This window comes from Ruegeria sp. O6, assembly GCF_056535045.1.
The window spans coordinates 1-57388 of sequence record NZ_JBQERM010000003.1; the positions used below are offsets into that span (position 1 = coordinate 1).

Annotated in this window: 56 protein-coding genes and 2 tRNA genes; 27 read left to right on the forward strand and 31 right to left on the reverse strand. The window is 58.8% G+C overall.

All coding sequences use genetic code 11. The features are described from left to right. The 5 genes from ACR0DY_RS05270 to ACR0DY_RS05290 form a co-directional block, all read left to right on the forward strand. The coding region (locus tag ACR0DY_RS05270; RefSeq protein WP_480897901.1) for a hypothetical protein at nt 1-257 on the forward strand (257 nt) is incomplete at its 5' end. A 326-nt stretch (nt 258-583) separates the two neighbouring features. Beyond that, the gene (locus ACR0DY_RS05275) at nt 584-1333 is read left to right on the forward strand and encodes a 5-oxoprolinase subunit B family protein (protein ID WP_480538879.1); all 750 of its coding nucleotides are present in this window, start codon (nt 584-586) and stop codon (nt 1331-1333) included. Then, nucleotides 1330-2328, forward strand: a complete 999-nt coding sequence (locus ACR0DY_RS05280; RefSeq protein WP_480897903.1) for a 5-oxoprolinase subunit C family protein — start codon at nt 1330-1332, stop codon at nt 2326-2328. Before ACR0DY_RS05275 ends, ACR0DY_RS05280 begins: the two co-directional genes overlap by 4 nt. 12 nt (nt 2329-2340) lie before the next feature. Continuing rightward, on the forward strand, nt 2341-3102 hold the full coding sequence (locus tag ACR0DY_RS05285) for a LamB/YcsF family protein (protein WP_480897905.1): 762 nt from the start codon (nt 2341-2343) through the stop codon (nt 3100-3102). A 150-nt stretch (nt 3103-3252) separates the two neighbouring features. Beyond that, nucleotides 3253-4500, forward strand: coding sequence for a hypothetical protein (locus ACR0DY_RS05290; protein ID WP_480897907.1), 1248 nt, complete (start codon nt 3253-3255; stop codon nt 4498-4500). 56 nt (nt 4501-4556) lie between these two features. Here ACR0DY_RS05290 and ACR0DY_RS05295 read toward each other — a convergent pair whose 3' ends face one another. Continuing rightward, complete coding sequence (locus ACR0DY_RS05295) at nt 4557-5951, reverse strand: D-alanyl-D-alanine carboxypeptidase family protein (protein ID WP_480483349.1); 1395 nt, start codon at nt 5949-5951, stop codon at nt 4557-4559. A gap of 279 nt (nt 5952-6230) precedes the next feature. After that, the gene (locus tag ACR0DY_RS05300; RefSeq protein ID WP_480483347.1) at nt 6231-6932 is read right to left on the reverse strand and encodes an HAD family hydrolase; all 702 of its coding nucleotides are present in this window, start codon (nt 6930-6932) and stop codon (nt 6231-6233) included. 93 nt (nt 6933-7025) lie between these two features. On the opposite strand from ACR0DY_RS05300, the gene clpS reads away from it, so the two are divergent. From clpS to hemF, 4 genes are read left to right on the forward strand one after another with little or no spacing between them, the layout of a single operon-like run. Next, a complete protein-coding gene (gene clpS / locus ACR0DY_RS05305) occupies nt 7026-7367 on the forward strand; it encodes an ATP-dependent Clp protease adapter ClpS (protein ID WP_209598551.1) in 342 nt (113 codons plus the stop codon). A gap of 44 nt (nt 7368-7411) precedes the next feature. Continuing rightward, nucleotides 7412-8377 carry a class I SAM-dependent methyltransferase gene (locus ACR0DY_RS05310; protein WP_480483343.1) on the forward strand — a complete coding sequence of 322 codons (966 nt, stop codon included), beginning with the start codon at nt 7412-7414 and terminating at the stop codon, nt 8375-8377. A gap of 37 nt (nt 8378-8414) precedes the next feature. Continuing rightward, the gene (locus ACR0DY_RS05315; protein WP_480483341.1) at nt 8415-9215 is read left to right on the forward strand and encodes an SDR family NAD(P)-dependent oxidoreductase; all 801 of its coding nucleotides are present in this window, start codon (nt 8415-8417) and stop codon (nt 9213-9215) included. A gap of 5 nt (nt 9216-9220) precedes the next feature. Continuing rightward, nucleotides 9221-10105, forward strand: a complete 885-nt coding sequence (gene hemF / locus ACR0DY_RS05320; RefSeq protein ID WP_480483339.1) for an oxygen-dependent coproporphyrinogen oxidase — start codon at nt 9221-9223, stop codon at nt 10103-10105. 3 nt (nt 10106-10108) lie between these two features. On the opposite strand, the gene ACR0DY_RS05325 is transcribed toward hemF, so the two are convergent. Continuing rightward, nucleotides 10109-10558 carry a hypothetical protein gene (locus tag ACR0DY_RS05325; protein WP_480483337.1) on the reverse strand — a complete coding sequence of 150 codons (450 nt, stop codon included), beginning with the start codon at nt 10556-10558 and terminating at the stop codon, nt 10109-10111. Between the two features lie 140 nt (nt 10559-10698). Here ACR0DY_RS05325 and ACR0DY_RS05330 point away from each other — a divergent pair, with 140 nt between their 5' ends. Further along, nucleotides 10699-11211, forward strand: a complete 513-nt coding sequence (locus tag ACR0DY_RS05330; protein ID WP_209507836.1) for a toxin-activating lysine-acyltransferase — start codon at nt 10699-10701, stop codon at nt 11209-11211. Then, entirely contained in the window at nt 11212-12138 is a 927-nt protein-coding gene (locus ACR0DY_RS05335; protein ID WP_480483335.1) for a Hint domain-containing protein, read from the forward strand. A 2-nt stretch (nt 12139-12140) separates the two neighbouring features. On the opposite strand, the gene modC is transcribed toward ACR0DY_RS05335, so the two are convergent. The 3 genes from modC to modA are packed head-to-tail and all read right to left on the reverse strand — an operon-like array spanning nt 12141 to nt 14715. Then, the gene (modC, locus tag ACR0DY_RS05340; RefSeq protein ID WP_480483333.1) at nt 12141-13241 is read right to left on the reverse strand and encodes a molybdenum ABC transporter ATP-binding protein; all 1101 of its coding nucleotides are present in this window, start codon (nt 13239-13241) and stop codon (nt 12141-12143) included. Next, on the reverse strand, nt 13238-13930 hold the full coding sequence (gene modB / locus ACR0DY_RS05345) for a molybdate ABC transporter permease subunit (protein WP_480483331.1): 693 nt from the start codon (nt 13928-13930) through the stop codon (nt 13238-13240). The genes modC and modB overlap by 4 nt, the downstream gene beginning before the upstream one ends. A 5-nt stretch (nt 13931-13935) precedes the next feature. Continuing rightward, nucleotides 13936-14715, reverse strand: coding sequence for a molybdate ABC transporter substrate-binding protein (gene modA / locus ACR0DY_RS05350; protein ID WP_480545973.1), 780 nt, complete (start codon nt 14713-14715; stop codon nt 13936-13938). Between the two features lie 243 nt (nt 14716-14958). Between modA and ACR0DY_RS05355 the strand changes: the two genes are divergently transcribed. The 4 genes from ACR0DY_RS05355 to ACR0DY_RS05370 all read left to right on the forward strand — a co-directional run bounded on the left by ACR0DY_RS05355 (nt 14959) and on the right by ACR0DY_RS05370 (nt 20580). Beyond that, a tRNA-Val gene (locus tag ACR0DY_RS05355) sits at nt 14959-15034 on the forward strand. 146 nt (nt 15035-15180) lie between these two features. After that, nucleotides 15181-18777 (forward strand): adenylate/guanylate cyclase domain-containing protein, encoded by a 3597-nt coding sequence (locus tag ACR0DY_RS05360; protein WP_480545971.1) that lies wholly within the window; start codon nt 15181-15183, stop codon nt 18775-18777. 26 nt (nt 18778-18803) lie between these two features. After that, a complete protein-coding gene (locus ACR0DY_RS05365; RefSeq protein WP_267366859.1) occupies nt 18804-19061 on the forward strand; it encodes a DUF4242 domain-containing protein in 258 nt (85 codons plus the stop codon). 103 nt (nt 19062-19164) lie between these two features. After that, nucleotides 19165-20580, forward strand: a complete 1416-nt coding sequence (locus tag ACR0DY_RS05370; RefSeq protein WP_480545969.1) for an FAD-binding oxidoreductase — start codon at nt 19165-19167, stop codon at nt 20578-20580. 327 nt (nt 20581-20907) lie between these two features. Here the strand turns inward: ACR0DY_RS05370 and ACR0DY_RS05375 are convergent, their stop codons facing one another. From ACR0DY_RS05375 to ACR0DY_RS05390, 4 genes are read right to left on the reverse strand one after another with little or no spacing between them, the layout of a single operon-like run. Then, nucleotides 20908-21705 (reverse strand): ABC transporter permease, encoded by a 798-nt coding sequence (locus ACR0DY_RS05375; protein ID WP_480483323.1) that lies wholly within the window; start codon nt 21703-21705, stop codon nt 20908-20910. Then, nucleotides 21702-22454: an ABC transporter permease gene (locus ACR0DY_RS05380; RefSeq protein ID WP_480475310.1), complete on the reverse strand. Its 753-nt coding sequence runs from the start codon at nt 22452-22454 to the stop codon at nt 21702-21704. The genes ACR0DY_RS05375 and ACR0DY_RS05380 overlap by 4 nt, the downstream gene beginning before the upstream one ends. A gap of 9 nt (nt 22455-22463) precedes the next feature. Continuing rightward, entirely contained in the window at nt 22464-23228 is a 765-nt protein-coding gene (locus ACR0DY_RS05385; RefSeq protein WP_480475308.1) for a transporter substrate-binding domain-containing protein, read from the reverse strand. Nucleotides 23229-23272: 44 nt separating this feature from the next. Continuing rightward, nucleotides 23273-24070, reverse strand: coding sequence for an ABC transporter ATP-binding protein (locus tag ACR0DY_RS05390; RefSeq protein ID WP_480897909.1), 798 nt, complete (start codon nt 24068-24070; stop codon nt 23273-23275). A gap of 78 nt (nt 24071-24148) precedes the next feature. Here ACR0DY_RS05390 and ACR0DY_RS05395 point away from each other — a divergent pair, with 78 nt between their 5' ends. From ACR0DY_RS05395 to ACR0DY_RS05415, 5 genes are all read left to right on the forward strand, one after another. Beyond that, nucleotides 24149-24805, forward strand: a complete 657-nt coding sequence (locus ACR0DY_RS05395; RefSeq protein ID WP_480897911.1) for a TetR/AcrR family transcriptional regulator — start codon at nt 24149-24151, stop codon at nt 24803-24805. Beyond that, nucleotides 24802-25986: a pyridoxal phosphate-dependent aminotransferase gene (locus ACR0DY_RS05400; protein WP_480897913.1), complete on the forward strand. Its 1185-nt coding sequence runs from the start codon at nt 24802-24804 to the stop codon at nt 25984-25986. The genes ACR0DY_RS05395 and ACR0DY_RS05400 overlap by 4 nt, the downstream gene beginning before the upstream one ends. Further along, nucleotides 25983-27587, forward strand: coding sequence for a 5-guanidino-2-oxopentanoate decarboxylase (locus ACR0DY_RS05405; protein WP_480545963.1), 1605 nt, complete (start codon nt 25983-25985; stop codon nt 27585-27587). The genes ACR0DY_RS05400 and ACR0DY_RS05405 overlap by 4 nt, the downstream gene beginning before the upstream one ends. Nucleotides 27588-27590: 3 nt before the next feature. Next, a complete protein-coding gene (locus ACR0DY_RS05410) occupies nt 27591-28373 on the forward strand; it encodes a dimethylarginine dimethylaminohydrolase family protein (RefSeq protein WP_480483315.1) in 783 nt (260 codons plus the stop codon). 225 nt (nt 28374-28598) lie between these two features. Then, a complete protein-coding gene (locus ACR0DY_RS05415) occupies nt 28599-29597 on the forward strand; it encodes a LacI family DNA-binding transcriptional regulator (RefSeq protein ID WP_480585759.1) in 999 nt (332 codons plus the stop codon). On the opposite strand, the gene ACR0DY_RS05420 is transcribed toward ACR0DY_RS05415, so the two are convergent. Together ACR0DY_RS05420 and ACR0DY_RS05425 are read right to left on the reverse strand one after the other, a co-directional pair. Continuing rightward, nucleotides 29598-30731, reverse strand: a complete 1134-nt coding sequence (locus ACR0DY_RS05420) for a Gfo/Idh/MocA family protein (RefSeq protein ID WP_480897915.1) — start codon at nt 30729-30731, stop codon at nt 29598-29600. It abuts the gene before it with no gap. 37 nt (nt 30732-30768) lie between these two features. Continuing rightward, nucleotides 30769-31872: a Gfo/Idh/MocA family protein gene (locus ACR0DY_RS05425; RefSeq protein ID WP_480538911.1), complete on the reverse strand. Its 1104-nt coding sequence runs from the start codon at nt 31870-31872 to the stop codon at nt 30769-30771. A 124-nt stretch (nt 31873-31996) separates the two neighbouring features. On the opposite strand from ACR0DY_RS05425, the gene iolC reads away from it, so the two are divergent. The 3 genes from iolC to ACR0DY_RS05440 are packed head-to-tail and all read left to right on the forward strand — an operon-like array spanning nt 31997 to nt 34647. Then, nucleotides 31997-32965 carry a 5-dehydro-2-deoxygluconokinase gene (iolC, locus tag ACR0DY_RS05430; protein ID WP_480483371.1) on the forward strand — a complete coding sequence of 323 codons (969 nt, stop codon included), beginning with the start codon at nt 31997-31999 and terminating at the stop codon, nt 32963-32965. A 9-nt stretch (nt 32966-32974) separates the two neighbouring features. Then, on the forward strand, nt 32975-33811 hold the full coding sequence (locus ACR0DY_RS05435; protein WP_480558918.1) for a 5-deoxy-glucuronate isomerase: 837 nt from the start codon (nt 32975-32977) through the stop codon (nt 33809-33811). Further along, on the forward strand, nt 33808-34647 hold the full coding sequence (locus ACR0DY_RS05440; RefSeq protein ID WP_480558916.1) for a class II fructose-bisphosphate aldolase: 840 nt from the start codon (nt 33808-33810) through the stop codon (nt 34645-34647). The genes ACR0DY_RS05435 and ACR0DY_RS05440 overlap by 4 nt, the downstream gene beginning before the upstream one ends. A gap of 15 nt (nt 34648-34662) precedes the next feature. On the opposite strand, the gene ACR0DY_RS05445 is transcribed toward ACR0DY_RS05440, so the two are convergent. The 12 genes from ACR0DY_RS05445 to ACR0DY_RS05500 all read right to left on the reverse strand — a co-directional run bounded on the left by ACR0DY_RS05445 (nt 34663) and on the right by ACR0DY_RS05500 (nt 45713). Continuing rightward, nucleotides 34663-35421 (reverse strand): SDR family NAD(P)-dependent oxidoreductase, encoded by a 759-nt coding sequence (locus ACR0DY_RS05445; protein ID WP_480483303.1) that lies wholly within the window; start codon nt 35419-35421, stop codon nt 34663-34665. Then, nucleotides 35418-36224, reverse strand: coding sequence for a 5-deoxy-glucuronate isomerase (gene iolB, locus ACR0DY_RS05450; RefSeq protein ID WP_480897917.1), 807 nt, complete (start codon nt 36222-36224; stop codon nt 35418-35420). Before iolB ends, ACR0DY_RS05445 begins: the two co-directional genes overlap by 4 nt. Before the next feature lie 48 nt (nt 36225-36272). Further along, on the reverse strand, nt 36273-37454 hold the full coding sequence (locus tag ACR0DY_RS05455) for a phytanoyl-CoA dioxygenase family protein (RefSeq protein ID WP_480545951.1): 1182 nt from the start codon (nt 37452-37454) through the stop codon (nt 36273-36275). Nucleotides 37455-37501: 47 nt separating this feature from the next. Then, a complete protein-coding gene (gene iolE, locus ACR0DY_RS05460) occupies nt 37502-38401 on the reverse strand; it encodes a myo-inosose-2 dehydratase (RefSeq protein WP_480483297.1) in 900 nt (299 codons plus the stop codon). Beyond that, on the reverse strand, nt 38398-40230 hold the full coding sequence (gene iolD, locus ACR0DY_RS05465; protein ID WP_480545950.1) for a 3D-(3,5/4)-trihydroxycyclohexane-1,2-dione acylhydrolase (decyclizing): 1833 nt from the start codon (nt 40228-40230) through the stop codon (nt 38398-38400). The genes iolE and iolD overlap by 4 nt, the downstream gene beginning before the upstream one ends. Nucleotides 40231-40381: 151 nt before the next feature. After that, nucleotides 40382-41203 carry an ATP-binding cassette domain-containing protein gene (locus tag ACR0DY_RS05470; protein WP_480475274.1) on the reverse strand — a complete coding sequence of 274 codons (822 nt, stop codon included), beginning with the start codon at nt 41201-41203 and terminating at the stop codon, nt 40382-40384. A 1-nt stretch (nt 41204) separates the two neighbouring features. Continuing rightward, nucleotides 41205-42311, reverse strand: a complete 1107-nt coding sequence (locus ACR0DY_RS05475) for an ABC transporter permease (RefSeq protein WP_267364099.1) — start codon at nt 42309-42311, stop codon at nt 41205-41207. A 68-nt stretch (nt 42312-42379) separates the two neighbouring features. Next, nucleotides 42380-43300, reverse strand: a complete 921-nt coding sequence (locus ACR0DY_RS05480) for a sugar ABC transporter substrate-binding protein (RefSeq protein ID WP_267364100.1) — start codon at nt 43298-43300, stop codon at nt 42380-42382. A 124-nt stretch (nt 43301-43424) separates the two neighbouring features. Continuing rightward, a complete protein-coding gene (gene iolG, locus ACR0DY_RS05485) occupies nt 43425-44438 on the reverse strand; it encodes an inositol 2-dehydrogenase (protein ID WP_480483293.1) in 1014 nt (337 codons plus the stop codon). 388 nt (nt 44439-44826) lie between these two features. Next, nucleotides 44827-44903, reverse strand: a tRNA-Arg gene (locus ACR0DY_RS05490). 21 nt (nt 44904-44924) lie between these two features. Beyond that, nucleotides 44925-45401, reverse strand: a complete 477-nt coding sequence (locus ACR0DY_RS05495; RefSeq protein ID WP_267366437.1) for a GNAT family N-acetyltransferase — start codon at nt 45399-45401, stop codon at nt 44925-44927. Next, nucleotides 45402-45713, reverse strand: coding sequence for an ETC complex I subunit (locus tag ACR0DY_RS05500; RefSeq protein ID WP_209507877.1), 312 nt, complete (start codon nt 45711-45713; stop codon nt 45402-45404). A gap of 270 nt (nt 45714-45983) precedes the next feature. On the opposite strand from ACR0DY_RS05500, the gene uvrB reads away from it, so the two are divergent. Both uvrB and ACR0DY_RS05510 read left to right on the forward strand, forming a co-directional pair. Further along, nucleotides 45984-48170 (forward strand): excinuclease ABC subunit UvrB, encoded by a 2187-nt coding sequence (gene uvrB / locus ACR0DY_RS05505; protein WP_209598575.1) that lies wholly within the window; start codon nt 45984-45986, stop codon nt 48168-48170. A 79-nt stretch (nt 48171-48249) separates the two neighbouring features. Beyond that, nucleotides 48250-48900: a hypothetical protein gene (locus ACR0DY_RS05510; protein WP_480506789.1), complete on the forward strand. Its 651-nt coding sequence runs from the start codon at nt 48250-48252 to the stop codon at nt 48898-48900. A gap of 178 nt (nt 48901-49078) precedes the next feature. Here the strand turns inward: ACR0DY_RS05510 and ACR0DY_RS05515 are convergent, their stop codons facing one another. Next, entirely contained in the window at nt 49079-49369 is a 291-nt protein-coding gene (locus ACR0DY_RS05515; RefSeq protein ID WP_209507883.1) for an antibiotic biosynthesis monooxygenase family protein, read from the reverse strand. Between the two features lie 256 nt (nt 49370-49625). Here ACR0DY_RS05515 and ACR0DY_RS05520 point away from each other — a divergent pair, with 256 nt between their 5' ends. Together ACR0DY_RS05520 and ACR0DY_RS05525 are read left to right on the forward strand one after the other, a co-directional pair. Then, nucleotides 49626-50417, forward strand: a complete 792-nt coding sequence (locus ACR0DY_RS05520) for a formate/nitrite transporter family protein (protein WP_480826622.1) — start codon at nt 49626-49628, stop codon at nt 50415-50417. 110 nt (nt 50418-50527) lie between these two features. Further along, nucleotides 50528-51235 (forward strand): ORF6N domain-containing protein, encoded by a 708-nt coding sequence (locus tag ACR0DY_RS05525; RefSeq protein WP_480897921.1) that lies wholly within the window; start codon nt 50528-50530, stop codon nt 51233-51235. A 21-nt stretch (nt 51236-51256) separates the two neighbouring features. On the opposite strand, the gene ACR0DY_RS05530 is transcribed toward ACR0DY_RS05525, so the two are convergent. From ACR0DY_RS05530 to ACR0DY_RS05555, 6 genes are all read right to left on the reverse strand, one after another. Further along, complete coding sequence (locus ACR0DY_RS05530) at nt 51257-51685, reverse strand: excalibur calcium-binding domain-containing protein (protein ID WP_480897923.1); 429 nt, start codon at nt 51683-51685, stop codon at nt 51257-51259. 132 nt (nt 51686-51817) lie between these two features. After that, a complete protein-coding gene (locus ACR0DY_RS05535) occupies nt 51818-52225 on the reverse strand; it encodes a universal stress protein (RefSeq protein ID WP_480483281.1) in 408 nt (135 codons plus the stop codon). Between the two features lie 64 nt (nt 52226-52289). Then, complete coding sequence (locus ACR0DY_RS05540; RefSeq protein WP_209507893.1) at nt 52290-52616, reverse strand: antibiotic biosynthesis monooxygenase family protein; 327 nt, start codon at nt 52614-52616, stop codon at nt 52290-52292. 141 nt (nt 52617-52757) lie between these two features. Further along, nucleotides 52758-55046, reverse strand: coding sequence for a glycosyl hydrolase family 28-related protein (locus ACR0DY_RS05545; protein WP_480897925.1), 2289 nt, complete (start codon nt 55044-55046; stop codon nt 52758-52760). A 138-nt stretch (nt 55047-55184) separates the two neighbouring features. After that, nucleotides 55185-55586, reverse strand: a complete 402-nt coding sequence (locus ACR0DY_RS05550) for a DUF4864 domain-containing protein (protein WP_480475250.1) — start codon at nt 55584-55586, stop codon at nt 55185-55187. Nucleotides 55587-55634: 48 nt separating this feature from the next. After that, nucleotides 55635-57209, reverse strand: coding sequence for a lysine--tRNA ligase (locus tag ACR0DY_RS05555; protein WP_480486734.1), 1575 nt, complete (start codon nt 57207-57209; stop codon nt 55635-55637). Between the last annotated feature and the right edge of the window lie 179 nt (nt 57210-57388).

Genomic DNA, 57388 nt, shown 5'->3' on the forward strand with positions numbered 1-57388 from the left:
CACCCAGAGCCAAAAACCAGACCGAAACGCCAATCCCTTGGCGAAACCTCCTAAACCTCAACCTGAGATGCCCACCGTGTCTGTGGTGCGTCTCAACCGTCTTTCCAGTCCGTCAGGCCAACCTCAGTTGCGCCGGTGAAGGGGGTTCTAAGTATTACTCTCAAAACCCGCAAGCGGAAAATGACGTTATTGGTTTTTTTTTTGAATTTTCTTTGTTTATTGTTTTACTTCAACGGCTTACATTCATTCAAAATTGACCTCCACCCTTCTGTCCGGGTACTTTTGGGCACGATCTGACTGGCAAGCCCCATGAGACAAAATGGGCCGACACAAGATATAGAGACTCCGCGATTTCAAGATACAAGTCAGGGCGACTCGAAACGGGAAAACGAGTCGGAACTGCGGCCAGAATCCGGTCAAAAACCTCTCACCCCCGCCGGACGCCTAATACTGCGGGTCGCTCCCTGCCGGGATGTGGACGGAACAGGCACGATGTCCGCTATTGAACGCCCTGTCTTGCGCATCGCCTAAAGATGCGGTCAGGTTCCACCAATTCACTCTTCGATCCGAAAGCAGATCAGCAATGGCGCGCAACATTCAGTTTCCTTTGGTCAGAACCGTCGGATTTGACGGCGCGCTGGTGACCTTTGCGGATAGGATGACCGACACCGCGAACCGGGCAGCACTGGCGTTTCGGTCTGAAGTCGATCGTCTGCACTGGGATGAGGTGACCGAGTCGTCAGCCTCCCTGGGCTCGGCCTTTGTTCGGTTCGACACGCAGCGCATCTCTCATCAGAAGATGCTGCAAAAGCTTCGGGATCTGGTTGACCAGAAGGACTGGTACACTACACCCCTGCCCGCGGGTCGCAGGTTGTGGCGCGTTCCGACGGTTTACGGGACCGACCTTGCGCCCCAGCTTGACGATGCCGCCGCTGCTGCCGGCCTGTCACCGGAAGAAGCAATACGTCGGCTTGGACAATCCCGCGTGCGGGTTCTGACCATCGGCTTCGCTCCGGGGCAGCCTTATCTTGGGCCTCTGGGACCCGAATTCAACATTCCCCGGCTGCAAAGCCTGACCCCCATGGTGCCGGAAGGGGCTCTGGTTCTGGCGATCTCGCAATTTGTTCTGTTTTCCGGGCCGACGCCAACCGGGTGGCGGCATATCGGGCAGACCGCCTTTCGGTGTTTCCGTCCCGAAAGGGTCGAGGCCTTTACCCTTAGACCTGGCGATGAACTGTTGTTCGAGCCCGTTTCCCGCGACGTTCTGGAACACATCAGAGTCAACAACGAGGACGGCACAGGCGGCGCAACCTGTGAGGAGATCGCGCCATGAGCCTGATCGTCCACCGGATTGGCCCGGCCTGCACCATTCAGGATCAGGGGCGCACAGGTTTTCTGGATCAGGGGCTGTCCCGATCAGGGGCCGCGGATATTCTGGCCTTGCACGAAGGGGCGGCGTTGCTGGATCAAAGCCCAAACCTTGCGGCGCTGGAGATGGCCGGGATGGGGGGCGAGTTCGAGGCGACGCATAACACGCGCATCGCCCTGACTGGCGCACGAATGCAGGCCAGCATTGATGGCAGCCCTGTGGCCTGGAACGCCTTGCACCAACTGAGCGCCGGGCAAAGGCTGGTCATCGGGGCGACGCTGGTTGGAAACTATGGCTATCTGCATCTGGGCGGCGGCATCGATGCCAAGATTTTTCTGGGGTCCCGCTCTACCCATCTGACAGCGCGGATTGGCCGGGCGCTGCAGCAGGGAGACAGGCTGACCTGTGGACCGGATGCAGGCAACAGCGGGATGAAACTGGCTGCTGCCGAGCGGTTTTCGGGCGGGGTGCTGCATGTGGTTGCCAGTTTTCAGACCCCTTTGTTTGATGGCGCAACACTTGAACGGTTTGCCCAAACCAATTTCCGGCGCGGCGCACGCGCCAACCGAATGGGCATGCAGGTGGACAGCGACGGCGACGGCTTTGCGGCCTCGGGCCAGCTGAACATCTTGTCCGAGGTGATCACCCCCGGCGATATCCAGATGACCGGCACTGGCGAGCCGTTCATCCTGTTGCCGGAATGTCAGACCACGGGCGGGTACCCTCGTATCGCGACCGTTCTGCCATGCGATATGCCCCGCGCGGCACAGACACCCGCAGGCGGCGACATCCGGTTCGAATTTGTCAGCATGGAACAGGCTGAAGAAATGCACAAAGCGTTCCTGTCAGACCTTGCGCGCCTGCCCTCAAAAGTTGAGGCACTGGTGCGTGATCCCCATGACATACCGGACCTGTTGTCCTACCAATTGATCGGCGGAGTGATCTCTGCCACCGACTAAGGAGATGTGCCAATGCCAAGCGTCGATCTGAATGCCGATTTGGGGGAAAGTTTTGGCCCCTGGAAAATGGGCGATGACGAAAGCCTGCTGAAAATCATCACCTCGGCCAACATCGCTTGTGGGTTTCATGCCGGTGATCCGGATGTAATGGCATCGACGATGAAACTGGCGGCCGAAAACGACGTAGGCATCGGCGCGCATCCCGGCTTTCCAGATCTGCAGGGGTTTGGCCGGCGGAACATGAAGCTGCCCCATGACAACCTGTGCAATCTGGTCCGGTATCAGTTGGGGGCCGCAATCGGCATGGCCACGGCGGTTGGTACCAAGGTACGGCACCTGAAACTGCACGGGGCGCTGGCCAATATGTGTTCAGCCGATATCAATATGGCGCACGCCTGTTATCAGGGTGCACTGGATGTTGATCCCGATATCATCGTCATGGTGCTGGCCGCGACAAAACAGGAAGAGGCCGTGCGTGAACTCGGGTGCAATTGGGTGGGCGAGATTTTCGCCGACCGTGCATATAACGACGACGGAACACTGGTTGATCGCAGCCTGCCCGGCGCCGTCATCCACGACGCCGACGTCGCCGGACCTCGCATCCTGAACATGGTCCGCGAAGGTGCGATCATCACCGAAAGCGGCAAGCGGCTGGAAACGTCCATCGACACAATCTGCCTGCACGGCGACGGCCCGACCGCGGTTCAAATCGCCCGCTCGGTTCGCGACAACCTGATCGGAGGCGGTGTCGAGGTCACAAAATTCACCCGCTGACCATCATGCGTTAACGTCGGCAACCCAATTTCACGACTGTTGCCCGTACAGGTCTCAGCGCCTAGCATGACGGGCAAGCACATGTTCTGAAACCTACAATTTCAAACGATAGCTCGCCCCGGTTGGGGTGTCGCGCAAGGAGGTAGTCGAATGTCCTTTGATCTGATGTCCTATCAACCCCGGGGCGACAAGAAGAACTCGGACTTCTTCGCGGAATACCTGCCGAAAATCTACGAGCGCCGGACAAGCTCGGGCATCGCCGGGCAGGTCGGGCCAATGCGCGCAATCTGTATGCAGGTCGAAACCGACGCGCTGTTCGATACGCTGGTCGAACTTTACGTGATGACACCCTATCGCCACACAGCCAGCTATCTGGGGCAGACCCACAAATTTTCGGTCCTGCATTCGCATCCCGACTATCCCGCGCTGATCGTGATGGCCCCGCTCTGCCCAGGTTTCGAAGACTTCATTCCCCGCATCAATCGCATGTACCCGCTGGCCCGCAACACGCCGCAAACGCGGTATGTTGGCGAGGTTTTCGCAGCCAGTGATCTGAAGGCGCTGACCGGGACGCTTGAGGATCAGAATATCCGCTTCGAATATGCCGGAGACACCGAAAACCCGTTCTACACATTGGACGGCTTCCGCTTTACGACCCCGTCCGATTTCACCTGTAACCGGGTCGGGTATTCGACACTTGATTTCAACGACACAGACAGCCTGGGCCTTGGTGATCGCGTGTTATTGAGCGACGCGGAACAAGCCCGGCTGGATCAGGCAGCCGCGTTCGGATCTGACAGCAAAATCGCTCCTTTGATGCTGGGCATCGATCATCTGGCGACGCGCGTGCTGGCGGGTGAGCGCGAGGATGCGATCCTCGAATTCCTGACCATGGTGCCCTATTATTTCTGGGGGGCCTACAACATCTTCGACATGAACTCGTCCACCAATGTGAACCGCAACGCCAATGTGGACGATGACAAGAAATCTCCGGCCAAGGTTTTCACCGCCAACAACACGCCGTCCTTCGTCAACTCATTCGCCAAGCTGCCGATGCCGACCGAGGATTTTGTGCGCAATTTTGGCCGTCGCCTGCATCACATGGCCGTCGAGATCAAGGATGGCGACCATGGTGCCGGGGAAAAGAATGTCGACTTTGTCGTGAACACGCTTAAGGACAAGGGCGTGCCGTTCCTGGCCCATGTGGTGGGCGAATGCAAAGACGACCCGAACCTGAAACAGATCTTCTCGAAACACTCGAAGAACACGCTGCTGATCACTGAATATATCGAACGGTGTCACAAGTATGACGGGTTCTTCACCAAGGACAATGTCGCCGCCCTGACCGCCGCCGCGGGACAGGACGAGCAATATCAGCACGGTCACGTCTTCGATTAAAAAAAGGGCCGCGGATTACCGCAGCCCAGACCCAACAGGAGAGATTATGCCGGACCTTATGATGGCCCGATCATGAAACAGGTGACATTGCGGGCTTGCAGTCGACGACACGCCAGATCGGCCTGTTCCCGCGTCATGCCCTGGAATGTCGCATCAAATCCGCGCGAGCTCTGACTGACCTTGCGCAGACTGCCATCCAGCGTGGTCATTTCCGACAGCGCCGTTTTCAGCAGGATCTTCTCGGCCTCATATCGTGTGGTGTAGCGGCCCACATTGACCCCCCACAGATGCCCACCGGACGAGGACAGGCGGGTAATCACTTCCTGCTCGGGCTCTGGTGGGCTGGCGGGCTCGGTCGAGGCCAGCACCAGATTGTCCGGGCGCAATGCCGGGCGGGTGTCCGACGTTTCAACCGGCGGGGCGGTTGGGGCAACATCCGCTTCGGCAATCGCTGCGGCAATGCCGCTGCTGATACGGTCGCTGTTCTGGTCTGCCGATGCAGCAACCGCACTTGCAACCTGTGTCCCGGCACTCGGGCGCCCAAGCGGGCGCAGGCTGGATTTCGGTGCTCCGCTCAGCGCTGCGACCTGGGTATCGCCCCCCAACCCGACATTGCCCGCATAGACCGGGCGCTCAGGTTTGCGGATAGGTGCACGAGACGGGGCACGGCGAAACCCCAGATCCAGCAGTTCCGCAACTTTGGCATTCCGCGACGCCCCGGATTTACCGCCAAAGACAGTTGCGATGATACGCTCATCCTTGCGTTTGGCCGACGCCACCAGGTTGAACCCCGCCGCACGTGTGTATCCGGTCTTGATCCCGTCCGCGCCTTTGTAGGCAGCCAGCAGGCGGCGGTTGGTGTTGGGAACAGTTTTGATACCGGCATCCGTCGATTGACGCGAGAACAGGTTGTAATACTGAGGGTAATCATACAGCAGATGCCGTCCCAGCGTGGTCATGTCGCGCGCGCTGGACAGGTGCCCTGCCTCGGTCAGACCATGCGCATTCTTGAAGGTTGTGCGGCTCATCCCCATCGCTTTGGCGGTTCGGGTCATACGGCGGGCAAAGGCCGCTTCCGAGCCACTGATGGCAATGCCGATCGCCGTGGCCGCGTCGTTGGCCGATTTTACCGCAGCGGCGCGGATCAGATAGCGGAACGCAATCGTCTGGCCCGCGCGCAGGCCCAGCTTCGACGGGGGCTCTGCGGCTGCCTTCTGGGTAATCCGAACGGGTGTATCCAGTGTGATCTCGCCGTTTCGCACCGCCTCAAACGCGATATAGAGCGTCATCATCTTGGTCAGCGAGGCCGGGTGCAGCCGCGCATCCGCATTTCGTGAATGCAGCACCTCGCCAGTTCGGGCGTCAATCACCATAGCTGCATAAGGCGCCGCTATGGACCTGAGCGGCGCAAACGCCAGCACACATAGCAACGCTATAAGGAAAAAGCCCATTCGGGCCGGAACTGTCCGCCGAATCTGCACGATCTTTGCCTCTGTCTGCCTCGCGCTGCCGGGTTTTCCCGGTCAGCAATATTTATTTTATTGTCTCCAAGGCTATCACAGCGACCCAATGAAATAAACCGAAAGCTGAGGTTTTCGCAGTTTCGTTTTGCCTCTGGGCTGAGGCTATATTTTGCGAATTTCCCCCTCAGAACCACCAGATGTGCGATAAAGGCAAAACTGCGCCCGGTTGCGGCAGGGTTTATGTGAAACTGAGGCGAAAAGGCAACATCACTTCAGGTCGCGCAACAGATCGGCCAGATCACCCAAATCTCTCAACTCGCGGAATCGGGTGCTTTCGACCGGGGCTTCTGCATGTTCCACCTCCCAGACCAGACCGTGGGGCACGTAGACACCCCAGCACCCGGCCTGAATCGGGGCTACGACATCTGACCGCATCGAATTGCCGATCATCATTGCGGCAGTCGGGCCATCACCATGACGGTCGAACACGAACCGATAGGTTTCGGGGGTCTTTTCGGAAACGATTTCCACCCCATCGAACAGATCACCCAGCCCGGACTGGGCCAGTTTGCGTTCCTGATCGATCAAGTCGCCCTTGGTGATCAGGATAACCCGATACGCATCGGCAACACCTTCGACGGCCTCGCGGGCATGGGGCAACAGCTCGATCGGATGGGCCAGCATCTCTTGCCCCGCTTCGATCAGCTGCCGGATGACCCAGGCCGGAACGCGGCTTTCGGTAACTTCGATCGCCGTCTCGATCATCGACAGAACAAATCCTTTGATGCCGTACCCATAGCGCTGAATGTTTCGTTTTTCTGCCGCAAGAAGACGGTCCAACAGGTGATCACGATCGGCATGATCGGCCAAGAGTTCAGCAAAACGAGCCTGCGTCATCTGAAAAAACCGTTCGTTATGCCAAAGGGTGTCGTCTGCATCAAACCCGATTGTCGTCAGCTTGGTCGTCATCCCGTTTACGTCCGCTTGCTCTTTTCACTGGCCATGCACACGTTATATAAGCGCCAAGATAAACCCCAAGCCTGAATCGGACAGTTGCACACGATGCTTGAAATGATCTGGATGATGTCTGACAAGCCGGACGACGACAGTGACGCGTCCGTCCTGGTACAGACACGCCCAAAAACCAAGCGTCCGCCTTTATACAAGGTCCTGTTGCTGAACGACGATTATACACCGATGGAATTTGTGGTGCATGTGCTTGAACGCTTCTTCGGCATGACCCATGCGCAGGCGTTCGAGATCATGCTGACCGTTCACAAGAAAGGCGTGGCCGTAGTCGGTGTTTTCAGCCACGAAATTGCCGAGACCAAAGTTGGTCAGGTGATGGATTTTGCCCGCAGGCACCAGCACCCTTTGCAATGCACAATGGAACGCGAAGAGTAAGGCCTTTGGCCTGACGCGCGCGCCTCTCTCAGCCGGAATTGCCCATGTCCCCTCGTCTGGAACTTGCCTTGCAAAACGGCCTGACGCTGTCCCCCCCTCTTAGCGTGATTTGCCCCACACCCGACCATGATCTGTCTGCGCTGGCGGGCGGCGCACAAGTTGTGCAGCCTTTCAAACCATTTCACGACCATTTCGCCGCGCAGGGTTTTGAAACGGTGCCCGACGCAGATGGCCCCTGTCAGGACGCCATTGTCTTTCTGCCCCGCGCCAAGGCACTGGCCCGGTCGCTCATTCATCAGGCCTGTGCGCGGGCGAGCGGCCTGGTTGTCGTCGACGGTGCCAAGACGGACGGTGTGGACAGCATATTGAAGGATGTGCGCAAGCGGGTTCCGGTCGAGGGACCGCTTTCCAAAGCACATGGCAAGATTTTCTGGTTTCAGGCCGATGATCAGGCCTTTGCGGACTGGGCCGCGCCGAAACATCAGATGGTTGACGGATACCACACAGCGCCGGGTGTGTTTTCAGCGGACGGGATTGATCCTGCCTCAGCCCTGTTGCTGAAGACTCTGCCTGACCGGCTTGGTCCCTGCGTGGCCGATCTGGGTGCGGGATGGGGGTATCTGTCTGCGGAAATCCTGAAGCGCTGCGGGATAACCTCGCTGCATCTGGTCGAAGCTGACCATGCGGCCCTGACCTGCTCGCGGCTTAATGTCACTCAATCCCAGGCGCATTTCCACTGGAGCGATGCCGTATCCTGGACCGCCCCGGAACCTATCGACACCGTTGTGATGAACCCGCCATTCCACACGTCTCGCAGCGCGGATCCCGCCTTGGGGCAAGGGTTTATAACCTCCGCCGCCCGCAATCTGACACGCAACGGAACCCTTTGGATGGTCGCCAACCGGCACCTTCCTTACGAAGCTACACTGAACGAACATTTCGCTCAGGTCGGTGAAATTGCCGGCGACAACCGGTTCAAGGTATTCCAGGCCTCTCGCCCTCGGCGTTAAGGCCCGTTAACCTGCGCCCCAATTCAGGAGGATTCGGATGTCCTTTTCCATCGCTGGCAAGACAGCAATCGTAACGGGCGGGGCCAGTGGCATCGGCCTGGCCATCGGGCGGCATTTCGCGGATGCGGGCGCAAATGTCATGTTTGCCGACATAGATGAAAAACGCCTGATCGACGAGCTTGGAGAACAGGCCGAAGGCAGCAATATCCGGTACTTTGCGGGCGATCTGCGCGAAAAGCTGACCATAGCCAACCTGTTATCTGCGACGCTGGATGCGTTCGACCAGGTGGATATTCTGGTCAACGGCGCACGGCAAGTGATCCCGTCTGATCCGCTGGATCCGGATGACGATTCGATGCGCACCCTGCTGAACCAGAACCTGATGCCCGCCTTGCGGCTCAGCCAGTTGGTCGCAAATCGCATGATCAAACAGGCCGACGGCGATGTCGAAAACCCGGCGGGGACGATCATCAACCTGTCCTCGATCGCGGCCCGGCGGACCCACCCCGATCTGATGGCCTATTCCGTTTCGACCGCTGCACTGGATCAGCTGACCCGGTCCCTTGCGGTTGCGCTGGCTCCGAAACGGATCCGCGTCAACTCGATCGCGCTGGGTTCGGTCATGAGCGCATCGCTACAATCGACCCTCAAGGACAATCGCGACTACCGCGTCGATATCGAAAAGCACACGCCCCTGGCCCGTATCGCCTCGGCCACGGAACTGACGGAAACCGCGCAATATCTTGCGTCTGATGCAGCTGGTTTCGTCACCGGGCAGATCCTGACAATCGATGGTGGCCGTACCCTGCTTGACCCGGTCGCAGCCCCTGCACATTAAGACCCATGTTCGAAACAGAAAAATCTACCGCCTCCGCCTGGTTTCGCCAATTGCGCGATGACATCGTTGCAGCGTTCGAAGCCCTTGAAGACAGCCACACCGACGGGCCGTTTGCCGATGCCGCACCCGGTCGGTTCGAGGTCAAGGAAACCAAACGCCAGTCGAACGATGGGTCAGACGCGGGCGGCGGGCTGATGTCGGTCATGCGCGGCGGGCGTGTGTTTGAAAAGGTCGGTGTCAATGTCTCGACTGTCTACGGCACGCTGGGCGAACGTGCGCAACAAGCGATGGCGGCGCGCAAAGGCATCCCCGGAATGACCGAAGACCCGCGCTTCTGGGCGTCGGGTATCAGCCTTGTGGCCCATATGCAGAACCCCCATGCCCCGGCGGTCCACATGAATACACGCATGTTCTGGACACCCCATGCCTGGTGGTTCGGTGGCGGCTCGGACCTCAACCCCTGCATCGAGTATGACGAGGACACCGCGCATTTCCATGCCACGCAAAAGGCGCATCTGGACCCGCACGGACCCGCCCATTACCCGCGCCTCAAGGAATGGGCTGACGAGTATTTCTATATCCCTCACCGCAAACGCGCGCGTGGCGTCGGCGGGATCTTCATGGACGACTATTGCACCGGTGACTGGCAGGCGGATTTTGCCCTGACACAGGATATTGGAAGGGCCTTTCTGCCCGCCTTCCTTCCCTTGGTTGAAAAGCGCCGCGTTCAGAACTTCTCAGAAGCGGACAAGACCACCCAACTGGTGCATCGCGGCCTTTATGCGGAATACAACCTAGTCTATGACCGGGGCACAAAATTCGGTCTGGAAACCGGGCATGACCCGGATGCCGTTCTGATGAGCCTGCCGCCGATGGCAAAATGGGTCTGACGATCAGAACGTGTCCATGATGAAATTGTCGTAGCAATAGTTCTGCGCCGACACCGCCGACATGTTTGCTCCGACTTTCTTGACCGTGATCGAATAGCCGGGTTTCGTATCGGCCCCCGGCGGCGGAGTCATGGAAAACTGCACCGTTCGCACGCCGGGTTCATACGCCCGCCAGATATAGATCCTCTGCGAGTTCGGAACGCCCAGTGTGCGAATGGCATAATCTCCGATCCCGCACCAATAATTGACCGGCGCGGATGAACCGACAGCCTTTACTTCGTAAACCCCGTCCGGCAAGGGCGTGATCTCGGTTCGGAACTGCGGCCGGACTGACAGGCCGAACCCAACGGCCCCGGCCACCGCAGGCGTCATAACAAGTGTGGCAGCGATGAATGGCTTGAGAAAACGCATGATCCAGATATCCCGAAACAATGGCACCAATACCGATAGCATAACCACGACACCCTGCGAGTAAAGTGGGGCAAACCAGCTGCGCCGGCACAGTTATCCGGGGAAATTCCACTATTCATATCGCCGGAAACAAGTACACTACCCCAAAGAATTAATAACGCATCAAACTGTCGGCAGTTCCGTTGAACAAGAGTTTTCCAAAAGACTGGTTCGATTTCCCACCCGAGAAATATGCGGATCTGGGGGCGATGTTCTATCTCGCGGGTCTGACAAAAACGCACCAGAAACGTAACCTTGCGCAAGTTCTTTATGCGTTCGAAACCCCGTTCCGCCTGGGCCAATACCAGATCTTCAGGCAAAATGGCTTTCCCCGCGGATTTGTCACTTTTGCCGGTCTCAGCCCCGACGCCGAATATCGCTATGCGGTGAAAGAAACCTCACTGACAGACAAGGATTTTACCAGCGGGTCTTCCTTCTGGATCATCGACCTTGTCGCGCCGTTTGGACAGACCAGCCAGATTGTTGATATCCTCAAGCAAGAGATCCCGCATCCGCGCGTGCGCACCAACCGAATGGACAGCGACATGACACGCAACCGGATTGTCGAATGGACACGGGACGATGCAGGCGAGGTTCATATGCGCCTGTACCGAAAGAAGGAATTTGAGCGGATGCTGCAACAAGGCGAGGTCTAGTTGGTTTCAGTTCCGATCACAGGTGAATTGACCGGCAACGTGACCGGGTCCCCACCCAATGTGGCGATGGGGCAACCCACGCTGAACAACGGAAACTTTACACCGCTCACCCAAACCTGGACAATTGCGACACCCCCTGCCAACGGTACAGCCACGATCGACCCAAATACCGGTGAGTGGACCTATACGGTCGATCCGACGTTTTTCGACAGCCTCGACAATGGTGAAGTTGTTTTTGATTCCTTCTTCATCAGTGTCTCGGGAACAACGCAAGCCGGTCCGATTACACTTCCGTTTACCGGCTCCCCGGACCCGGTAGAGGTGGTCATCCGGATCGAAGGCGTGTGTTTCGTAGCCGGAACCCTGATCGAGGCCGAAAACGGCCCCCGCGCCATAGAGACCCTGAAGGTCGGGGACAAGGTGGCGACAGCCGATCACGGGTTGCAACCTGTTCGCTGGATCGAAAGCAGCACGATCCCACCCGACCGATTACGCAATGAACCCGCAATGTGGCCCGTTCGCATCTCGGCAAGCAGTCTGGGATCCAACACACCCTCGCGGGATCTTCTGGTGTCTCAGCAGCACCGTATTCTGGTGAAAGGCCCCCGGGTCGAACTGCTTTTCGGAACCACCGAAGCGCTGGTTGCCGCCAAGCACCTGTGCAGATGGCCCGGAATAGGGCTCGATACCTCGGTTGAAACGGTCGAGTATCTTCACATCCTGCTGGATCGGCACGAAATCCTCTCGGCGGATGGGGCACAGGCAGAAAGCCTCTTTCTGGGGGAAGAGGCGCTACATACCCTTTCATCCGACGCGCTCCAGGAACTGGCCGCCATATTTCCCGACCGTCCCTCCTCTGGCCATCAGGGGTTTGGGCGCGCCGCGCGCCTTATCCTGCTGGAACACGAAGCCCGCGCACTTGCCTGAGGTCAGGTGCCAGTCCCGATACGGCCACCGACATTCTGCGGGGCCAGTGCAACCGTCTTGATCACGGCATGGCACGTGCTGCCCGGCTGCAAGTTCAACGCCGCAACTGACCGGCGCGTGACCCGTGCAAGAACAGTCCCAGCCAGTGTCCTGACCGACACGATCGCTCCGGGACCTTCACCCGACCGGATCGAGTCGACCGTCCCGCTGAGCACGTTCAATGCCGACAGACCCTCGGGCTTTTGGACGGACAGGATCACCTCTTGCGCCGGAATGCGAATTCGCAGATGCGCGCCGACCTCCTGCCCGATACGTGGCAGAAACAGACGCGCGCCATTTGCGTTCAGCTCGGTCAACCCGTCAGCGTGGTGCTGGTGCACCTGCACTTCCAACACGGCCCCGACCGCGCGCACACCTGCGGGCGCCACGGACGGATCCGACAGAACCTCGGACGCGGGGCCATGGCGGACGACCCTGCCATCCTGCAAAGCGACAACCGATGTGGCCAGACGGGCCACCTCGTCGGCTGAGTGGGTCACATACAGGATCGGGACAGACACCTCATCCCTGAGACGCTCGAAATAGGGCAGAATCTCCGCCTTGCGGGCCTCGTCCAGCGCCGCAAGCGGTTCATCTGCAAGGATCAGTCGCGGGCTGGCCAGCAACGCCCTGCCTATCGACACGCGCTGTTTCTCGCCCCCTGACAACCCGGCTGGACGGCGATTCAGAAGGTGGCCGATCCCCAGCATCTCGATGACCTTTTCCGGGTCTTCACGCTGCGCGCTTTTGGGGGCGAACCAGCGGCCATAGGCAAGGTTCTGGCGCACGGTCAGATGCGGGAACAACCGCCCTTCCTGAAAGATATAGCCCAGCCGCCGCCGGTGCGGCGGCAGCCAGTGCCCGCGTTCGGTGTCAATCAACACCCAGTCATCCACGGCCACTCTGCCCGCGCGCGGCCGCAGCAATCCGGCCACCGCGTTGACAATCGTGGTCTTGCCCGACCCGGAACGCCCGAACAGCACAGTCACACCGGGTGGCGCGTCAAAACTGACCTCCAGATCGATCCCCGGCAGCTGATGATGCAAGCGAACGGACAGGCTCATGATCCGGCCACCCGCGCGGCGGCGCGCCGTCCCACATATTCCGACAGCAGTAACGCGCCCATGGCAATGACGATCGAGATCAGGACCAGCCGTGTTGCAGCAGCTTCGCCCCCCGGCACCTGCAAAAAGGCGTAAACAGCCGATGGCAATGTCTGCGTCTGGCCCGGAATATTCGACACGAATGTAATCGTCGCCCCAAACTCACCCATGGCCTTTGCAAAGGCCAGAATGGCCCCGGCGATGACACCGGGCAGGATCATCGGCAAGGTCACGGTCAGAAACACCATAAGCCGCGACGCCCCCAGCGTCGCCCCCGCCTGTTCCAGCTTCGGGTCCACCGCCTCGATCGACAGACGTATCGCCCGGACCATCAGCGGAAACGCCATGATACCAGCGGCCAGCGCGGCCCCAGTCCAGCGAAAGGCAACCACAATGCCGAACTCGGCCAAGAACCGCCCCAACGGCCCCTGAATGCCGAAGGTCAGCAACAGCAGATACCCCGTCACAACCGGCGGCAGGATCAAAGGCAAATGCACCAGACCATTCAGAACCTGCCGCCCGGGGAACCGCCAGCGGGCCAGAATGTAGGCAACAAAAATGCCGAACGGCAAGGTCGCCAGCGTCGCCCAAAACGACACGCGCAGCGACAGCTTCAGCGCTTCAACTTCGGCGGGGCCCAACCACTCCAACGCGATCACCCGCCCGGCAGGGAAAATCCCTGCTCCTGAAAAATTGCCAAAGCCGCATCGCTGTGCAGATGATCCAGAAAAGCCCGCGCCGCACCTGTGGCATTACCTGTCATCGCCGCCGGATAGATGATCGGAGGGTGCAGGTCGGTCGGAAAACTGGCCACAACACTGACCCGCTGTTCCGCCTGCGCATCCGATCGATAGACGATCCCCAGAGGCGCGGCACCGGTTGCCACAAGGGCCAGCGCAGCGCGCACATTATCGGTTTGCGCCACACGCTCCTGCACCGCCTCCCACTGGTTCAACCCCTGCAAAGCCGCCTTGCCGTAGATACCGGCGGGCACCGCATCGACCAGCGCCATGGCCAGAAAGCCTTCGCCCAGTTCGGCCCTGAGGTCATGAACCGTCCGAATGTCACCCAGATCAGGACGCCCAGCAGCGCCGATCAGAACCAGACTGTTGCCCAGAAAATCCGACCGTGTCCCCGGCTGCAACAAGCCCTGCTGTTCCAGATAATCCATCCATTCGGCGTTGGCCGAGATGAACACGTCCGCAGGCGCACCCTGCTGAATCTGCCGCGCCAGTACCGAAGACGCCGCGTAAGACACGGTGACATCCTGCCCCGTCCGCTCTGTGTATTCCGTTGCAATTTCGTCCAAAGCGGTCTTGAGACTGGCCGCGGCGAAAACCAAAACCCCTTCTGCCCCGGCCCGGACCGGAGCCAGCACAAATGCGCCAAGGACCAGTGCCACCATCCAGATACGGCAGGCGAAGGGTAGGATCATGTGTGCTCCCGACCGGAAAGTTGCAGTCTCTTCGGGCATATCGGAGGCCATAGGGCGCTTGCAAGCGCCTTTGATCTTTTCCAGACCACATGCCTGAAACCCACGCAGACCTGCCTCATAAGCCCATGCTCACCGAGGCTGGCGTCTTTGAGGGCGGCATTTCCTATCCGCAACCCATCGCGGAATAAAAATCTCACAGACCCTCTTGCGCCCGCCCGCTGGCTTGGCTACATGCAGCGTCACGGGTGATTAGCTCAGTTGGTAGAGCGCTTCGTTTACACCGAAGATGTCGGGAGTTCGAGTCTCTCATCACCCACCATCCTTTCCCCACAATTTATCAAGGTCTTACGTGACTGGCACATTTTGCTGTGCTGCGCGTGAAACTGTGTCCGCTGCGCATTGATCGCCCCGCTGAGTAAATAGCGTTTTCTTGATTAGTGACACGTATCTCAGCATGATCCGGATATGTCGGTTGAAATGGACACGTGGCTAAACGACCTCGGATTGGGTCAGTACGCAAGTGCCTTTGCGGAAAACGACATTGATGCGCGGGTTTTGCCATTGCTGACAGGCGACGACCTGAAAGAGCTTGGGGTAAGCCTTGGTCACCGAAAGATCATCCTTGCGGCGGTTCAGGATTTGGTTGGCTCTGGGCGCCTGTCTTCATCAGCGCCAGCCGCAGGGGAGCCAACCAGCGAGAAAACTCAGCCATCCGCCCTTGATGATGTGCATGGCGAAGCTGCACCAGCAAAAAAGCCCATCGCACCTGCGGCTGAGCGGCGTCATCTGACAGTCTTGTTCGCTGATCTGGTCGGCTCGACGGAGTTGACCAACCGATTTGATCCCGAAGACATGCGGGATCTGCTACAGAACTATCAGGATACCGTCGCGGGGGCAGTGAGCAGGTATGGTGGCTATGTCGCGAAATATCTTGGCGACGGTCTTCTTGTGTTTTTCGGCTGGCCAACAGCCTACGAAGATCACGCCATTCGCGCGATAAAGGCGGGGCTTGAGTGCGTCCGTCGGGTTGAAGAGCTCAACGCCCCTGACGGTGAGCGTTTGTCAGCCAGACTGGGTATTGCCAGCGGCGATGTCGTGGTCGGTGACACGATCGGCGAAAACTCGTACGAAGAAGGTGCCATGACCGGGCCGGCGGTCAATCTGGCGGCGCGGATACAGGAACGCGCCCTGCCAAACTCGGTGGTTTTGTCTGCAGAAGAAACCGAAGCCGCCTTGCACCGGATATTCGAGTTCGAGACCCTTGGATCAACTCAGTTGAAGGGTTTCAAAGACCCTCGGACCTTGTTGAAGGTCGTATCGGAACGCAGCGCGGAAAGCCGGTTTCGCGCGTCATACAAGGATGACGCTGGCAGCACCATGATTGGCCGGGACTACGAAAAGGGTATCCTGTTGCAATCGTGGCAACGTGCCCAAAACGGTCATGGTGAGGTCGTTCTGCTGTCGGGGGAGGCGGGGATTGGAAAGTCGCGCCTGACTGAGGGGTTTCTTGCGGACGTTACAGCAACCGGACAAGCCGATGTGATAAGGCTGAACTGCTCGCCCTATCTGACCAGCAGCCCCTTTCATCCGGTCACCCAGCGAATTTCACAGGATGCGGGCGTTGAACCGGATTTTGACGACAATCAAATTCTGGAACATGTCAGGAAGCTGCTGGAAGGCCGGGAAGGTCTGGACTGGGAACAGGTTCTGCCTGTCTTTGCAGCGCTGGTTGCGCCGCGCAGCGCGCTGGCTCGTGAAGTTCTCGAGATGTCGCCGCAGGAGCAACGCGACATAACGATCCAAACCCTTATCCATACGGTGCAGGTCCGGGCCGGCGTGCGCCCGGTTATTCTGTGTGTTGAGGATGCACATTGGATCGATCCCTCGACGCAAGCCCTGCTGGAGCGGTTCAAGGCGATTTGCACCGATCTTCCCCTGATGATCTTGATGACCCACAGACCTGGGTGGGACCTGGCCCGCGATGACGGGGACACGCATGTTCAAACACTCCTGTTGCGCCGGTTCGGTTCTGCTGATGTCTCGGATCTGGTCCGCAATATCACCGGCAAGGACCCGGACGATGCCTTGATCGCGACAATCATCGAAAAAACGGACGGTGTGCCCCTGTTTGTCGAAGAATTGACCCAGGCGATCGTGAATGCTGATGAGCAGGGACAAGTCCACATACCATCCTCGCTGAAGGGTGCCTTGATGGCGCGGCTTGATGCAGTTTCGCCCGAGGCCAAACAGGTCGCGTTGACGGGGTCAGTCATTGGGCGGGAATTTGAACCAGATTTGTTGAGGGCCGCGATGGGGCTGGAACGCGCGGATATCAATCTTCGTCTCGAAGAACTGTCGCGAACGGGACTGATCTTTGAAAGCGGAAACAACCGCGGGCATTTTGTGTTCCGCCATGCCCTTATCCGCGATACGGCATATCAATCCATGCTGAGCTCTACCCGCAGGCAGCAACATTCAAACGTTGCCCGTGCACTGATCGCAATGCGATCAGCTGAAATCGAACGCCGACCCGAGCTGGTGGCCCGCCATCTGTCAGAAGCAGAAGAATGGCGCGCCGCATTCGACAAATGGGAAGCTGCGGCGGAAATGGCGTTGGCCCGGTCAGCCAGCCAGGAAGCGATGGCCAATGCACTGGAAACACTCAGGGCTGCGGAAAAACTTGGCTCTGAAATCAGTGCGGAGATGGTCAGGGGCAAAATTCTTGTCGGACGCAGCCATGACAGCCAGGGCCGGTTGCCTGAGGCGATGGAAGTTCTGAAAAGTGCATCTAAAGCTGCCCGGAAACTCCATGACGTGGAGCTGGCAGCCGATGCAGCCAATCATTTTGCTGACTCGTGCATGATGACAAGCACGCGACATCACGAGGCCATTGACCTTTGTGACAAGGCGCTGAAAGACCTGTCTGACAGTGACGAAGTCAGGCGGTGCCGGTTGATGAGCCAACTTGCAAGGGCGTATATGTTTGTCGGCCAGTTTTCCGAAGGCACCCGCTTTGGTCAGCAATCCATGGAACTGGCAGCGAAGCTTGGGGATCATAAATCCCAGTTTTCGGTAATGATGATGCATTTTGGGGCGCCATTCATCGCGCGCAACGGGCGAGAGGCGCGCCATTGGCGTGAAAACCTGGATGCCATGCATCGGGTCGCAGAAAAGCTTGGCACCATTGATCAGGGCCGCGACCGGACGCTCAGCCTGTTTGTCGGTGCTGAAATGGCCGACCGTGACCTGATGGACAACTCGCTCGAGTTGCTGACAGCGATTTCAGAAAAGGACAATCATCTGCAACTCTATTGGGTTCAGAAACACGCACGCGCCATGGTTGCAATCATGGAAGGCGACTTTGTTCAGGCTGAAAAGCACGCCACCGAAGCGGTCAAGATCGGTCGAAAAACGCACGGCGAACATGTCGAGGGTGTTTTCGGCGTTCAGATGTTTACCATCCGGCGCGAGCAGAACCGCCTGCACGAGGTCGCGCCTGTGATCAAGAAACTGATGACCGACAGCCCCGAAGACATCTCGTGGAAGCCGGGTTTTGGCCTTATCGCAGCCGAACTGGGGTACACGGAACCAGCCGAAAAAATACTGAATGAAATGGCGGAAAACGGCTTCGACCTGCCGCCAGATGCCATGTATTCAACAACTCTGTCCTATCTTGCCGACATCTGCGTGGCTGTCGGGCATCCGGATCATGCCCAGACGCTTTACGGCATGCTGCAACCTTACGAAGACCTGACGATCACCGCAGGGGCAACCACAGTTTGCACGGGTGCCGCAGCCCGACGCTTGGGGAACCTGGCAACGGTGCTGAAAGACTGGGAAATTGCCGGGAAGATGTTCCAAAAAGCCATCGAGATTGACACGCGGATGATTTGCCCACCCTGGATTGCGCATTCCAAGGCAGCGTATGCATCCGCACTCAGACAACAGGGCCGCCCCAGCGATTTGGAACTGGCGTTTCAACTGGAAGGGGAAGCGTTGGCAATATCACAGAAATTGAGTATGGTTTCCCTTAAGTCAAAGCTCGAAGGGGTAGCCAGTTAAGGCCCGGAATATGCTTGGGGGGCATAATGCCACGATACATCATTGAACGGAATTTTGCCGAGCAGCTGAATATCAGCGACAACGACAAAATTCACATCAAAGAAATCAACGACGAAGTCGGCATTGAATGGATCTTTTCCTTCCTCAGCGCAGATAAGCGCAAAACATACTGCCTTTACGAAGCCCCGGATGAAGAAAGCCTGCGAAAAGCGGCCGAGCGTCTGAACATTCCTGCCGATGTCATCACGCCGGTAGATCGGATCGATCCGGGACTATTTGCCTGACGACCAGCTTTCCCCCACAACCAAGTATCCCCTTCTCAGGGCAATAACAAACTCACGAGGCAGCCGTGCGCGAAACCTTTCCTGAAACAAGGGAGGCCAAAGCATGTTTGACCTGAAAGCACTCGACGGACATATCGCAACTGTGGATCAAGGCGATTTGGACGCGCTTGATGCCTCACTGCGCGGCGGGGTCTACCTGCCGGGAACCCCGGAATACGAAGAAGCCAGGATTACCTGGAACAGCATGTTCGAGCGTTTCCCCGCCTTCGTGATCCGTGCGATGGGGGCGAGCGACGTCCAGAAGGCAATAAACTTCGTCCGACAAGCAGGCCTCATGATGACCGTTCGATCAGGTGGGCACCAGATTGCAGGGCACGCCGTCGCGGACAAGGCCGTCATGCTGGACCTGTCCCAGATGCGTTCGGTTCACGTGGACCCTGCCCGCAAAACTGTCCGCGTTGCACCCGGTGCGTTGCTTGGAGACGTTGATCGCGAAACACAGGCCCATGGTCTTGTCGTCCCCACAGGCATCAATTCGACCACCGGCATCGCCGGGCTGACCCTGGGCGGCGGTTTCGGCTGGACGACCCGGAAATTCGGCATGACAATCGACAACCTTCTGTCGGCAGAAGTCGTCACAGCGGATGGCGCGATTGTCACCGCATCATCCACGAGCCACCCGGAACTTTTCTGGGCCATTCGTGGTGGTGGCGGAAACTTTGGTGTAGTTACCTCATTCGAATTCCAGTTGCATGATCTTGGGCCGGATGTCCTGTCCGGCCTGATCGTGCACCCGATCGAAAAGGCACCAGAATTGCTTTCCGAATTTGTGGCCATTGCGGACACGTCCCCCGATGAGCTCACCGTCTGGAGCGTGATGCGAAAGGCGCCGCCGCTCCCGTTCCTGCCGGAAGAGTGGCACGGGCGCGAAGTGCTGATTTTCGCAGCGTGCTATAGCGGCCCGATGGATGAAGGTGAAAAAGCGATGTCGGCCTTGCGCGCGCTGGGTGAGCCGATTGTGGATGTCATTTCACCGCACAGATTCGTGGACTGGCAGGCGGCTTTTGATCCTCTGTTGTCGCCGGGCGTCCGCAACTATTGGAAAAGTCATGACTTCAACACGCTGCCCCCGGCCGCCATCACGGACCTGCTGGACGCGATTTCCACTCTTCCTGATCCCGCCTGCGAGGTATTCATTGCTCATGTCGGTGGCGCGATGGCCCGCGTTGAGCCCGCTTCTACCGCCTACCCACAAAGATCTGCGCATTTCATCATGAATGTCCACACGCGATGGGAAGACCCTGACAAGGATGACACCTGCATCGGTTGGGCACGCCAGCTGTACGAACAGATGAAACCGTACTCAACAGGCAGTGCCTATGTGAACTTCATGCCTGAAGACCAATCCGATCACATGAAAGGCGCTTATGGAGTGAACGGCGAAAAGCTGTCCAAGATCAAAGGAAAGTACGATCCCACCAACTTGTTCAGGATGAACCACAATATTCTACCAACGTAAGACAACCAGAGTGGCAATTCCCGAACTGCATTGATGTTGGGACCGCTGTCTTAGCACCACTCAATTTTTCTCGCTGTTCGGCTATCGCGCCAAGCGGTTCCTCTCACCTATGGCCGCGCTGGCACTCATGCCCTCTTGTCGTGCAGCTACCCTAGATGCTGTATCCTTAGAGCGTTGAACTTGCGGGGCGCGACCGAACCGACGTCCCTGATCCCGCTTCAAACACCTGTTTTACGCTTAAGCCTGCAATCTGGGTCGCTAAGAACAATTCATCGAATAACCGCCTCGGAATTCGCGGGGCAAGTTTCTTTCGACTACTGGCCGAAACTATCCGACAAGCCCATTGCGGCGTCCGGTTCCCAGAACCTTCACCTCGAGCCAGTGGAACACCAAAGCAATTACGCCCGCTACGAGAATGTAGAATACAGCCAACAGGATAAGCGGTTCGTAGACGATAAACGTATCGGCACGCACACGGGACGACACGGCATAGATATCAACCACGGTTATTGTGGCGACCAGCGGTGTTGCCTTTAATTGCAGGATAGTTTCACCGCCCAAAGTCGGCAGAACATTGCGGATTGCCTGCGGTAACCAGATGCGGCGAAACATCGTCAGCCTTGGCATACCAAAAGCCTTGGCCGCCTCCAGCTGTCCTTTGGCAACGCCCTTGAAGGCTCCGCGCATGACCTCGCCTTCATAACCCGCATAAGAAAGTGTCAACGCCAGCACCGCATAGGGCCAAGCCTGACGCAGGTACGGCCAAAGTTCAGACGATCGTATCCATGGAAACTGCGGAAACAGAGAGCCGAGGCCATAATACAGCAACCAAAGCTGCAAAAGCAGCGGTGTGCCGCGAATGATGGTACAGAACGCCTTTGAGGGTGCCGCAAGATACCATGGCCCAACGGCCTGCGCTAATCCAAGGGGTACAGCCAATAAAAATCCAAGAACGATCGTGACAACCAGCAACCAAAGCGTGGTCCAGATACCCTTCAATGCAAGAGGCGCATAATTGGGTATCCAATCCCACCGCAATGTCATCGCGCACCAAACCGCGATCCCGGCAAAGATCAGCATCATCACGATACGATGAGGTTGCATCAGAGATCTGAGGTCGATCATCTGCTGCCTCCGTTCAGAGCGGGTTGGCCGCGACGGGCCCATTTCTCAATCCGCGCAAAGATTCCACCCGAAAACAGCGTAACCATCAGATAAAGGAAGCCCGCCGCCAGGAAAAAGGTGAAGTAGGCCCGCGTGCTGCTGGCCGCCTGGCGCGTTTCCAGCGTCAGCTCGTTAAAGCCGACAACGGCCAGCAATGCGGTGTCTTTGGTTGCAATCAGCCACAAGTTGGCCAGACCCGGTACCGCAAAGCTCATCATGGCGGGGATTGTGACGCGCCGCATGGTCATGAAGGCCGGCATCCCGTAGGATTTCGCCGCTTCGATCTGACCGGGCGGAACCGCCTGAATGGCACCGCGCAGAATCTCGGTCGCATACGCGCCCTGAACGACGCCCAGCACCCAAATGCCTGCGGCAACGCCGTTGATCTCGACGCGGCCACCACCCATGGCAGCAGATATTTTGTTGATAATATCGGATCCCACGTAATACAGGATCAGGATCAGGACCAGTTCCGGCACGGCCCGGATCACGGTCGTATAAATGGCAAGAAGGTCGCGCGTGACCTTCCCGCCGTAAAGTTTGCCATACGCTCCGAACAATCCGATCACGAGGCCCAGCGCATATGCGCCAAAAGCGATCTGCAAGGAGTGGGACAATCCGCGTAGCAGATTGGCCCCCCACCCCGGCGGCGAGAGCGACAGAAGCTCTGCGCTCTGCGCCAAACCAAGTGATTCCAGAAATCCGGTCACGGCAACGGCTTAGTAGATGCTGGTCGAGAAATAGTTCGACGTGATCTTCTCATGCGTGCCATCGGCAAGAATTGCCGCGATGCCCTTGTTCAACGCCGCAAGCAGGTCATCCTGCCCTTTACGAACGCCCGCACCGACACCACGCCCCAAAATGGCGGGATCGTCCTTCACGGCACCTTTGATTTCGCAGCAAGCACCGGCATCCGAATTCACAAAATCGGCCATCGCAATGCTGTCAGCTTGTGTGGCGTCGATCCGACCCGCAAACAGGTCCTGATTGGCCTCATCCTGAGTTTGATAGACGCGCAGTTCGGAATCCTTGAAGTATTCCTGCGCATAGGCTTGGTGGATCGTCGAAGCCTGAATGCCAATGACTTTACCCGCCAGCGATTCCGGGGTTGCTTCGATATCCATCGATTTATCGGCAACGATAACCGCAGGTGTGTTGTAATAAGGATCGCTGAAATCAATGGTTTTCAACCGTTCCTCGGTGATCGACATCGAGGCCATGATGGCGTCGATCTGCTGCCCCGTCAGCGAAGGGATGATACCGTCCCAGGCCACCGGCGTGATAACACAGTCAAGTTCCGCAGCGGCGCAAACTGCATTGATGACGTCGATCTCCCAACCAACCCAGTTGCCTGAACTGTCCAGCGACGCGAAGGGCGGATAAGGCTCGGCCGCGATGCCGATCTTGACCTCTTCTGCACTGGCAACACCAGCCGAAAGGACAGCGGCGGCAAGACCGGACGCGAGCAGTTTCTTGACGTTCATTTTGTTACTCCCTTTAGGTTTATATTGTTGTTTTTTGTAGTGGATCAGGCGACCGAGCTGAGGAACTGCTTCAATCGTTCTGATTTTGGATTTCCGAAGACCTCGGCAGGTGGACCCTGCTCTTCAATGCGGCCCTCGAAAAGATAGACGACATGGTTCGCGACTTCGCGCGCAAACTTCATTTCATGGGTCACAAGCAGCATGGTGCGCCCTTCCGCTGCAAGATCCCGGATCACGGTCAGAACCTCGCCGACAAGCTCTGGGTCAAGCGCTGAAGTTGGCTCATCGAAAAGCATCACCGAAGGATCCACCGCAAGCGCGCGTGCGATGGCGGCGCGCTGTTGCTGACCGCCTGAAAGATAGGCCGGATAGGTGTCGGCCTTGTCCCCCAGCCCCACCCTTTTCAGCAGGTCATGCGCCCGCCCGACAGCTTCGGCCTTTGGTACCTTAAGGACATGCACGGGCACCTCGATCACGTTTTCCAGAAGCGTTCGATGTGTCCACAGGTTGAACTGCTGGAAAACCATCGCAAGCCGCGTACGGATACGTTCAATCTGGCGGCGGTTCGAGGGGCTGCCGTCGGCATGCATTTCAACCAGCTCACCGCCGATCGTGATCTTTCCCGAGCTTGGTGTTTCCAGAAAGTTGATACAGCGCAGCATCGTGGATTTGCCCGAGCCTGAGCCCCCGATGATGGCAACGACATCGCCCTTGTTCGCTGTCAGCGAGACACCTTTCAAAACCTCCAGCGTGCCGAAAGACTTGTGCAGGTCCTCAACCCTTATCGCCTCGTCAGACGTGGTTGTTTCGCGTGCGGGTGATGCTGCTTTGGCTGTGTCCATATCCAAGAATCTTCTGATTTTCAGCTTGCAGTAAGCCTCGAATCTCGCAATTATGCAAGTGTATAATAATTCCGTACCATGGATGGCCCGGACGTGCAGGACGACAGCCGTAAATTTACACGTGAATCTGCCGAGTTTCGGCGCGAGGCGCTTATCCTGGCGACTTTGGACCTGATTGCCGAGATGGGCGTTCGGGGTGCCACTGTGCGTCAGATCGCGGCCCGCGCGAACGTGACCCAAGGGCTGATCCGGCACTATTTCTCATCCAAGGAGGAACTGGTTCAGGCTGCGTACGAACATCACATGAATACGCTGACCGATCAGACAGCTGCGTCGTCAGGGAAAGGCAGCGCAGTATCTCAGTTGACCAACTTCGTTGATGCGTCGCTGCGACCGCCAATCGTTGATCCAAGCGCTGTGGCCTTGTGGGCCGGTTTCCTGAACAAGGTGCAGCGGGATCCGAAAATGCAACGCATCCACCAGCAAACCTATAACTATTTCCGGGATCAGCTTGAAAAGCTGATCGTCGCCGCATTGCAAGAAACCGGACGTCCAGTCACCACGCCGCAAGCCGTGCAACTGGCCATTGCCTGCAACGCGGTTATCGATGGTCTTTGGCTGGAAGGCGGTGCGCTTCCAGATGAATTTTCCGAAGGTCAATTGGCGCAGATCGGATTGGATTCCGTCAGTGCTATCGTCGGTATCTCATTGATCAAAGAGGTGGAACAACCATGAAGACCACATCTGTGACAGAACGGTTAGCGGGCTTGGGTGGCGCCAAATGGGGCGTACATCTGAAAGCGCGCGACCTTATTAAGGCCGGAGCGGACATCGTCGAAATGACGATAGGTGAACCGGACGTGCCGGTGCCGGACGCGCTGGTCGAAGCCACCGTAACCTCACTACGAGCCCAGCGAACGGGCTACTCCAATGGCCGTGGCGAAGCTGGCTTGCTTGACGCGCTTTCCGCCCGTTACTCGGCTTCCCGCGGACGCGTTTTCGGGCCCGAGAATTTTCTGTGCTTTCCCGGAACGCAGACCGCATTGTTCGCTGCCATGGCCGGCGTTGCCGAGGCCGGTGACGAAGTTCTGGTCGGTGATCCGATGTATGCAACCTACGAAGGGGTCGTGCGTGCTTCTGGGGCGGAAATGGTGCCCGTACCGCTGCGCCCGGAACACGGGTTTCGCATGCAGGCCAAAGATATCGCCGTACGCGTAACACCGCGCAGCCGCGCCATTCTTCTGACCACGCCACACAACCCAACGGGTGCGATCCTGACCGCCGAGGAGCTAGCCGAGATCGGACAGCTCGCGATTGCGCATGATTTGTGGATTATCTCGGACGAGGTCTATGAAGAACTGATCTTTGACGGGGCCAGATTTGTGTCGCCACTGGCAGACCCGGAACTGGCGGATCGTGTCATAGGCGTATCATCCATCTCGAAATCACATGCCGCGCCGGGGTTCCGCAGTGGCTGGTGTGTCGGGCCAGCCGCGTTTTGCGAAGCGCTACTGCCCTATTCCGAGACCATGCTTTTCGGCAATCAGCCCTTTATCGCCGATATGACTGAAAAGGCGATCCGCGACGGGTCCGAGGTTGCCTCCGGCATGGCCGCCCGTTTTTCAGCGCGCGCTACGCTTTTGGCTGATCGCCTCGAAGCAGAAACGGATCTGACCGTTCACCGGCCTCAGGCGGGAATGTTCGCCATGATCAACGTCTCCGCCACCGGGTTGGACGGCGAAGCCTATGCCTGGGACCTGTTGCAGACCGGGGTGGCTGTCATGCCGGGTTCCGCCTTTGGGGACAGCTTGAAAGACTGGGTACGGGTCGCACTGACGATCAGTGACACCGACTTTGCCACTGCGGTCTCTCGCATAATCGATCACGCCAACAGAAAATCACGCGAGGTTGCATGAGTGAAATGACCGTGGGCGAAGCATTGGTTGCCAGGCTTCGCCAAAGGGATGTGACCTGCGTCTTCGGAATTCCGGGCGTTCATACGGTCGAGCTTTACCGCGGGCTTGCAGGCTCGGGCATTCGTCACGTTACACCCAGACACGAACAGGGCGCAGGATTTATGGCCGACGGCTATGCGCGCGTGTCAGGCAAACCGGGTGTGGCCTTTGTGATCACCGGGCCCGGATTAACCAATACATTGACGCCGATGGCGCAGGCCCGCGCGGATTCAATACCAATGCTGGTGGTGTCTGGGGTCAACAAAACCGCGTCGCTTGGCAGGGGTTTAGGGCATCTGCATGAGTTGCCAGACCAGTCGGGACTGGCCAGGACCGTTGCGTTGTTGTCCGAACAGGTTTCCGCCACCAACGCTCTGGACCCGGCCTTGGACCGCGTGTTCCACACCCTCACCAACGGTCGACCCGGACCGGTGCATATCGAAGTTCCGTTGGATATTGCAGCGGCTGATTATCAGGAAACACAGGTCGAACCGCTTGTCTCAGCCTCTCCGATTGACCCGGCTTTGATTACACAAGCCGCACAGCAACTGGCCAAAGCGAAGAACGTTGTCATTCTGGCGGGCGGCGGCGCAAAACGTTCCGAGGCTGGATTGCAGGCTCTGGCCGAAGCTCTGGATGCGCCCGTGGTGCAAACGGTCAACGCGCGCGGCCTGATGCACAGGCATCCACTGACCGTTCCGGCCAGCCCCAGCCTGAACGCCGTACGCGGCTTGATAGAAAGCGCCGATTGCGTCCTTGCACTGGGAACCGAGCTGGGCCCAACCGACTATGATATGTATGCCACCGGCCAAATTGCCAAAATGTCAGGGTTGATACGGATTGATCAATGTGGCGGGCAACTGACGCGACATGAGGCAGCGCTCATCATTCAAGGTGACGTCAACTTGGCTGTATCAGCGCTGGTTGACGCCTTGCCGCACAAGCCAAAGCAAAGCGATGGCGCGGAACGTGCAAGCAAAACACGTGACGCCGCCTGGGCGGAAATTGGTCCGGACTATCGCAAACAGGTGGAAATCCTCAACGCAATGCGTTCTGCGGTCCCCAACACCCTGATGGTCGGAGACTCCACCCAACCGATCTATGCCGGCAATCTTTTCTACGATCACGACCGGGCCGGAGGCTGGTTTAACGCGGCAACCGGGTACGGCGCGCTGGGCTATGGAATCCCCGCTGCCATCGGCGCTTCGGTCGCCGATCCCACGGCACGTGTGATATGCATCGCGGGCGATGGGGGCGCGCAGTTTTCTCTGCCTGAAATTATGGCCGCGGTCGACGAAGACCTGCCGATCACCTTCGTGATCTGGAACAACCACGGATACCAGGAAATTGCCACGTCAATGCAGGATGCGGGCGTGACAGTCATAGGATGTGATCCCTCGCCTCCTGATTTTTCGGCGACGGCCAAGTCATACGGTATTCCATTCGCTTCGGTTCCAGCTGAACCGCAGGCTGTCGCGCAGGCATTGCGCCAAACTGCCGCCCAGAACGGGCCGGTAATGATCGAAGTCACCGCTCCGAAATTCGCAGCTCAGAAAGATTGAAACATGTCAGACCCAACCTTTGAGTTTTCCCGCGCCATCACCCGCCGTCCGGCTCCGACTATTGCAGGCGGGTTGCGTGCAGAAGATATCGGAAACCCGGATTTCGACGGGATGACAACGGCGCATAAGGCATATGTGGCAGCACTGAAAAGCACCGGAGCAGAGGTGATCGAACTGGATCCCCTGAACGCGTTTCCCGACGCGCAATTTGTCGAGGATACAGCCCTTTGCCTGCCGCAAGGTGCGATATTGATGCGGCCCGGCGCACCTTCGCGGATGGGTGAAGTGGCTGAAATGGCGCCGACCCTTCGCGACTGCTACGACACGGTTCTGGAAATTCAGGGACCCGGCCATGTCGAGGGTGGAGATATCCTTGTTACCGGTCGCGAAATTCTGGTAGGCCGGTCAGACCGGACTGACGCGGAAGGTGTCGCCGAGCTGGCGAAAATCACCTCGGAGTGGGGGCACAAACTGCGCGAAGTTTTCACGCCCGAGGGCGTCCTACACTTCAAGACAGATTGTTCGCTGATGGACGCCGAGACAATACTGTCGACCCGACGGCTGGATGCATCGGGCTGTTTTGAGGGCTACCGGGTGCTGCATGTTGCGGACGGAGAGGAAGCTGCCGCCAATGCGATCCGCTTCAACAATCTGGTGCTGATGGCCGCCGGCTTCCCACGCACCGCTGAGATGTTGGATCGCGAAGGGTATGAGGTCGTAGAAATCGACAACACCGACTGCGCAAAGCTGGATGGTGGAATGTCCTGCCTTTCGTTAAGGTTCTAAGGGCGTGACCGGTAGCGTTCGATCCTTGGTGTTTCTTGCGAGAACCGTCGCCTGTACCGGTCTTTCCTTTCCCGCCATTCGCTCATAAACATAGGTGGCCGCCGATGATCTCGTCCGCCGAGTGCGACCTGCAACCGGTTGCAAGACTTTTGCGATGGTGCATAATGAATCTCTGATGCAAAACACCTTGATATCTCTGACCATCAACGACCGGAGCCGCACTGCGTGAGCGTGACCCTGAAAGACGTCGCAGCCTTGGCTGGTGTATCGCGATCTGCGGTGTCGCGCACCTTTACCGAAGGCGCCTCGGTCTCTGCAAAAACACGCAGCAAAGTTGAAAAGGCCGCGCGCGAGCTTGGCTACAGTCCTAATGCCCTCGCCTCGTCCCTGACCACCGGGCGCACAAAACTGATCGGGTTGATTTCGAACAACTTTCACAACCCGATTTTTCTTGAGGTTTTCGATCAGTTCACCCGCGCATTGCAGGAACGCGGGCTGCGCCCTTTGATCGTGAACCTGACGGACGAGACCGAGCCCGCAAACTCGGTCCGCATGCTGCGCCAGTATTCGGTTGACGCGGCCATCGTTGCGTCTTCGACGCTGCCGCCCAGCTTTGCCAAGGCGTTTCACGATGCGGGCGTACCGGTGGTGCATACATTTGGCCGCTCGGCCACCTCACCCGAAGTGCATGTCGTGGGAATCGACAATGTCGAATGCGGGCGCATGGCCGCGCGCGAGCTTTTGGCGCGCGGATATAAGCGTGTCGGCTATTTGGGCGGGCCTGAAGATGCAACCTCGGCGCTCGACCGGTATCGCGGGTTCATGGAGGAGTTGGCAGATCATCCCGATATCGAAGTAAGCCATTGTTTCGCAGGGGCTTATTCCTTCGAAGCCGGTCGCGCCGAAATGTTGCGCCTGTTGGCCAACACCCCGTCCGAAGCGTATTTCTGTGGCGATGACATCCTGTCTGTTGGCGCATTGTCCGCACTGGCCGATCACGGGCTGAAACCGGGTCAGGACATTGGAATCATCGGCCTGAACGACATGGAAATGTCGCGCTGGGAAAGCGTTAACCTGACAACGATCCACCAGCCGATCAAGCAGATCATCACCTCATCCGTCGATCTGGTTGTCGAGATGCTGAAAGAGCCTCAGCGCTATCCCGAGGCCCGTATTTTCCCCTGCCGCGTGATTGAACGGGGCACATTGCGGCCCCGCCCCTGATCAGCGAAACATCGGCGGCCGCGCGTCCTTCCATACGCCATCGGCCTTGCCCGATGCAACAGCCGCGTGAACGGCCGCAATGGACCGCAGCCCATCTGCCGCACCGGGCAGACCGTCGCGTCTTTCACCGCGGATCGCATCCGCCAGATCGCAATAGATGTTGGCGACCGCCAGCGGGAACCCCTCGGGGTGCGCTATGGCGACACGCGACAGGCGTTGCACCTCGTCGTGCAAACCGCCCTCACCCTTTTCGATGATCTGAGTACGCCCCCCGACCGGAGTATAGATCAACTGGTTGGGCTGTTCGGACGCCCAGCGCAGCCCACCGGTTTCGCCAAAAACCTGAATGTCAAAGCCATGCTGCCGTCCGATCGCCACCGATGATGTCCAAAGGCGTCCAACCGTGCCGCCCTCCATCCGGAAATTGATCATTGCATCATCTTCCAACTCACGGCTGGCGATGGTCGAAGCCATGTCGGCAGACAGGGTTTTCACCTGATCGTCACAGATGAAACTGGCCATGTGCAACGCATGGATGCCGCAATCGGCAAACTGCCCCGAAACACCGGCCATCGCTGAGTCATAGCGCCAGCGCACGCGCGGATTATCCGCATCTGTGGCGTCGCCATGATGACCGTGGCTGAAATTGGTCACCACCAGACGCACCTTGCCGATATCGCCTGCGCGCACCATTGCACGGGCCTGACGCACCATCGGATAGGCAGAGTAACAGTAGTTCACCGCACAGATCCTGCCCGAGGCTTCGGCCACGCGCACAATCTCTTCGCCCTCTTCCACCGTCATGGTCATCGGCTTTTCACACAACACGTTAAAACCTGCCTCAAGATACGCCTTGGTAATCTCAAAATGGGTCGAATTGGGCGTCGCGATGGTTACCAGATCAACCCGATCCTCGCGGTCTTTTTCGCCCGCCAGCATCTCTTGCCAGTCACCATAGGCACGATCGGCAGCAACACCCAATCGCTGCGCGTATTCGCGGCCCACGTCGGGCCGGTGATCCAGCGCGCCAGCAGCAAGCTCGAACAACCCGTCCGCCTGCGCCCCAAGGCGATGTGCAGGGCCAATCTGGCTGCCTTCACCACCCCCGATCATGCCCCATCTCAACTTAGCCATGGTCATTGTCTCTCATTGGAATTGTCTCGTAGAGCGATCAGAAATCGCTGATGTCCTGCCACTGCCGCTGATCGGACGAGGCCAGCGCAGCGGCCAGCACGCGGTTGACCTCATGCCCGTCGCGGAACGTGGGCCAGATCGCCTCGCCGGTGTGGATGGCCTGTAGAAAGTCCTTGGCCTCGATGATGATCTGGTCCTGATAGCCGGTTCCATGACCCGGACCCTGACAGAAGGGCTCATAATCCGGGTGCGCGGGGCCGGTCAGGATCTTGGTGAACCCGCGCGCGGCTTCGGGTCCTTCGCGCTTGTATAGCCACAGCGCGTTCTGGTCCTCCTGATCGAACCGGAGCGCGCCTTTTGTGCCCGAGATTTCATAGGCATAGCCCATTTTCCGACCCGTCGCGACGCGGCTGAAATACAGGTTTCCCATCACCCCGTTTTCAAACCGACACATCATCTGGGCATGGTCGTCATTTGTTACCTCACCACCGGGGCGGGTTTTGTGAACGGTCTCAACATCGGCCATCACCTGCGCAATGGGCCCGATTAGGGCCAATGCGCCGTTGACCATATGCGGGGCAAGATCGCCGATTGTGCCATTGGCCCTACCGGTTGTGCGCCAGGTGGCCGGGGCCTGCGGATCTGCATAGAAATCCTCGGTATGCTCGCCCCGGAACCACGTGATGTCACCAATCGCGCCATCGGCAATCAACTGGCGGGCATATTGGCTGGCGGGTGTGCGGATATAGTTGAACCCCACCATGTTCACCGCCCCCGAAGCCTCTGCCGCGGCAACCATCGCCCGACTGTCTTCAAGCGATGCACCCAATGGTTTCTCGCACAAGACCGGTTTACCCAAGGCAAAAGCCGCTTCGGCAATCTGACGATGTGTTGACTGAGGCGAGGCGATCACGATTGCCTCGACCCTGGGGTCTTCAACCAACATGCGCCAGTCATCGGTTGCCCGCTGAAATCCATAGGCCGCCCGGTAGCGTTCGGCACTGTCCGGGCTCGACGCGCAGATGACCTCAAGCCGGGGGCGCAACGCCGTGTTGAACACCGCACCGACGGCCGACATGGCAACGGAATGGGCCTTGCCCATATAACCGCCCCCCACGATTCCCACTCCGATTTCAGGCATCTGCCATGGCCTCGCACATTGTGTTTGCAACCGGTTGCAAAATCAGTATCGTGTGAATCGATTCAACGCAAGGTCCAAACTTTGCCCACCCCACTTTGCCGGAGGACATGACGTGAGCGCTTTGATGGAGGGTATCAAAGGAAACAGCTTTGCCGTTCTGGGGCGTGCGGGTATGGACCTTTACGCAGACCCGATCGGTGTCAAAAGCGAAGAGGCCGATACGTTCCATGCCGATCTTGGCGGCTCGTCCGCGAATATCTGCGCCGGTCTGGTCAAGCTGGGCAGTCAGGCATCCTTGATCACCTCCGTCTCGGACGATGCAATTGGTCGGTTCTGCCTCAACCGGTTGCAACATTACGGGGTGGATACCTCTTATATCCGCGTGTTGGGGGGTGAGTATCGCACCTCTCTGGCCCTGTATGAAAGCCGGACCGATAACTTTCAGAATGTCATCTACCGCAACGGTGCGGTCGATTTTCAGGTTACTGACGCGGATGTCGACAAGGTTGATTATTCATCCTTCTCGGCCCTGATCTCGGCTGGTACCGTCTTTGCGTCGGAACCCTCGCGCAGCGCCACGTTCCAAGGGTTTGAAAACGCGCGCAAAGCTGGCCTTCCGATCATTTTCGATGTTGATTACCGCCCCTACAGCTGGCCATCGCCAGAAATTGCCGCTGACGTTCTGTCCCGTGCGGGCGAAGCCTGTGACCTGATTGTCGGCAATGATGAAGAGTTCGGCTTCATGGCCGGCGGCATGGAAAAGGGCTTTGCCAAGGCACAGGACCTCGCCAGGAAACCGGGCCGGGTTGTCATTTACAAGATGGGCGAAAAAGGCGCCGTGACGCTGGCGGATGGGCAGGAAATCAGAACCGGGATCTACCCAGTGGACGCCATCAAGCCAGTCGGGGCTGGTGACAGTTTCATGGCAGGGCTTCTGGCTTCGATCGCGGCGGGGCACTCGCTGAAAGACTCGGTGATGCGCGGTTCCGCCTGCGCATCCATTGTCGTTTCCAAACCCGGCTGCGCCCCCGCCATGCCGACGACCCCCGAACTGAACGCGTTCCTCGCCTCTCACCCTGGCCCGACCACATAGGAGTATCCCATGCATATCGCGCCCTATGACAATCAGAACAAGCCCATCGTTGACGCCGGTGATCCGTCAGTTCCGCTGAACTATTTCAACATCGTCAAACTGAAAAAAGGCGAGGCGTTCGAATACCAGGTGCCGGGCTACGAGACCTGCATCGTCCCTGCAACCGGCAGCGTCGATGTGGATGTCGAAGGCGTTTCCTTCCCCAGTCTGGGCAACCGGGGCGAAGATGTCTGGGATGGCGAGCCCGAGGGCGTCTATGTGCCCGTCGGCGCAAAAGTGCAGATGGTCTGCGTTTCTGACGCGACCGAGGTGTTCATTGCCGGTGCAACATATGACAAGGTGCTGGACCCGTTCGATGTGCGCGAACACGACCTTGTGCAATATGGCAGCGACGACACCAAAACCCACCGCAAGATCAAACACATCCTTGGCCAAAAGCAACACGACAAGGTCGGCCGCCTGCTGGTGAGTGAGCTGTTCACCGTCGGTCAGGGCGGCTGGTCGGGCTTCCCCAGCCACAAGCATGACACCAACCGCCTGCCGGACGAGACCCGCCACGATGAGACCTATAATTTCCGGTTCAAGCCCAACTGGGGCTCGGGCCTTCAGATGTTGCAGCGCGAAGATAACCAGCCGGGCGACGCCTATCACATCGTGGATGGATCGACCGTTTGCATCGACAAGGGCTATCACCCCTGCTGCGTTTTGCCGGGGTACGAGATGTATTATTTCACCATCCTCGGCGGCCTGACCCAGCGTTCTCTGGTGCAGTATTTCCAGCCCACACATGCCTATCAGATCGAGACCATTCCTGGCATCAAAGACATGATTGCGAAATTCAAATGACCCTCGTCACACTGAAAGACGTCCTGCAACCCGCTTATGAACAGGGCTATGCCGTAGGCGGGCTGGTCACACTCGGCTGGGAAGACATGCGCGCCTATGTAGCCGCGGCCGAGGCCGAGAATGCGCCCGTGATCCTGCAAGCCGGACCCAGCTGCCGCGAGCACACGCCACTGCCGATCCTGGGCAAGATGTTCCGGTATCTGGCCGAAAACGCCTCGGTGCCCGTCGTGGCGCATCTGGACCACGGCTATACGTTCGAGGACTGCAAGATCGCGCTGGACAGCGGGTTCACCTCGCTGATGTTCGACGGGTCGCGCAAACCCCTGCGGCAAAACATCGATGAAACTGCCGAAATTGCCGAGATGGCCCATGCGGCAGGGATTTCCTGCGAAGGCGAGATTGGTTTTGTCGGGTACTCGGGCGGTGAAGGATCGAACGGCACCGACCCGGCAGAAGCGGCCCAGTTCGCACGTGAAAGCGGTGTGGATGCGATGGCGATATCGGTCGGCAACGTCCATCTGCAACAAAACAAGGAAGGCGGTCTGGACGAAGCCCGTATTGCCGAGATCGACGCCATGACCACAGTACCTCTGGTCATTCATGGCGGGTCGGGCGTGCCGATAGATCAGCGCGTGAAGCTGTCCCGCGAAACCTCGATCTGCAAGTTCAACATCGGGACCGAGCTGCGTATGGCGTTCGGAAATGCCATGCGTGAGGCCGTCAATCGTGACCCGGATCGGTTTGATCGCGTCACGATCCTGAAAGAAACCCACGATCCGGTCGAAGCCGCCGCGCGCATGGTCATCCGTGCCTTTGGCGCACCACCGCAACGTTAACGCGCGCTTTCGCCTTCAGATCGAGCCGCCCTCGACCATGAAGTTGCCCGCGCTGCACATGGCGGCGTCGTCCGAGGCCAGAAACAGAACCATGCGCGCGACATAGACAGGCTCTATCGGATCGGGCAGGCATTGACGGTCCACCTGTTTGGCCAGCGCCTCGGGCGTGACCCACAGGTCTTTCTGGCGCTCGGTCATGATCCAGCCCGGCACCACCGTGTTCACACGAATGCGGTGATCGCCCAATTCGCGCGCCATGGTGCGGGTCAGGCCATGCACCGCCGATTTGGCGGTGGCATAGGCCGGAAAACCTGCCCCGGCCTCCCACCAGGAATTCGATCCTATGTTGACGATCGAACCTGCGCCCTTGGCGATCATACCCGGGGCCACAGCCTGAATGGCAAAGAACATATGGCGGATATTGGTCGCCATCCGCTCATCCCAATAGTCCGGCGTCACCTCGCGCCAGTCGTGGCGGTCATCCTGGGCGGCGTTGTTGACCAGCACATCCGCCTCGCCCAGCTCCTCGACCAGTTGCTCCAGCGCAGCCCGCGTCCCTTCGATATCGCGCAGGTCACATTGCGCAAAGGCGTGTTCACCGTCCAAGTCCGCCAGCAGAGCATGGCCCGCATCCGCATTGATATCCAGAAACCCGACCTTCGCCCCTTGCGCGGCAAAGGCGCGAACGGTTTCCGCACCAATTCCCCCGGCCCCGCCGGTGATGATAACCGTTTTGCCCGCAAGGCTAGGGTAATTGGCGAAGTCTTGGCTCATCCGTCACGCTCCATGATCCATTCGACCTCGGGGGCCAGGGCAAACCGCCATTTGCGCAGCGGGCCCGCCATGACGTTCAGATAATACATCTCAAACCCATAGGGCGCGCCGCAAGGGTGATGGCCACGCGGAACGATCACAACATCGCCATCGGAGACAGCCATCGTCTCATCCAACTGGCCATCATCGGTATAAACCCGCTGAATTCCGAACCCGTTGGCCGGGTTGAGGCGGTGGTAATACGTCTCTTCCAGATAGGTGATGCGGGGAAAATCGTCCTCATCATGTCGATGACTGGGGTAAGAGGACCAGTGCCCATTGGGCGTAAAGACCTCAGTCACCAGCAGACTGTCGGCATAATCCTCGTTCTCCATCGCGATATTGTTGATATACCGCGTATTCACACCCTTGCCGCGTTCGGTCAGCGTGATGCCATCCGGCCCGATCCGGCGCGCTTTGTGGCCGCCCTTACCCGGGGCCGAGCACACCGCCACAACGCAGTCGGTTTCCGCCACAGCCTCCCACTCGGTTCCGTTGGGCAGATACAGGCTATGCGGCGGTGTCTTTTCGAACACGTTCATCCGGTCGCCCAATACACCCCAGTCCTGACCGGCCCCGGTGATCCGTGCCTTGCCTTCGACCATCACCAGAATGATCTCGCGGTCTCCTGTCGCCTCGGCCGCCCTGTCGCCCGCTTGCAGATGATACAGCCCAAAACCCACATATCGCCATCCGGCACTGTCCGGAGTGATGTCATGTACCTTGCCACGGGTTCCCTTAGGCTTCTTCAGCAGGTCTGCCATTCTTGTTCTCCTTATTGGGCGGGCCTAAACGGCCCGCCTGTTTCGCCCTCAGGCCGCTTGTCGTGCTTGCAGGGCCGAAAGCGCCTCGGACAGTCGGGCCTCGGCCCACCCTTCCGATACGGCCCGGTGCAATATGTCGGCCTGGCTTTCAGGCGCATTGCCACCAATCGGCGGGTCGGTGTCCAGATTGGTCGGGAACGGATAGCCCTCAGCCGTTGCGGCAATCGCCGCATTCAGCTCTGCCGCACTCAGCGCCCCCCGTTGTTTCAGGGCGACCAGCGACGGAAACACCGCCTGCGACATGGACTGCCGGTCAACCATCTCCATCGCACGACCGAAGGCAGACGAGACCTGCAACAGGTTCGCCATCCGCTGAATATCCGCACTGCTGTTTTCCCCGGCAGCGTGGAACAGCGCCGGATTGAAGAAAACGGCATCCCCCTTTTCAAGAGGCAACTGAATGTAGTTCTCTTCGAAAAACGCCCGGTGTGCCGCATCGTGAAAGGCCAGATATCCCGGCGCATAAAGCTGCGAAAAGGGCAACAATTTGGTTGGACCGCTTTCCACGGGCATATCGCAATGCGCAACCGCCCCCTGCAAGGTCAGCGAAGCCGTCACCAGATGGGCATGGGCCGGATACCGGGCGGCGCTGTCGGCGGTCTGGAAGCCCAGATGGTAATCCCGATGCGCCTGCTGTGCCTTGCCGCCGGGGCGCACCTGATTGATCTGCGTGGTCACTTGATAGTTCGGCCCCAGCCACGCCTCGCAAGCCGCTGCAATGGCCACATTCCCGAAATAGAGCGCAAAGCCCTCGGGATCGCGCAAGCACTGTTTCTGTAACGCGTTCCATATCCGGTCATTCGCGCCCGAGGCTGCAAAGTGGTCGCCTTCCCCGGCCCCGCCCTGACGTTCTTCCTCGATGATCTGATGGAACACAGCGGTCGCACGGTCGATCACGGACGTATCCGCAAATGCGCCTTTTAGAACGATCACGCCCGCCGACTTGTCCAGCACATACGCCCATTCCGCCAGCAGCGCTTTTCTTTGATCAGCCTTCTCCAACACCGGGCGCAGCGCATGCATATCATAGATCGGAACGTTCTTTTGCACCGATGCGGCATGAGGCACCGCACCGGCTGTCAGGTTTTGCGAGGTCAACACCTTGAACTCATCCAGATCGCAGGATTCCCGGTCAAAATAGCCGACATATCCAAGGTCTTGATGTACCATGACAAACTCCTCTTTCATGGCTTCGGTGTTGCCCCGAGGGGCGGTGATTAAACGGTGATCTCCAACCCTGCCTTGCCGCAAACCTCGACGATATGGTCATAGCCCAGCTTGGAGTACTCATAGGGCGGCGCCTTGGCGGGGTCCTGCTCGGCCTCGACCACGATCCAGCCGGTGTAATCCATTGCTTTCAACGCGTTGGCTACGGCCTGAAAGTCGATGCACCCATCACCCGGCACGGTGAACGCGCCGGCGATCACCGCATCCAGAAAGCTGCGATTGTTCTCGCGCGTGTCCTGCACGATGTCCGGGCGGATGTCCTTGAAGTGGACATGGTGCACCCGGTCGCCCCAACGGTTCAGCGTGGCCATCACATCGCCACCGCCAAATAGCAGATGGCCCGTATCGAAACACAGCTTAAGTTCGGGGCCTGAACCCTGCATCAGCCAGTTCACCTCATCTTCGCTTTCGATGATCGTGCCCATGTGATGGTGATAGGCCATCGGCATACCCTGATCTGCCATCCATTTGGCAAGCTCGGTCAGCTTGGCCGCATAGGCCAGAACCTCGTCTTTGGACAGCTTCGGGCGGTCATTGACCGGCGTTCCGATCTGCCCCTGGACGGTATTGGAACACTCGGCGTAAACGATGCAGGGGCTGTTCAGCGCAACAAACTGTTCGACCTGTTCACGCACGACAGCGATTTCGGCGTCCAGGTCATTGACCAGAGTACTGCCCGAGCACCAGCCGCCACACAACGCGATGTCATTGGCCTCCAGATAGGCGCGCAACCCTTCGGTGTCGCCGGGCATCCGCTGGCCCCGTTCAACACCGGTATAGCCGATCTCGCGCGCTTCTTTCAGCGCCTGCTCCATCGTGTAAGCTGCGGTCAGGTCCGGCAGATCGTCATTCTGCCAGGCAATCGGAGAGATACCGATCTTCACGCTCATTTCGTGTTTCTTTCCTTGATGGCGACCTCATAGGCCGCACGTTTTTCGTTTACTTCCGGACGGATGCTGACCTCGGGCACCGCCACTTCCCACCACGTTCCGCCATATTCGGTCGATGGGTAGGGATCGGTGTCGATCACCACCACATAGGGGCCTTTGATGTCACTTCGCTTGGCCAGTGCCTCCTCAAGCTCGGTGATCGAGCTGACCTTGAGCGCGGTCGCCCCCATGGCTTCGGCATGTTTGGCAAAGTCGATCACCGAATTTTCGCCGCCGACCGCGTGATCCAGCAGGTTGTTAAACTCGGCCCCGCCGGTTCCCATCTGCAAACGGTTGATGCAGCCAAAGCCGCGATTGTCGGTGACCACAACGGTGAACGAAATCCCCATCATCGCCGCCGTCGCCATTTCCGAGTTCGCCATCATGTAAGTGCCGTCGCCGGTAAAGCAGATCACGTCGCGGTCGGGCTGGGCCATCTTGATGCCCATCGCACCGGCGATCTCATACCCCATGCAGCTGAAGCCATATTCCATATGATAGGCACCGGGGCGCGGTGCCTTCCACAGCTTGTGCAACTCACCCGGCATCGTGCCCGCGGCACACATGGCAACGGTGTTTTCATTGGCCACCCGCTGCACGGCACCAATCACCTGCATATCCGTGGGCAGCGCATTGCTGTCTGCGGGCGCGTCGGTCAATGCGTCGACCTTGGCAAACCATTCGGGTTTCAGCGTTGCAGGCATATCAGGCGCGCGGTAACCGCCCAACGCGTCGCTCAGGTCACCCAGCCCAACGCGGGCGTCAGCCTGCAGCGGCATCGCGCCGTGCTTTGCCGCGTCATAGGCGGCGGTGTTCAGGCTGATCAACTCCCGCTCGGGGTTTGCGAACAATCCCCAAGACCCGGTGGTGAAATCCTGAAACCGGGTGCCGACGCCCAGCACCAGATCCGCCTCGGCGCAGATATCGTTGGCAGGCTCACCGCCGGTGACGCCAATCGGACCAAGGTTCAGGGGGTGATCCCAGGCCAGCGCGGATTTTCCCGCCTGCGTCTCGGCCACCGGCACGTTGTGCGCTTCGGCAAAGCGCTGCAACGCGGCGGTCGCGTCCGAATAATGTACGCCACCCCCGGCCACGATCACAGGGCGCCTGGCTGCCTTGATTGCGGCCACGGCCCGTGCCAATTCACCTTCATCCGGACGAATGCGGCGCTGATACCAGACGCGCGGCTCAAAAAAGCTAACGGGATAGTCATAAGCCTCGGCCTGCACGTCCTGACAAAAGGCCAGCGTCACCGGACCGCAATCCGCCGGGTCCGTCATGGTGCGGAAGGCACGCGGCAGCGCCGTCAACAGGTGCTCCGGCCGGGTGATGCGGTCGAAATAGCGGCTGACCGGTCTGAAACAGTCATTCGCACTAATAGTTCCGTCCGAGAACACTTCGGGTTGCTGCAAAACCGGGTCGGGTCCACGCGTGGCGAACACGTCACCGGGCAGCAACAAAACCGGCAGGCGGTTCACATGGGCCAGCGCAGCAGCGGTAACCATGTTGGTGGCCCCCGGCCCGATGGACGAGGTGACCGCCATCGCCCGCCTGCGCCCCAACTGCTTGGCATAGGCAATCGCACAATGTGCCATCGTTTGTTCGTTATGACCGCGATAGGTGGGCAGGCTGTCTTTCACACCGTGCAGCGCCTCGCCCAAACCAGCCACATTGCCATGGCCGAAAATCGCCCAGACACCTGCGATAAAGGGCTCTCCGGCCTCGTTCATCTGCGCGCCCAGATAGCGCACCAGAGCTTGCGCCGCGGTCAGTCGGACTGTCTTGCTCATCATGATCCCTTTCAACTCAGCTCCGCCTTTGGCGGCCTGCGGGTTTTCTCATTTGCGAAGGTGCCAGCTTTTGTATCAAAGCCTGAAAAAAGTGGGGCGTCACGTGCCACCGCCCGATGGATGCCCCATTGGGGCATCCAAATTCTGTACTCTAAACCGTGCCGCCCAGCGATCCCTCAAGCTCGGCCATTTCCTGACCGCCCGCCATCAGGTCCTGCAACTGCTCTGGCGTGATCTCGCCACGCGTTGCTGTGCCCAGCGTCTTGCCCCGGTTCAAAACGGTGAACCTGTCGCCCACCGCCAGCGCGTGACGCACGTTGTGGCTGATGAACACCACGCCAACGCCCTGACTGCGCACCTTGTCGATGGTGGCCAGCACGTTCGAGGTCTGGCGCACACCCAGGGCCGAGGTCGGTTCGTCCAGGATCAGGATCTTGGCACCAAAGTACACGGCGCGGGCAATGGCGACGGTCTGCCGTTCCCCCCCAGACAGGGTGCCAACCGCCTGATCCGGCCCGCGCAGGTTGATGCCCATCTTGCGCATCTCTTCCATGCAGACCTCATTCGCGTGTTCGACATCGAACCGCTTCAGCAAACCCTTACCCTTGGTCGGCTCGCGCCCCATGAAGAAGTTGCGCGTGACGCTCATCAGCGGGATCATCGCCAGATCCTGGAACACGGTCGCAATGCCTGCCTCCATCGCATCCCGCGGAGTGTCAAAATGCAACGGCTTACCCTCGAAAAAGATCTCGCCCTTGGTGGGTTTATGTACCCCGGACATGGTCTTGATGAAGGTCGACTTGCCCGCGCCGTTATCGCCCAGCAGGCAGTGGCATTCACCCGGTTTGACGTCGAAACTGACGCCCGCCAATGCGATGATGTTGCCAAAGTGCTTCTCGATATCCTTCATTTCCACGATGGGGGCCTGGTCGCCTGCCGCATCGCCATGGTGGAACTTGGTATCTTCGGTCATATCAGCGCTCCCCGGTTACGCGTTTGCGGATCGCGTTGTTGAACAGAACGGCAATCAGCAGCATCGCGCCCAGGAACACCTGGAACCAGTCCTGATCGAAATCCGTATAGGTCAGTCCGATGACAACCATGCCAAAGATGATCGAACCAAAGAACGCCCCGATGGCCGAGCCATATCCGCCCGTCAGCAGACAGCCCCCGATCACGGCAGCGATGATCGCCTCGAATTCTTTCTGGAAACCACGCCGTGCGTCGGTCGAGCCCGCGTCGATCACCGTAATGATGGCCACCAGTGCAGCGCAACAGGCGGTCAGCATGAACAGAGACACCTTGATCTTGCTCACGGGAACACCGGAATTCGATGCCGCAGTGCTGTCACCGCCCGCCGCGAAAATCCAGTTCCCCGCCGGGGTTCGCAGCAACACATAGGTGGCGGCCAATGCCAGCACGATGAACCACAGGATTTCGACCGGGACGCCGGGTACCTTGGGTGCTCCGCTTTTGAAGGTATCAATCATGCCGTTGGCCGCCAGCCAGGCAAACAGGCTGCCAAAGGCTTCGCCCGAAAAGAACGGCGCCAGCCAGTCGTTTTCGACCACGTCACGCACACCGCGCAACTGGGTCGACCCTCCGGTCGCCGCCTTGAGGCCAACCAACGACAGACCGCGCAGAATAAACAGGAAAGCCAGCGTCACGATAAAGGACGGCAGGCCGGATCTTATGACGATATTGCCGTTCACTGCCCCGACAAATGCCGCGAATACAAATGTCATGGGGATCGCAATGATCAGTGGCAACTGCCATGTCACCACACAGACGCCGAAAAACAGGCCCGCAAACGCCACCATGGAACCGATGGACAAATCAAACTCGCCGCCGATCATCAGAAGGGCCGCACCGATTGCCAGAATGCCCAGCTGTGCCGCAGGTGTCATGAAGTTCATGACCCCGGCCAGGGTAAACATCGAATCGTCTGCTGTGATGGCAAAGAAGATGACCACCAGAACGACACCGGCCATCGCACCGAGTTCGGGCCGTTTCATGAGCTTGGTCATGAAAGGTTCTTTCTTGACCCTTTCGTCCCCGGCGATTTGCGCTGAGTCACTCATCGTTTCCTCCCACTTGGATGGGAACGGCGCCACCGCGCCGCCCCGTTTTGTTCAGGTTGCGGTGTGGATCAGCGGATGCCCTGCGCGGACAGCTCGATCACCTGCGCGGCCTTATCCTGAGTGATCAGGTTCGGACCCGAAGGAACGTTACCGCCGGGCATCAGGCCGTATTTGGCGTGCAGGCCCATGAAGTTCACCGACAGGTACCCTTGCAGATACTGCTGCTGGTCGATGGCAAAGGCCGCGTCACCATCCGCAATCGATTGCAGGAAGTTGGCCGACAGGTCGAAGGACGCAACATTCACGTCACGACCCGATGCTTTGACAGCGGCAACAGTCGGCTCACCGGCCGAGCTTGCACCCAGCGCCATAACCGTATCGACGGCTTCGTTAGCAGCCAGAGCAGCCGAGACTTTCGACTCGATTTCCGACGGATCGTTCGAGGTCGGCAGAACTTCGACATTACCGCCAAAGCCTTCCGCGAAACCTGCACAACGCAGGTCCAGCGCAACGTTGCCCACTTCGTGGTTCACACAGATCGCGGTTTTGCCCCCCATCGAAGCCAGTTGTTCGCCCGCAGCTTTCCCGGCGTCAAACTCGTCCTGACCCACGTGCAGCAACGCACCCAGCTGTTTCGACACATCCGACCCCGAGTTGATCGAGATCACCGGGATGCCTGCGGCAACGGCGCGTTCGATCGACGGGCCAAGCGCATCCGCATCCGGGATCGAAACGATCAGGCCATCGGGCTCCTGGTTCACGGCAGCGTCGATCAGCTGCGACATGGCCACCATGTCGAAAGTTTCCGGAGCGCGGTATTCCACATTCACTCCGACATCCTTGCCAGCCTGTTCTACACCGTTCTTCACGACGTTCCAGAATGCGTCATTGGCCTGGCCATGCGATACGACCACGATGTCCTGCGCAAGAGCGGGCGTCGCCAGGGCCAGTGCCCCTGCGGCAAGTGCACCTTTAACGAATTTCTTCATTTCAGTTTCCTCCCATTGGTTCAGTCTGATCTTCTGTTGGGGTACCGGCCCCAATCATCCGGCTGTGCCGAATCTCAGTGGCTGCGGCTCAGGGCCGAGCTGTCGTTAGTTTGAAGAATTTTGGTCATTTTGCAACCGGTTTCAAAATTTCCTCCATCCGGACGGGCATTCCCGTCTGCGCTGACAGGGTCGCGGCCTCGGCCATCGCCAGCGCTGCCACACCATCCTGCAACGTGACGGGAACGTCGGAACCGCCGCCGACAGCATCAACAAATGCGGCCCATTCCACGCGGTAGGCCGGCATGTAGCGTTCCAGAAAGAAATAAGTCGGCTTCGCGCCCACAACGCCATCCGCCGTCGATTTCACGACGGTGTTTTCCAGCATGTTATGCGCCTGCAACAACCCTTCCGAGCCCAGCAACTCGACCCGCTGGTCATACCCATAGGCCGCCCGGCGCGAGTTCTTGATGACCGCAATCCGGCCGTCTGCGTAAGTCATTGTGACCACGGCCGTGTCCACATCGCCTGCTGCGCCGATCTCTGCATCCACAAGCGACGATCCCACCGCTGTGACGGTCTGGGGCACATCCCCCATCAGAAAGTTCGCCATGTCGAAATCGTGGATCATCATGTCCCGAAACAGTCCTCCGGACACTTTTACGTAGCTGACCGGTGGCGGGGCCGGGTCAAATGACGTGATCGACAACAGTTCGGCCTTGCCGATTTCACCTGCGTCCAAACCGGCCTTCAAAGCCGCAAAATTAGGATCGAACCGCCGGTTAAACCCGATCATGACAGGTTTGCCGCGCCCCGCTACGGCGCTCAGACAGTCCTGTGCCCTCTGAAGGCTCAGATCGACGGGCTTTTCGCACAGAACGGCTTTGCCAGCGCCCGTGGCCGCCTCGATCAGGTCGGAATGCGTATCCGTCGGCGTTGCAATCAGAACCGCGTCAATTTCGGGATCAGCGATAATTTCTTCTGAACTGCGTGCCTCGGCCCCATATTCATCCGCGAGGCTGTTCGCCGCCTCGGGCAGCGCATCGGATATCGCACACAGCCTGCTCCCCGGATGGGAAGATATGGCCTGCGCATGAACGCGCCCAATACGCCCGGCACCCAGCAATCCGACCCTCAACATGCAGCTCTCCCGAATCTTGTTGTTGTGCGTAACAATGATTTTCTTTGCAACCGGTTGCAATATATTTTTTGCATCACCCCCGGATTTGCCAGCGGCTTCTACAGCCTCAACACGAATACCGCGCAAAAACCCGGTCTGATCTCAACAGGATTGCACTACCTGACACGCATATTTCCGCGCAAATGCCAACCTACGGGAATCCCCCAATATCGCCGCACGGTGAATCACGTTAGATTGTACGTAAGGAACACATACTACCACTCTGTGACCCCCTTAGAGGGGCTGGCATGACCCCCTCGTCCAGCCCCTCATACCACACCAAACAGCCACAAGATCACGACGCGCCGACCAAAGCAGGCGCATGTCCGGTATAGATCTGGTTTGCAAATGGCGATCCCTGAAGGACTCGAACCCTCAACCTGCTGATTAGAAGTCAGCTGCTCTATCCAGTTGAGCTAAGGGACCGCTGCGCCCTTCTTGCGGTTTTTACCCGCGGGGTTCAAGAGGCAAGCGCATGAATGCGCTGTTGGGATCATCAACATATCCAAAGATAGGCCCGCAATAGGAATATCCCAGCGACTCATACAGCTTGCGGGCGGCATCATATTCGCGAAGATGGCTCGCCCCGGTCTCAAGAACCAAAGCCTCGCACCCCTCTGCGCCGGCCTGTTCAGCCAGATGCACCATCAGCACGCGCGCCAGCCCGCGCCCTCTTGCCTGCGCCAGAATATGCACTGATTTTACTTCGGCGGTTCCATCGGGCAGCGCTTTCAGCGCACCGCATCCCAATGGCTGCTGTCCGTCAAAAATGGCCCAGAACCGCACCCCCGGCCCGGCCAAGGCTTCAGCATCCATCGTGTGGTTGCTTTCCGCGGGTCCCGCGGTTTCACCATGGGCAAAATGCGCATCGACAATCGGGCGCAATACGTCCGATGTCGGGTCAGCCTCTCGGATTTCGATCATTCAGTGCGTCCAGGGGCCGCGCCGGTCGGTTGCGAAATTCTCGCCATAGCCCCGCGCGCGCAGATTGGGCTTGCGCTTGTGCGGCTCGCTGACCTGCGCATCGATACCGTGGGCCTTGGCATAATCCAGCGCCTCTTCCCGCGTGTCGAACTTCAGGCGTACCTGAGCCTGCGTGTCACTGGACGACGTCCAGCCCATCAGCGGATCAACCTCGCGCGCCGAGGCCGGGGCGTATTCCAGAACCCATTTGCGGGTCTTGGCCATCCCCGAGGTCATCGCATTTCTTGCGGGCTGGTAGATCCGTGCGCGCATGTCGCCTCTCCGTACTCACTTGGCTGAGCCCGTTTATGCGTCAGAGCGCGCCCGGGGGCAAGATTGCAATTGTCGCGGCCCTCGCCTGCGAACTCATGCCAGAAACTGTCATCAGGTCGGAATAGGGTCTCGCCAAACAAACCCAAGAACATCACACCGTCTCACCCGTCGCACGGCCTCAGACCGCATAGCGGGCAATGAATCCGGATCGGCCCTTGCAGTTGGACAAAATAAGAACAAATGTAAGGGCCTGACGCCTGGAGCCTACCAATGCCTTACGCCCATTCCGACAAGACCCAACTGACCACCGAAGACGTGCGCGCGCGTCTGAAACTGGAAGGCGGCAAGCAATTCGTGATGCATACCGAATTCAATCCGGCGGGCGATCAGCCCACGGCGATCAAGGAACTGGCGGGCGGCGTGCTGGACGGGGAACGCGATCAGGTGCTGCTGGGCGCGACCGGGACGGGCAAGACCTTCACCATGGCCAAGGTGATTGAAGAAACCCAGCGTCCGGCCATCATCCTCGCCCCCAACAAGACATTGGCGGCGCAGCTATATGGTGAGTTCAAGGGCTTCTTCCCCGAAAACTCGGTGGAATATTTCGTGTCCTATTACGACTATTACCAACCCGAAGCCTATGTGCCGCGCTCTGACACCTACATAGAAAAAGAATCCCAGATCAACGAACAGATCGACCGGATGCGCCACTCGGCCACGCGGGCGTTGCTGGAACGCGATGACGTGATCATCGTCGCCTCGGTCAGCTGCATCTACGGTATCGGCTCGGTCGAAACCTACGGGGCGATGACGCAGGATCTGAAGGTCGGTCACGAATACGACCAGCGGCAGGTGATGGCCGATCTGGTGGCCCAGCAATACCGCCGCAACGATCAGGGGTTTCAGCGCGGCTCATTCCGGGTGCGGGGCGACAGCTTGGAAATCTGGCCCGCCCACCTCGAAGACCGCGCCTGGAAACTGTCCTTCTTCGGCGAGGAACTGGAACAGGTCACCGAATTCGACCCGCTGACCGGTGAAAAGACCGACACGATGGACCATATCCGGGTCTATGCGAATTCCCACTACGTGACGCCGAAACCGACGATGCAGCAGGCGATCATCGGGATCAAAAAAGAACTGCGGATGCGCCTCGACCAGCTGGTCGGCGAAGGCAAACTGCTCGAGGCGCAGCGGCTGGAACAGCGCACCAATTTCGATCTGGAAATGCTCGAGGCCACCGGCGTCTGCAACGGGATCGAGAACTATTCGCGCTATCTGACCGGCCGCGCTCCGGGCGAACCGCCCCCGACCCTGTTCGAATTCATCCCCGACAACGCCATTGTCTTTGCCGACGAATCCCATGTCAGCGTGCCGCAGATCGGCGGCATGTACCGGGGCGACTACCGGCGCAAGTTCACGCTGGCCGAACACGGGTTCCGCCTGCCGTCCTGCATGGACAACCGGCCCCTGAAGTTCGAGGAATGGGATGCCATGCGCCCGCAATCCGTCTTCGTCTCGGCCACCCCCGCCGCGTGGGAGCTCGACCAGACCGGCGGCGTCTTCACCGAACAGGTGATCCGCCCCACCGGCCTGCTGGACCCGCAGGTCGAAATCCGCCCGGTGTCGATGCAGGTCGACGACCTGCTGGACGAGGTGCGCAAGGTCGCCGCCGATGGCTATCGCACGCTGGTCACGACGCTGACCAAACGCATGGCCGAGGATCTGACCGAATACCTGCACGAACAGGGTATCAAGGTGCGCTACATGCATTCCGATATCGACACGCTGGAACGGATCGAGATTTTGCGCGACCTGCGTCTGGGCGCGTTCGACGTGCTGGTCGGCATCAACCTGCTGCGTGAAGGGCTCGACATTCCCGAATGCGGGCTGGTCGCCATTCTGGATGCTGACAAGGAAGGCTTTTTGCGGTCCGAGACCTCGCTGGTTCAGACCATCGGCCGCGCCGCGCGCAACGCCGAAGGCCGGGTGATCATGTATGCCGACAAGATCACCGGTTCGATGGAACGCGCGCTGGCCGAAACCGACCGCCGCCGCGCCAAGCAGATGGCCTATAACGAGGAACACGGTATCACGCCCGCGACCGTGAAAAAGAATGTCGAGGATGTTCTGGCCGGGCTTTATGAGGGCGACGTGGACATGAACCGCGTCACCGCCACCATCGACAAACCGATGCACGGCGCCAACCTCGAGGCGCACCTGAACGGGCTGCGCGACCAGATGCGCAAAGCCGCCGAGAATCTGGAATTCGAAGAGGCCGCCAACATCCGGGATGAAATCAAGCGCCTGGAAGCGGTCGATCTGGCCATCGCCGACGACCCCATGGCCCGCCAATGGGCGGTCGAGAAAGCCTCGGAGGACGCGGTCAAATCGCGCGGGCGATCAACGGCTGGACGGCCGGGGCAGCGGGGTGGGAATGTGAAGCGGCGGAAGCGGTAGCCTTACACACAACTGACGGTTGCAATTTGCCTCAAAGCAGGAAATCTATCTTCTTAGACAATCGGTTTAGGAAAGTTTTTTGATCACGCTTCTTATTGCAGTTGGACTGCTCGGAACAATTTCACTCCTAGCAATGGTTTGGGTATGGGTAAGTGTGCTCGCAGGATGGCGCGAAGCGTCGCCCGGCAGAAGTATATCAATGCTATGGTTCGTGCTCCTTTTGATGATCATCTGGGGACTTGGAGTAGATTCGAGCTTTAGCGGCTTACGAATGCTGGCGCTAGCTGTATGGCCCGCCTCAATCCTATTTTTACTGGGAGATGCTTTAACCGCGAGACTTTTTGTTTTTTTCTTTGCGGCGTTGATTTTACTGTTTTTGGTGGCCGCAGCCGCTGCGATCATGCCGGGCAAGGCAAAAATACCGACTATTATTGTTGGCGCAATGCTTACAGTGATAGGTCCGGTCGCGTTGCAAAACCTGCAAGTGCAATGGCAAATGAAAAGATACGCGAAAGCATCCGAGTTACGCATCATAGAACGTTCGTCTTTGTTCAAGTCCATTCGAGATCGCTCCGACGGTTACCAGTCCCCACATGGCGTCGCGTGTAACAGCGAGAATTGGCCGTTTCTTTGGAGTTATCGGCACAGAGACTGGATCGCACTGCCGTCCAACACCCGTTACGGCGGTGATACTAAGGAAAGAGTTATGAGCGTTTGCCTGAGTAGGTAAGTCACATCCCACACTCCACCCTTGCAGCCCAGCGCGCACTCCTCCACGTTTGAATTCACAAATTGTGTTTCCAAGCGGTTGCCATGACGAACCCGAACACCCTGGCCAGACCACATGAGGTCCAAATCGCTGTTCTCTCCAAATAAAAGAAAGGGCGGGTCTATCCCCGCCCTAACCGCTACCCCTTATCCCAATGGGCAATCACGTCGTACCCAACCGGCGTCGGTGGGCCTTCCATGAATTCGGCGAAATGGCCCCACAACTCGGCCACTTTGGGTGCGTTTGCGTTCGAGGTCGCCTCGCTTTCGACCACCGAGATCACATAGCCTGAACCATCCTCGTTCATCACGTTGGTAAAGCTGTGCATGCCGGGCATACCCATGATGTCGGATTTCAATTCATTCATCTTCGCCGTCGCCGCCTCGCGCGTACCGGGCTTCATTTTGTATTGGGTAATTCGTGCAAACATCGCTTTCCTCCGTCGTCTGGCAAAATTGCCATGTAACACGGCCGGAACGGCCCCGCCGCGCGTACTCTAGCACGGCAGTCCGAAATCTCGCATTGATACCGGCGATTTGCGCCGATTTTCAACCATACACCGCACTGCATCCGGGTGGCTGTCCCTTCAGGGTTGCAGCCTCGCCCCCAGTGCGGTTGTTTTTGCACCGATGGATGCTTGATCCCAATCAATGTCGAAACGCGAATGCGTCGGCAAAGTGGGTCCCATGCAAACACAGAACCCAACCGGAATTGACGCCTACAAACCAGCCCAGATCGCCGAGCTGGTTGAAACAGCTGGCGTTGCCAAGGCACATCTCACGGTCGGTCAGACGCTGACTCTGGCGATACTCGCGGGTGTGTTCATCGGTTTCGGCGGGGCCGCCTTCACCATGGTCATGACCGGTGTTGACGCGGGGTTTGGACCGGCCCGGTTTCTGGGTGGCGTCGTGTTCTCGCTGGGCCTGATCCTTGTGATCGTCGGCGGGGCCGAGCTGTTCACCGGAAACGCCCTGATGACCATCGCGGCGGTGGATCGGAAAATCTCGCCGCGCGCCCTGCTGCGCAACTGGGGCCTCGTGTACCTTGGGAATTTGGTCGGATCTATCGCGCTGGCTCTGGCCGTCGCTGCAACCGGCTTGCTGGACGGGCCCATGGGGGCCACCGCATCAGCAATCGCAAATGGCAAGGCCGACCTCTCAGCCACCCAGGCGTTTGCGCGCAGCGTTCTGTGCAACGCGTTGGTCTGCCTTGCCGTCTGGCTGAGCTTTGCGGCCAGAACAGCTGCGGGCAAGATCATGTCGGTACTCTGGCCCATTGCGGCGTTTGTCCTGTTGGGGCTCGAGCATTCCGTCGCCAACATGTACCTGCTGCCGCAGGGCGCGCTTGCCGGTGCCGATTTCGGTTTGGGCGCGGCCATGGGCAACCTCTTCTGGGTCACGATCGGCAATATTGTCGGTGGCGCAGGCGGCGTCGCGCTTGCCTATCGCTTTGCCTATCTGCGCAATACGCCCGGCTGAGCACGCGGTTTATCAGGTTTTGGGCAGGGAGATCCCCACACTCCACCCTTGCACCCCGCCCCACCCTCCTCCACGTTTGAAATCACAAATTGTGATTCCAAACGGCTGCCATGACGAACCCGAAAAACCTGCCCAGCGCGCATGAGGTGCAAAACGCCATTCACAGGGTGCGCGGCACCCGTGTGGTGCTGGCCGAGGATCTGGCGCAGTTCTACGGAAAATCCGTCAGTGCCTTCAATCAGGCCGTCTCGCGAAACACCGACCTGTTCGAAGGCTACCGCTTTCAGCTGACCGATGCCGAGGTTGCCGATTTGCAATCACAGAATGTGATATCAAAACCCAAAGGCCGCGGCGGGCGGAGGGTCAACCCGTGGGTCTATACCGATTACGGCGTGGCCATCGCCTCGGCCCTGTTCAAGGACCCGCGCGCGATCAAGATCACGCGGATGATCACCGAAGCCTTTGTCGATGGCGCGAACGCCCTGGCCGAAACTCCACGCAACCTGCCGGAAATCCTGCCCCCCGAACAGACTCCCGCCCCGCTGCTGCCCAATGGCGACCAACTGCGTGAACTGGCTGAAAACATCCTCGATTCCGGCCAGCAGAGCCTTGTCGATTACATCGCCAACCCAACCACCAAGCGCCAACAGGCCGTGGCGGTGATCATGAAGACGCTGGCCGAAACCGCCGGGGAAGAGGTCCGCACTCAACAGGAACGCCTGCGCCTGCGTATCGCCGAACGGCTGGCCACCGGCGATTATGCCAGTGACGACGATCGCAAAGGGTTGTTGGAATTGCTACAGGCGATGAAAGGCTAGCCCCTTCCCGCCCCCCGAAAATCAGGGGCGCACGAACTTGGCGCTTCCCACCGACCGTTCGCGCGGCTTTGGCTGGTCCTGCGCCTGCACGGTGGTCGCGCGTGGCAGCTCCAGCTCGGCATACCCGCAGGCCACCCCGTCACCATCCGGGTCGTTGCGCTCATGATATCCCGGCTGCCCAGCGCGGAACGGACCGATCCCCATGGCCTGTGTCGCATCACACCCCGCCAGCGCGATCAGGTGGATCACCGCCTCGTCCCGCTCATAGCCCGAGGTGCGCAGAAAGACGCCCGTGGCAATCAGCACGGTCGTCAGCGGCAGCAGCAGAACCACGATCAGGATCCGCAGCGGGGACAGCGCCTGCCGCCGCGCCGCCTCGGCGCGCTGGTGTCGTCTGGCCGAGCGCGGGTTCAGATCAGGTGCTTCCTGCGTTGGTTTCTTGAACAACATGCCCCGACCCATAAGAGCAATATGTGGCAAAGCCGAGGCAGCACAGTTCCACCGGGTTCAAAAAATCTGGCCCGGCCCGAAACCACCGCCAGCACAGGCACAATTTTGCTTACTGCCAGTGATGTCCGACCGTTACCGGACCACATGCACCGCGCAAGGGGCGTGGCGCACGATATGGAACGCGGTTGACCCCAGCAGCAGATCCTGCATCCCCGGCCGGTGCGAGGCCACGATGATCAGGTCCGGGTGATGCGCCTCGGCCCAATCCAGAATGGTCCGGCCGGAATGCCCTTCGACCACCACGCCCGTGGCATTCGGCAATTGCGACGCCAGCGTATCAAGCTCTGACTGAATCGCCTTTCGGGCCTCGGACAGATATTCCGCCGGCATGTACGAGATTGCATAATTCGGAATATGCTCAACCACATGCAGCAATGTGACCTGCGCGTCCGGCGTGGCCAGAACCCGGGCCAGTTTCAACGGCCCGGACGTATCTCTTTCGGCATCGAAAGAGATCGGAACGAGAATGTTGTGATACATAGCATGCGCCTCCGTTTTGCAGACTTACTTTGAAACAGACATGCACCGCAGGCTTTGATTCAGGTCAGGTAGAGCCAAATGTCTCTGCAACGTCATACATGACCGGCTCAAAGCTCTTGCACAGCTCGTTGATCTTGCGGTTGCGGTCGCGCATCTCGGGGGTCCGCAGCATGGCCAGGAAATCCTCGCGACGTTGCCATTGCGAATAGTTGGCAATCCGGGTTTGCGCATCATTCACATGAAGCCCCGCAGAAACAAAGCCGGGCTGCTTCGAGATGAACTCGGAATAGGCGTCGGTCAGCGCTTCCAAAAGGTCCTGACAGGTGCCGGGCGTCATTTCAAACGTGGTGATAACTGTCTGAACACTGGCGTTTTTGGCGATTTTCGGCATCGGGATTCTCCATTTCTTTCCCCAAGCCTAGCACATCAGATTGAAACGTCGCCTATTTCCTTTCCGATGCGCCAATCAGCGCTTTTCTGCGCCCGTTTGTCAGGCGGCTGGCCACCCCGGAATGGGCGGCCAGCCGCTGTTTCAACGCTCCATTCGCATCGTGACCGAGACTTCGCCTTTCAGGTGATCCGGCCAGCGCAGAATAAGGCTGTCGCCACTGACCCCTTGTTCGGTCAGAACATGAGGGGCCGAATAGACAAGGTTGTTGAACACCCCGGTCAGCGACCCGATGACAGTGACCCCGTCGCAGCCACGCGCCTTGCCGCCAAATGGCAATTCTCCGTTTGCCGAAACCGCCCAGATATTCGCAACCGAGTTCTGCTGGCTGCGGACGCGCAGCGGGTTCGAGGATCTCTTGCCAATCCCGTGATAGGTATTGTTCTCGTATGTCACGTTCGAATGCCTGTTATTGTCCAGATCGGCAAAAGACGTATCGACCCGTTCCGCCCGCTCAATCGAACCGCTGGTGGCGCGGAACTTGTTGCCGGTCACCGTCACGCCATTCAGGTAATGGCCAGCGCCATAGGGGCGGATGATGATATAACTGAACCAGGCCGGTGCATCGCTTGAGAAAAAGATATTGTCCGTGATGCTCATCGAACTGAACGAGAAACCACTGGTATAATTCGGCGCCGCATCGCGTTCGTTGGTCCATTCGATAAAGCAGTTGTCGACATAGTTCTCGGCAATGGTCGAGGTGTTGTAGGTGCCGATCATGATCAGCCCCGCGGTACGGACCCCTTGCGGGATGCCGTCGCCCTGGAAGAAATGGTTGCCCAGAACCAAATTGGTGCCACCGCCCAGAACGGCAAAATGCTTGAACCGCACCGCCTGATTGTGACGCAGCTTCACATCGTTCGAGTTGGTGTTCAGCCCGATGGAATTCCGGTCCGTCACGTCAAGCGCTTCTTCTGAGGACAAGAACTGGCAATTGTCGATCAGCAGCCCCTTGCACCCCGTCGCGGTCGAGGTCAGGCCCCGATCCTTCGGGCGACTGATAAAACAGTCTTTCAACGAAAACGTACTGCCCGAGGCCGCCAGACGAATACCGCTGCACCGGCTGTTGCACTGAAACTCGATCTGTTCCATGCCGAATTTCCGCAACGTATCGAAACCGCTGAAATCCAGCAGGTATTTGAACGACTGAAAGGTAAAGGTCTGGGTACCGGCGGCGTCATAGATGGGTGCACTCAGGGTTATCTCACCGGCACCTATGTTTTTCGAGCGCACGTAAACCTCACGCCCGACACCACTGCCTTCAACCAGCGATCCCACGGGAATATTGGCCACATTGGCGACATTGGTCAGGCGTGTCTTGTCCGACGGGTCATAGGTAGCGACAGAGGTGAAGGTTTCGGTGTCCCAGGCGGTACCGCTTTTGACATCGAACTGCCCGTTGCGGATCACGCGGCGCGTGGAAAAGCCGCTTTGCTTGTTGGGAACCGCAGCGGCCATGTCGATCGGCGCGGAAACGGAAATCTTGCGTCCGCCCAGATCCAGCGAGTCATGATCCGAATTGTTCAGCAGAGCCTGAAACGCCTTCTTGAAGGCCAGCTCCTCATCTCCGAACGCCTCGATATATGCGGGCAGATGGAAATCCTTGGTCAGCAACAGCATCTTGTCATCCGGCATGGTGACGGTGCCTTCGAATTCAATCTCCGCATCGATGCTGGTGTTTTCCGCAAGGTGATAGATGCCTTGCGGAACAAAGACCCGGCGGCCACCGGCCGCCTGATCCGCCGCCTCAAACGCAACCGAGTCATCCGTCACACCGTCACCAACGGCACCAAAGTCGCGCACATCGACCAGGCTGATCATCTCGCGCAGAAAGAACCCGGTGACATCGGTGATCTCAAGATCATCGACACGCACCAGCGCGCCGTTGGCCCCTTCGATATCCAGGCCGAAATGCCCGTAAAGGGCAGCCAGCCCCCAGGGCATGTCCACGCCCGGGCGCTGGCCAGTGCCGACAATCGCGGTGATCTCGTGAACGGTGCCATAGCCCGACAGCTGGGTGGCCGGCCCCTGTTCCACAACACCGGCCACATGCACATCACCCGCGCCACCGGCCCAGGCTGCAATGCGCACCGACGGCAACGGGCCGCTGATCGCCTTGACCCGGGCTTTGATCTGCAAATAGCAACCGGGCAGGATCGGCGTCTGCCCCATGTAACGCAGTTGCTGCGTTGTGTTGACCTTCAGGATTTCAAGGCAACCGGCAAAATCCGCATCCGCCGGAACAAACACCCCGGTGCCGGACCCGCCATATGTGGGCGACCCGGGCGTTCCGTCCCCCGCAGACCAGACCGTCAGACCATTCGCGAATTGAGGCGGCATGAACACGATGCCGTCGGTGATTGCCTTGTTCATTGAAAACCCTTTCCCAATCGCGCCGCGCAAATCCGGCGACGCGTTCAAACCCCGTGTTCAGGTCCGCCCCGAACGCGACAGTCTGGATATCGAAAAGGAATTAACCACGGCTCATCTCACCGTGACGGTGGTGTTGCCTCAGGCCGCAGGGTCAGCGGCACCCAACAGTTGCACCCCGTTGATCTTCCAGCCTTCCGTCAGCGGGATCATCTGATAGTCCAGAAGATGCACCCGCCCGTTACCGTCCGTAATCATCACCTTCTGCCACAGCGCGCCGTCAACCTCGCGCAGTTCCAGAAAACGCACATCGGCGGGGCGCCAGACCATGGGATAGCCATTGCGCACCATCGCGCCGAAATTGTCGGGGTTTCGGAACAGACGCTGGATGCTGGGGCTGGCAAAGGTGAAGGCGGTCGCAAAGTCATCCGCCCGGAAGGCCTGTATCTGTGCCGCGATATTGGCCTCGATCTCGGCACTCTGCGCAAATGCGCCCGACGCCAGCCCGGCGCTCAGGGATAATGCAAGCAGTAGTCGACGCATGGGGCCACCTCCTGTTCCAAGGATAGCCCCATGCCGGTTCAGGTCAAATCAGACCAGCTCTCCGGCCAGTGCCTTGTCGATCAGCGCGATGGTCTCGGGCACGCCGTAAAGCGCGATAAAGCCCCCGAAACGCGGCCCTTGCGAGGCCCCCAGCAGCACCTCATAAAGCGCCGAGAACCACCCTTTCATTGGATCAAACCGCTCGCGGCCGATGGCATAGACCACCGATTGCAACGCTTCATCCTCGGTCGGGCCATCATATGCCTCAAGCGCCGCCTTCAGCGCTTCCAGCGCCTCGCGCTCCTGATCCGTCGGCGCGCGATGCTTACGCGTCGGTTTGACGAAATCGTTGAAGTACCGCACGGCGAAACCGGCTGCCTTGTCCAGATCGGGATGGCTCTCTGCCGTTGCCTCGGGCGCATAGCGGCGAATAAAGCCCCACAGCGCCTCCTTGTCTTCGGCACCGGAAACCGATGCCAGATTCAGCAGCATCGCAAAGGGAACGATCAGGGTCGATTCCGGCACGTCGCCGCCGTGGATATGCCAGACCGGGTTGTTCAACTGCGCCTTCAGGTCCTGCCCCGGATAGGCGCGCAGCTGCTGATGATACTCATCATAGGCTTTCGGGATCACGTCGAAATGCATCCGCTTGGCCGTCTTGGGCTTTTGGTACATGAAATAAGCCAGCGACTCGGTCGGCGCATAGGTCAGCCATTCGTCAATCGAGACACCATTGCCCGACGATTTCGAAATCTTCTGTCCGTTCTCGTCCAGAAACAGCTCATAGCTGAAATGCTCGGGCGCGCGGCCACCCAAGGCCCGGCAGATCCCGTCATAGATCTTTTCGTTGGTCGCGTGTTCCTTGCCGTACATCTCGAAATCAACGCCCAGTGCCGCCCAGCGCGCCCCGAAATCCGGCTTCCATTGCAGCTTCACGTTGCCGCCGGTGACGGGAACCGTCCATTCCTTGCCGTCTTCATCATCGAAGGTGACGGTGTAGGTCTCGGCGCAGACCTTTTTCATCGGCACATACAGAACCCGCCCGGTTTCCGGGTGGATCGGTAGGAAGATCGAATAGGTCTGCTGGCGTTCTTCCCGCAGGCTTTTCAACATGATGGCCATCACGTCGTCATAGCGTTCAACCGCACGCTTCAGGATCTCGTCGAACTGGCCCGAGCGATAAAAGTCGCGCGCCGAATAGAACTCGTATTCGAACCCGAAGGTATCAAGGAACCGGCGCAGCATCGCGTTGTTGTGCTCGCCAAAGCTGTCATACTCGCCAAACGGATCAGGAACCGAGGTCAGCGGGCGCTGCAAATGCTCTTCCAACGCCTCGGGGTTCGGCACGTTGCTGGGCACCTTCCGCATCCCGTCCAGATCGTCCGAGAAACAGATCAGCTTGGTCGGGATGTCCGACAGCGCCTCAAAGGCACGCTTGACCATCGTGGTCCGCGCCACCTCGCCGAACGTGCCGATATGCGGCAGGCCCGACGGGCCATATCCGGTTTCAAACAGCACATACCCCTTTTCCGGAGCACCTTTCTGATAGCGTTTAAGCAACCGGCGCGCCTCTTCAAAGGGCCAGGCCTTGGACGACATCGCGGTTTCGCGCAGTTCAGACATTTCAATGTGCTCCATTGGGGAAACGGTCGCGGCTGCACCACGCAACCCGACCGGCCCCTCCTATTGTGCCAGTGCAGCATGAGTCAATGACAGGCAACACTTTTCGCGATCCTGCGGCACCAGATCACTGGCGCCACCCCGCAAGGACTGTCAGTTTTCCCAATAGGCACACGACCCTT

Bases quoted from the DNA above. Each gene is read 5' to 3' on its own strand.
- iolC (WP_480483371.1), top strand. From the start codon at position 31,997: ATGGAGGGTATCAAAGGAAACAGCTTTGCCGTTCTGGGGCGTGCGGGT.
- iolB (WP_480897917.1), bottom strand. From the start codon at position 36,224: ATGGCAGACCTGCTGAAGAAGCCTAAGGGAACCCGTGGCAAGGTACAT.
- ACR0DY_RS05290 (WP_480897907.1), top strand. From the start codon at position 3,253: ATGTCCTTTGATCTGATGTCCTATCAACCCCGGGGCGACAAGAAGAAC.
- ACR0DY_RS05500 (WP_209507877.1), bottom strand. From the start codon at position 45,713: ATGCGCGCACGGATCTACCAGCCCGCAAGAAATGCGATGACCTCGGGG.
- clpS (WP_209598551.1), top strand. From the start codon at position 7,026: ATGCTTGAAATGATCTGGATGATGTCTGACAAGCCGGACGACGACAGT.
- ACR0DY_RS05495 (WP_267366437.1), bottom strand. From the start codon at position 45,401: ATGATCGAAATCCGAGAGGCTGACCCGACATCGGACGTATTGCGCCCG.
- modA (WP_480545973.1), bottom strand. From the start codon at position 14,715: ATGATCCTACCCTTCGCCTGCCGTATCTGGATGGTGGCACTGGTCCTT.
- ACR0DY_RS05555 (WP_480486734.1), bottom strand. From the start codon at position 57,209: ATGTCTGAACTGCGCGAAACCGCGATGTCGTCCAAGGCCTGGCCCTTT.
- ACR0DY_RS05525 (WP_480897921.1), top strand. From the start codon at position 50,528: ATGACGAACCCGAAAAACCTGCCCAGCGCGCATGAGGTGCAAAACGCC.
- ACR0DY_RS05535 (WP_480483281.1), bottom strand. From the start codon at position 52,225: ATGTATCACAACATTCTCGTTCCGATCTCTTTCGATGCCGAAAGAGAT.
- ACR0DY_RS05370 (WP_480545969.1), top strand. From the start codon at position 19,165: ATGTTTGACCTGAAAGCACTCGACGGACATATCGCAACTGTGGATCAA.
- ACR0DY_RS05400 (WP_480897913.1), top strand. From the start codon at position 24,802: ATGAAGACCACATCTGTGACAGAACGGTTAGCGGGCTTGGGTGGCGCC.
- ACR0DY_RS05285 (WP_480897905.1), top strand. From the start codon at position 2,341: ATGCCAAGCGTCGATCTGAATGCCGATTTGGGGGAAAGTTTTGGCCCC.
- hemF (WP_480483339.1), top strand. From the start codon at position 9,221: ATGTTCGAAACAGAAAAATCTACCGCCTCCGCCTGGTTTCGCCAATTG.
- ACR0DY_RS05410 (WP_480483315.1), top strand. From the start codon at position 27,591: ATGTCAGACCCAACCTTTGAGTTTTCCCGCGCCATCACCCGCCGTCCG.
- iolG (WP_480483293.1), bottom strand. From the start codon at position 44,438: ATGTTGAGGGTCGGATTGCTGGGTGCCGGGCGTATTGGGCGCGTTCAT.
- ACR0DY_RS05310 (WP_480483343.1), top strand. From the start codon at position 7,412: ATGTCCCCTCGTCTGGAACTTGCCTTGCAAAACGGCCTGACGCTGTCC.
- ACR0DY_RS05280 (WP_480897903.1), top strand. From the start codon at position 1,330: ATGAGCCTGATCGTCCACCGGATTGGCCCGGCCTGCACCATTCAGGAT.
- ACR0DY_RS05440 (WP_480558916.1), top strand. From the start codon at position 33,808: ATGACCCTCGTCACACTGAAAGACGTCCTGCAACCCGCTTATGAACAG.
- ACR0DY_RS05390 (WP_480897909.1), bottom strand. From the start codon at position 24,070: ATGGACACAGCCAAAGCAGCATCACCCGCACGCGAAACAACCACGTCT.
- ACR0DY_RS05360 (WP_480545971.1), top strand. From the start codon at position 15,181: ATGTCGGTTGAAATGGACACGTGGCTAAACGACCTCGGATTGGGTCAG.
- ACR0DY_RS05480 (WP_267364100.1), bottom strand. From the start codon at position 43,300: ATGAAGAAATTCGTTAAAGGTGCACTTGCCGCAGGGGCACTGGCCCTG.
- ACR0DY_RS05520 (WP_480826622.1), top strand. From the start codon at position 49,626: ATGCAAACACAGAACCCAACCGGAATTGACGCCTACAAACCAGCCCAG.
- ACR0DY_RS05395 (WP_480897911.1), top strand. From the start codon at position 24,149: ATGGATGGCCCGGACGTGCAGGACGACAGCCGTAAATTTACACGTGAA.
- iolD (WP_480545950.1), bottom strand. From the start codon at position 40,230: ATGAGCAAGACAGTCCGACTGACCGCGGCGCAAGCTCTGGTGCGCTAT.
- ACR0DY_RS05455 (WP_480545951.1), bottom strand. From the start codon at position 37,454: ATGGTACATCAAGACCTTGGATATGTCGGCTATTTTGACCGGGAATCC.
- ACR0DY_RS05295 (WP_480483349.1), bottom strand. From the start codon at position 5,951: ATGGGCTTTTTCCTTATAGCGTTGCTATGTGTGCTGGCGTTTGCGCCG.
- ACR0DY_RS05385 (WP_480475308.1), bottom strand. From the start codon at position 23,228: ATGAACGTCAAGAAACTGCTCGCGTCCGGTCTTGCCGCCGCTGTCCTT.
- ACR0DY_RS05375 (WP_480483323.1), bottom strand. From the start codon at position 21,705: ATGATCGACCTCAGATCTCTGATGCAACCTCATCGTATCGTGATGATG.
- ACR0DY_RS05405 (WP_480545963.1), top strand. From the start codon at position 25,983: ATGAGTGAAATGACCGTGGGCGAAGCATTGGTTGCCAGGCTTCGCCAA.
- ACR0DY_RS05325 (WP_480483337.1), bottom strand. From the start codon at position 10,558: ATGCTATCGGTATTGGTGCCATTGTTTCGGGATATCTGGATCATGCGT.
- ACR0DY_RS05300 (WP_480483347.1), bottom strand. From the start codon at position 6,932: ATGACGACCAAGCTGACGACAATCGGGTTTGATGCAGACGACACCCTT.
- ACR0DY_RS05470 (WP_480475274.1), bottom strand. From the start codon at position 41,203: ATGACCGAAGATACCAAGTTCCACCATGGCGATGCGGCAGGCGACCAG.
- ACR0DY_RS05445 (WP_480483303.1), bottom strand. From the start codon at position 35,421: ATGAGCCAAGACTTCGCCAATTACCCTAGCCTTGCGGGCAAAACGGTT.
- uvrB (WP_209598575.1), top strand. From the start codon at position 45,984: ATGCCTTACGCCCATTCCGACAAGACCCAACTGACCACCGAAGACGTG.
- iolE (WP_480483297.1), bottom strand. From the start codon at position 38,401: ATGAGCGTGAAGATCGGTATCTCTCCGATTGCCTGGCAGAATGACGAT.
- ACR0DY_RS05425 (WP_480538911.1), bottom strand. From the start codon at position 31,872: ATGCCTGAAATCGGAGTGGGAATCGTGGGGGGCGGTTATATGGGCAAG.
- ACR0DY_RS05365 (WP_267366859.1), top strand. From the start codon at position 18,804: ATGCCACGATACATCATTGAACGGAATTTTGCCGAGCAGCTGAATATC.
- ACR0DY_RS05550 (WP_480475250.1), bottom strand. From the start codon at position 55,586: ATGCGTCGACTACTGCTTGCATTATCCCTGAGCGCCGGGCTGGCGTCG.
- modC (WP_480483333.1), bottom strand. From the start codon at position 13,241: ATGAGCCTGTCCGTTCGCTTGCATCATCAGCTGCCGGGGATCGATCTG.
- ACR0DY_RS05420 (WP_480897915.1), bottom strand. From the start codon at position 30,731: ATGGCTAAGTTGAGATGGGGCATGATCGGGGGTGGTGAAGGCAGCCAG.
- ACR0DY_RS05475 (WP_267364099.1), bottom strand. From the start codon at position 42,311: ATGAGTGACTCAGCGCAAATCGCCGGGGACGAAAGGGTCAAGAAAGAA.
- ACR0DY_RS05275 (WP_480538879.1), top strand. From the start codon at position 584: ATGGCGCGCAACATTCAGTTTCCTTTGGTCAGAACCGTCGGATTTGAC.
- ACR0DY_RS05530 (WP_480897923.1), bottom strand. From the start codon at position 51,685: ATGTTGTTCAAGAAACCAACGCAGGAAGCACCTGATCTGAACCCGCGC.
- ACR0DY_RS05540 (WP_209507893.1), bottom strand. From the start codon at position 52,616: ATGCCGAAAATCGCCAAAAACGCCAGTGTTCAGACAGTTATCACCACG.
- ACR0DY_RS05315 (WP_480483341.1), top strand. From the start codon at position 8,415: ATGTCCTTTTCCATCGCTGGCAAGACAGCAATCGTAACGGGCGGGGCC.
- ACR0DY_RS05435 (WP_480558918.1), top strand. From the start codon at position 32,975: ATGCATATCGCGCCCTATGACAATCAGAACAAGCCCATCGTTGACGCC.
- ACR0DY_RS05545 (WP_480897925.1), bottom strand. From the start codon at position 55,046: ATGAACAAGGCAATCACCGACGGCATCGTGTTCATGCCGCCTCAATTC.
- ACR0DY_RS05515 (WP_209507883.1), bottom strand. From the start codon at position 49,369: ATGTTTGCACGAATTACCCAATACAAAATGAAGCCCGGTACGCGCGAG.